The organism is Collinsella aerofaciens (assembly GCF_015561195.1).
GTDB lineage: Bacteria > Actinomycetota > Coriobacteriia > Coriobacteriales > Coriobacteriaceae > Collinsella > Collinsella aerofaciens_AC.
Window position 1 is genome coordinate 1 of sequence record NZ_JADMSU010000007.1, and the last position, 57,671, is coordinate 57,671.

The following is a 57,671-nucleotide window of genomic DNA, read 5'->3' on the forward strand; positions in this document are numbered from 1 at the left end:
CCCATCATCGCGGTCTATGGGGTCAACGATATGGCACCGTGGGGACACATGTATGTCAATCCTGGTCTAACAGAGCCTTATTTAATCCCGTCCCAGAGAAATCAATTAGCGGGCAGAAGGGCAAAAGTAGTCAAAAAACCCTTCCCAAATTAGCTACCCCTTGCACCGATTATTCGCCCGGGTTGATGTTCGCGTAGAACTCCGCCCCGTCGTCCAGGCGCAGGATGCCCACGCGGCCGAACTCGGAGCCGGTGGCGGCAGCGCAGTCGATGTCGATGCGATCGGGCACGCCAGCAGTGTCCTCGCCGCCCAGGCGCACGATCTTCCCGCGTCCCGATTCCTCATCGAGCCCCGCAAGACCACCGACCTCGCAATAACGCCCGAGCGACACCGTTGGCGTGTGACCGCTCACCACGACCGGGCCCTTGCCCTCGGCAGAAAGCAGCCCGGTCGACGCATCCCAATAGCCATGACGAATCCACAGCAGGTCATCGGACGACTGCACCGCGAGCATCTGCTGCAGCAGCTCGCGATCGGCACCCACCGCTCCAACGCCATCGGCACAATCGACGCCATGCTCAAGCAAAAACGCACGCGCCGCCTTCATCTCAATACCGGCATGTACCAGCAGATACGGGCGCTCCTCGGTCTCGACCACCGCGTAGAGCGGCAGCGCGGCCACCCATCGCACGAGCTCCTCGTATGCCTCAAATTCCATGTCGTTGAGCTGCCCACGCGTCGTCCAGCCACCGTTGATATCCCAGGTCTCGGCATCGAGCGGATCCTGGCCAATGATGGCATCGAGCATGATCTGCTCGTGATTGCCCTTGAGCACGCGGGCGTTGGGCAGCGAGCGCACGAGCTTAATAACGCCGACCGAATCGGGCCCGCGATCGATCATGTCGCCCAACACGTACAGCGTGTCGTCGGACGTCAACGAGATCTTAGACAGGGCCTCGTCAAGCGCACGCACGTGCCCGTGAGCATCAGATGTCACATAGATCGCCATGGTACGCCTCTCCTTGCATTGCGGCCGAAGCCCGGCGCCGCAACTAAAACTTCAAGTTGAACTTAAACGTTACCCATTGTACTCCGTTGCAATAAAGCTGGAAAGGGTTTCCGAGCAGAGGCAAAGACGGCAGCCGTCTATGACGATATCGCGCACGCCCGCAATCCAACCCCATAAACCCACCATCTTTGGGTACAAATAAGCGCAGACAACTGACCGTGCCACGCCAACCACCCAGGAGCGGACACCATCCATGAACCAGATCCTTCTTTTTATCGGCCTCGTCATCATTTTGTGCCTGACCATCAAACCCGTCGGCAAAAAACTCCCCTTCCCCACCCTGCTTATCTTCATCGCGCTCGGAATGCTGTTGGGCGTCAACGGCCCGGCGCACATCGACTTTAGCGACTACGCACTCACCGAAACCGCCTGCAGCACGGCGCTGCTGTTCATCATGTTCTACGGTGGCTTTAACACCAACATCGACCGCGCCAAGCCCGTCGCCGCGCCGGCGGTGCTGCTGAGCACGCTCGGCGTCGTCATCACTGCCGGCATCACCGGCGTATTCGCCCACTTTGTGCTGGGCTTCGACTGGATCGGCGGCCTGCTGCTGGGATCGGTCGTGGCGTCTACCGATGCGGCGAGCGTCTTTAGCGTTCTGCGCGAGCACAGCCTTTCGCTGAGGAGCGGCACCGATTCGCTGCTCGAGGTCGAATCGGGCTCCAACGACCCCGTCGCCTACATGCTCACCGCTGTGCTCGCTACACTCGCGGCCGGCGGCGACATCAACATTCCCGCACTGCTGGCCAAGCAGATTATCCTGGGCGTGGGCCTGGGCCTTGCCATCGGCTGGGCGGCGGGCCGCCTGATTGAACGCGCGCACGCAACGGCCGAGGGCGCGCAGACCATCTTTTTGTTCGCCGTGGCCATCGTCGCCTACGCGCTGCCGAGCTACCTGGGCGGCAACGGCTTTTTGGCTGTATACCTGGCCGGCATTGTGCTGGGTGCCAGCGACATCACCGGCAAAGTCGAGATGGCGCACTTCTTTGACACCCTCACCGAGATGGCAGAGATGACCATCTTCTTTTTGCTGGGCCTGCTCGTTACACCCGCACGCCTGCCGCAAATGCTGCTACCGGGCCTGGCACTCATGGCGTTTATGCTCTTTGCGAGCCGCCCCATCGCCGTAGGCATGCTGCTGGCGCCGTTTAGGACGAACCCTCGCCAGGTTGCGCTCGTAAGCTGGGCGGGTCTGCGCGGAGCAGCTTCGGTCGTCTTTAGTCTCTTTGCCGTGGTGGCCGGCGTTCCCGGCGGACACGACCTATTTGACCTGGTGTTTGTGATTGCCGTGTCGAGCATTGTGGTGCAGGGCTCGCTGCTGCCGGCGGTGGCGAAGAAGCTCGATATGATCGATGCGACCGGCGACGTGCGCCGCACCTTTAACGACTACCGCGACGAGGACGGCATGTCGTTTGTAAAGCTCAAGGTGGGCGCTGGACATCCGTTTGACGGACGCTCGCTCGCCGATATTGGCAGCGCGACGGACATGCTGGTGGTCTTGGTGCTGCGCGACGGTGCGCACCCGGTGCTGCCCAACGGCGATACCGTCATCGAGAAAGGTGACCTGCTGGTGATGGCCGCGCCAACGTTTGAAGAGCGTGCCGAAGTTACGCTGCGCGAGGTCACCGTGACCCCCCACGGTCGCCTGGCCGGCCAGCGTCTTCGCGATGTGCCGCAGGGCAAGCACCCCTTTATCGTGGTGATGCTCAAGCGCGACGGCCAAACGATCATCCCCGATGGCAACACCCTAATATACGCCGGCGACGAAGCCGTCATTGCCACGCTGGCATCGTAGCCATCCCCACCCATAAGTTGCGGTGAAATAGGGATTGAATAGGCCTCTGAACAGCCATTTCAGTCCCTATTTCACCGCAACTTATTGAGGGGATGGATTGAAAAACATTTGAATTGACACCGAAATGAAAAAAGCCGGGGGATGTCCCTCGGCATTTTTTATGTGAGCCAAGACTAAACAGTTCTCTGGAAACCGCCGGCGCCATTGCGTCAGCAATTTGCGAGCCGCTCTACCCCACATCTCGGCGGCTAAGGACTTTTCGCAGGTAGTTTGACGAACATATGTTTGCTTATTATAATTATACTTGAAAGCACCCCTATCTCATGGTATAAAGAATATGGTTCCCTCTAAAAGAGGGGCCTCCAAGAGCCGGGGTCTTACCCCCGGCATTTTTTTTGCAAAAATGGAGGCCCATCATGAGCGAACTCTCCGTCTTTGTTGACGAATCTGGCGACCTCGGAGGCGTCTCCAACTACTACCTCGTCACCCTCGTTTTTCACGATCAAAACGATGCAATCGTTGAACGCATTGACCGCTACGAGCGCGCCCTGTCGCAGTCCTCGCTTCCCAATACGCCTTTTCATGCAGGACCCCTACTGAATGGAAACGGCGACTACAAAGATCTTCCCAAGGAGCAGCGAAGGCACATGTTGAGCGCATTTCGCGCGTTCATTCAGCATCTCCCCATACGCTATCTCTGTCTGCAATACCGAATGAGCGAATTCGCCGGCAACCAAAACGGTCTCGCGGAGAGAATGAGGCGAGACCTCACAGTTGAACTTTTCGACCATCTGGAATTCTTCCAGCGATACGACACCGTTAAGATTTACTACGACAACGGCCAACCGATTGTAACGGAGGTCATTCATTCTGCGCTTGAGTACGTTCTAGCAAGGGATGTCATCGTATACCGAGAAGCCACACCACGAGCCTACCGGCTATTCCAAGTTGCTGACTACATCTGTACGATCGAGCTAACGGCTATCAAGTTTGACAGCAAGGAAGATACAAAGACTGATCGGCTATTTTTTGGAACCCGAAGGACGTTCAAAAAGGGATTTCTCTTATATCTCAGGAAGAAAAGGATGAACTGACCCGGGGTCACCAGTCGTCAGACGCTCCGCAGTCGTCATCGACGGCAAAGTCGCGGAGGTCGAGGCCTTCGCGTTCGGCTCGGGCTAGGAGCTCTTGGGGCGACTCGGCCTCGATATCTACTACGTCGAGCATGGCGGCCGGAAAGCCTACGCCAGCCGCACTCCCCGCACGGTCGAGCAGGCTCTCGCGCAGCTGATCTACATCAATGTCGATTTTCATGGTGATACCTCCCGCCAAACCAGGCCCTTACTCGTCAGTGCCAAGCTCATTCACGGCAGCAACAAAAGCCGCCACCTGCTTGTTGTCCATCTGCATGGCCAAGCGCCCCACGGGCTCATCGTAGGCGAACTGCACCTTATCGATAAAGCAATCCCAAGCACGCTCATCCACACGCACGGCGGCCTCGCAATACTGGCTGAGCTTTTTGAGTCCATACCAAAACGCATTCACATGGCGCGCAGGATCCTCATCCAGCACACCATCGTAGCGACGCCCGTTAAACTCGCGCATGCGCGCCACGGCAACCTTGAGCGAATCGCCGCCCTCGGCAGAAGCCTCATCCACCAGCTCGGGAATCGTAACCTCACGCCGAACAGTATGCCTGGTTGCACCATCGTACTCGCCCACCAGCACGTCCTCATCAAGCCGAGAATCGTAGTCCAAATAGCTCGTGCCGCAACAAATGCCGTGCGGCGAGCCCGTGCCAAACGCGCAGAATAACCCGCCGTCGGCAACAACACGACGGTAGGTCTCAAACGACTTCTTAACCTGAGCGAGCAACTCGGAAAGCTCCCCGGCATCGCACGCCGTCTCGATCGCAACGCGCGCAGGCTCGGGCAACGATACCGGCTCCACCATGCTCCCCGCAATACGGGCGGCACGCTCGGCCCGATACGCCTGCGCCGCCAAGCGTGCCCGCTGCGCAGCACCGCGCACGTTGGTAAGTTCACGCTCCAACGCCACGTCGCCAGCAACATCGCCCGCAAACCCGTCAGTGCCCTGCGGCCCGGTCGCGCTCAGCTCAGACTCAAACGTCGCTGTGATCATACCCGCAAGGTCCGTTGCGTCGGCGGCACAACGCAACTGCTCCAGCTGCGTGCACAGCAGATCGGCATCTAGGGGCACGGCATCCACAATGCGCACGTCACTCAGACGCGCCACGCCCTGCAGCACCATAGCCCCCGCAGCATTGTACGCCGCGCGAACCCTGTCCGCCGTATTGGCGCGCAGCTTTACCTCGATAAACGCAAGCGTCTGCTCCAAACGGGCCAGCAGCTCGGCCTTGTCCTCCATACGCAAAAAGGCAGCATAGCGCCGCTCCATCTGCAGCGGACCAACAATGCCCGCCTGCTTGCGAGCGCGTGCAAGCGCAGCGCCCTCAACACGACGGACATACCCGTCAACAGCCCGTACGGCAGACTCGCGCGCAGCGCGCTCGGCAGTCTCGACGTCCCTAAGCACGCCCAGCAGCTCGCGGGAGCGCGCCTTGCGCACCAACTCCCCGCGATCGTACTGCTCAAGCGCCGCCTGGCGCTTGGCTACCGATTCAAAGCCAAACAGCTCGTCGAGCAACTCGCCAACAGAACGCTCGCCCGCCATAGCAGGCCCCCTCACGCACTACGCACCAACATGCTCGCGGGGCGCCCGAACACCGGACGCCCCGCTCGCCGCACTCCTACAGATCCAGAGCCTTTTTCGCGGCGTCGACGGGATCGCCATCCATGTAGAACACCGGGCTCAGGCCCGAGATAATCTCGGACGAAACGCTCTGCAGGCCCGCGATGGCACTCAGCGGCAAAATCACGCGCTTGGCGCCGGCGTTTTTGGCCACGCGCATAATGTCCTCGAGCCCGCGGATCTCGTCCATAGAGCCTGACATGCGCAAGATTCCCGGAATCGCCAGTGCAGGCATCACCGGGCGGTTGCATGCCGCAGAGCAAAGTCCCACAAACTCGGCGAGCGAAACTTCCTCGGACAGGCCCTTGCTCTGCAGGTCGTTGTAGAACAGCAGGTAATCCTTGGAGCCAATGTGCATGCCCGGCGCCACGCGGTTCGCCAGGTTCACAAAGTTGTCGAACGCGGCTTCCAGCGTATCGCGCACTGGCTTGTTAAAGGCCACGCCCTCGTACTTAAACTTGCACTCGCCGGCAACGGCCTTGTTCTCCAGCTTGTATACGGCAACCTCGCCGCCCTGCGACCTGCCCACGCCAAATACGTGGCCGGACAGCAGCGGCCCGTCGGGAATCAGCGTGTCCTCGGTCTGTTCGGGCACGCGCACCACGTGCACGTCCTGCGGGTTGTCGGCATCCATATAGCCCAGGTTGACGTCGATAAACTCGACGCCCGCCATAATCTTGAGCTGCTCCTTGACGCGGCGACGGCCCTCGATGGCGTAGTCCAGCAGCCAGCGCACATCGTCCTTGTCCATGGCCTCGTCGGGGAACAGCAGCTTGGCAAGGCCGCTAAAGGTCTTGCGCACGGCAATCTCGTCACGCTTGTTAAAGTCGCTGTTAAAGCGGAAATACCGGTCGATATGGTGCGTAAAGTCTTTGCGGCGCATCTCCTTGCAAAACTCCGACAAACAGTCGGTGATCAGGCCATAATGCCCGGTCAGCAGGCTCGAGCGCATCTTGGGAATCTCCCAGCCCGGCAGGTAGTAATGGATACGGTCGAAGAAGGCCGAATCGTTGTTAAACTCCGGCGGGAACGGATCAAACAGGTGCGTGGTCTTAAGGACATTTTGCACGGTGTCGTTGATGTTGTCCTCAAAGACCATGGAGGCGTCGGCGTTAATCTAATCGCGGCCGCGTGCGTAACTGCCACTCGCCATGTAGTCCTTCATGATCTGCACGGCGTTGGTGTCCTTAAACCGCATGCCGGCGACCTCGTCGAAAGTCACGCAATCCCAGTGGCCCACCAGGCCCACGCGATCGGCGCGCATGGAGTTCATACGGCCGAACAGGTTGGCCGTGGTGGTTTGACCGCCCGAAAGCAAAATGGCGTAGGGCGAGACCTCTTTGTAGATGTGGCTCTTACCAGTACCGCGGGGACCCAGCTCGCACAGGTTGTAGTTGCGCTCGATGAGCGGCACCATACGCTCGATAAAGTGCAGGCGCTCTTTCTCGGAAAGCTCGCTGGGCTCATAGCCAGCGGAGCGCAGCAGCATGTTGAGCCACTCGTCGCGCGAGAAATACTGGCGCTCTTCGACCATGGCATCCAGGTCCAGGTTGGGCATCTGGATGGGAGTGAGCGACGCCACACTAAACGGAGAGTCCTCGGGTCCGCGCTTTTTGCGCTTGGCCTTGGAGCGGCGCGGCGCATCGTCACCAAAGACCTCCATGCCAAACTCGTCTTCCTCATCCACGGGATGGCGATACTCGATGCTCATAATGCACCAAATGCCACCCTGCAGAATCTTGGAATAGTCGCGCACGTACTCGGCCGGCATCACAAAAGGCTCGATGGTCAAATTGGCAAACGATGCCACGTAGATGTCTTTGTACTCGTCGAGCTTGGCCGTAACCTTGTCGATGATGGTAAAACGGCCCAGCTCACGGATCTTGGACTTAATGCGCTCGGACTCGTCGGGACGCACGTAGTTATCGGTGAGGATCCTGCGGATGCGATCCAGGCCCTCTGCCACGGCTTCCTCGTCATCGGTTGAGCAGTACATGCCCAGCAGATACTCCAACACAAAGGTGGGCACGTTGGCGCCGCGCTTCATAAAGGCCGTCAGGTCCTTGCGCACGATCTTGCCGCCAAAGTGCTCGAGCAGCTTACCGTCCAGCCCGTCCATGTCGTAGCCCTCATCCTCGGGAGCCTCGGCCGCAGCCTGGTCATAGCCATCGGTCGAGGACTCGTCCTCGGCGGCCACCGCAGCCTCAGCGGGCGCGGCAGCAGTCGCCGTCTCCGGGGCAGGCGCAGCGGTCTCAACCTCCGGGGCCTTCACGGGCGCGGCCTCAGGCACCGCAGCCTCCGCAGGCACATCCTCATCAATCAAGGGGACTTCCCACAGACCGTCGTCATGGCTATCAAACATAGGGCACACTCCTAAAAACCAAAGTCAGCAACAGGGGCAAACGAAACAGCGATGGTATACGTCTCGCGCCAAACGATCTTGCCCGTTTCGCGCTCGCGGCAGACCAGATAGTACGGACCCTTGGCCGAGAATCCATCCGCTGCACGCAGCGCAAACTTGGCATGCACGACGCGCTCCTGCGAGTTAGCAGAAGTCTTGTTGGCATGCGCCTTGACTGTATCGCTCACCTCGTTGCCGCTTGCGTCGGTAAACACCAGCTCATACTCGCACGGCAAGACCTTGCCTTGGGCGGGTTCTTCCTGGATCAAGTTGACCGAGAAGAGCGAGTTGGTCACTCGGCGTCCCTCGCTTAGCACGCGCAGCGTCGCCACGCGCGTATCGACAAAGTCCTTGGAACCCGAGCGCGCACGCCAAAATCCGATAACGGGCACGCAGAGCTCCTGCAGGCTCATGCCGCCGTGGACGTAGTTGTTAGTGCCGCCGGGACGCTTGAAGTGCACGTTCTCGCGCGGGGCAAATCCCTCAAAACCGGCACCTAAACGTCCCATGCCAACATTAACAAACATCTCGCATGCCTCTTCCGAAAGCTTGGCCACGGCCTCGTTGGGCACCACCAGATGACGCTTGCCGTGCATGACAGGAGCGTCAAGGAAGGGAAGGTCTGGCTTGCCGAGCATCTGGCACTCGTTGAGCTCACGACGCGTGTAGATGAAGCCGTGATCCGCCGTCATAACAACACGCGCGGCCGGGGCGTCGGTGCACACGCGGCGCGCCAACGCGGCAAGTTCCTCCACGGTGTCCGCGCAGGCATCGAAAACGTCATCCTGCGTAGCTGCCTTCTCGCCCGTGGCATCGATCTTGTTGTGGTAGAGATAAACGAGCCTGGAGTCTTTGAGCATCGCCTTGCGCTCGGTTCCCGCCATGTTGAGGTATGCGCTCGAGCGCAAAGCGCGGGCTGTAGGCTCAACGTGGGCAAGCACGGCCTCGCGCTGCGGAGTCGTCGCAGTGGGCATGTCGTCAGCCAACACAAACGCGCCATCCTCTGCAAGCTCAAGCACCTGGTGCGGCAGCAGCGCAGGCATGCCCACCTCGGTAATGGAGGGAAAGACCGCCTGCATGCTAGAGACCTTGACGTTGCCGCCGCGTTCGCACTCGAGCAGCGCCGCAACGTCGCGGGCAACCTCATAGCGCAGCGCATCGCTCACGATAACGACCGTTGTTTTGGCAGAACCCACAAAGGCGGGTAGCACATGCCAGTAAAACTCATCCTGCCGTGCGGGACCATCGATGTAGCCGCAATCGGCCCACTCCCCTTGCGCAGCAGCCGCCCAGCAGGCATTGGCATCCGCCAAGAACCAGTTGCTGTAGAGATTCTCCGCCCAGTCCGCCACGGCGCGGGCAGGTTCCTCGAGCGCATCGCACTCGACGGAGCGTGCCCGCAGATACGCGGTGCACATATGGCGATAGGCAGCGTCCATGGCATACCATTCGGACGTATAGGCATCCCACACCTGCTGGGACTGCGCCAGATGGAACCCACCCGCATGCGTCTGCCTAAACGCGCACATATCGGCCACAGCGACAAGCAGGTCAAAGTAGCTCTCGACACGACGGTACCAGCTTAGGTCGCAACGGCGCGCAGCAAAGGCACGCGCATCCTCAACACGGTCTGCACCTTGCGCAAACGAGCAGAACAGCTGCGAGAGCACAACCTCGTTGACGCACGGGAACACATCAAGCGAAGCCAGCGCATCGATCGGCAGAGTCTCGAACCGCGCAAAGAGCCCGCGGGCATCCTCAACTAAACGACAAATCTCAAATAGGTCCTCGCTCGATGCCCGGGCATCGGCGGCCTGGTCCCACGTACGCACCGCCTCAAGGCAATAGGGGCCGTAGGCGGGAGCCATATAGTTTTCGAGCCCCTTGAGCGCTCCCTCGGGAAGTGCGGTGGATGCCGCCGTAAGAAGCACATGGGATGCAAGCATAAGCAGTGAATCACGCTCGCGCAGCGGTCCATCAAACCCATAACAGCGCAGCATAAAGGCAGCGAGAACATCGCGCACACAGTACTTATCCACCAGCGCGGCCAGCGCCTCGGGACCCTCGTGCAGCAGCGTGGCCATGCAGCCGCGCAATACAAACGCGGGCCGCGCGTCGTCCGGCTCCTTGCCGCCAAAGATCACCGTAAGGATTCCGAGCTCGATATCGGATGCACTCGCGGCATGCGGAACGCATGCGACAAACTTAGCGCAGCGGGACTTGGCGACAAAGAACGCCTTGTGCGCTCGCAAGCTCTCGCGCACGGCATCGATATTCTCGATACCCATTTGATCGGCCAAAAGCGAAAGATAATCAGCTTGAAACCGGTCAGCATACAGCTCGACATCGGCAAGCCAATCGCCCTCAAGCCTGCCGCGCGGGCAACGACGATACAACAAGATATCGCTCGCAAGGTCATCGCGGTTGATGAGCTTCTTGACCGCAAACATGCGGCCCTCGCAAGCCTCAACAAACCGCACCGGGCGCTCAAAGTCCCCGTGAGCGGGCATGACGCTGTCATCGGCCCCCGCGCCGTCGAAACCCTCGGCGGCCAATCGCTCAAACTCAGGGGCAAACTCGCCGTCCGCATCGTGCCAAACCACCACACGACGGGGCATGCATGCGGACAACGGCTGCAAAAACCGCAGCTTAAGCTGTTCTTCTACATCGATCTTGGGCATGAATATCCTTACCGTATCTGCAGTTACTTGATCTTTGCCAGTACATCCTGAAACTTGGCGTAGTTGACCTTGACGCCGTCATCCAGGTCGATCTTAATCATCTGGTCTGCCAAGTGGTGCAACTTCTCCTCGTAGCCGATGGTCTCTTTAAGCTGGTCATTGAGCTTTTTGACACGCTTATCCAAGCGCACGCGCTCACCACGCTCAGCACTGGCAAGGGCATCGTTGGCATAGCCGATCTGCGAGCGATAGCGCTCCTGCTGCTCATGCACATAGTCGGTGCGGATGCGAGCCAACAGGTCGGGCTGATAGCGATGCATGTAAACAAGGCACTTGAAGCCGTTCTTTTTGCCGCTGTCGAACAGCCAGTAGATGGGGCGCTTCTTATAGGTCTGGCAGTGGTCCTTAAAGAAGTCCTTCAAAAAGTAGGTGCGGATGACCTCGCGCGAGGTACCCTTGCCGCCGAGTGCCTCGGCAATAAAGGCCAGGTTCTGCTCAAGCGTCTCCTCGCCATACACGGTGCGCACAAAGTCGATAAAGTAGCGCACGATGTCGTCGTCAAAGTACTCGTCATCGGTAATGGGCAGCACGTTATCGCTATCGGGCATAAAGGTCACATGATCAGAGTTGGGCATCTTGGCCAGATAGTCATCGACTGTGGCGCCCTGATCGGCCAGGACCAGCCCGTCCACATCCAGCGAATAGCGGCCAAACACGCAACCCACGGCATAGCTTATGAGCGAGGTGATCTCGTCTCGCTTGGTGCGCACGTATTTGTTGCCCTTATAGCTCTCGGGGATCTCGTCGGCGGTATCAAAGATGCGTGCCACCGATACGTACTTGTCCTCGACCTCGATGGGCACTTCGCCCTCCATGTTGTAGATCTTGGCAAAGATTCGGTTGAGCTCCTCCTCGTTAGTGCGAAGCTGCTCGAAGCGAGCATTGACCTCGGCCTTGCGAACCTTGTATTTATCTTTGAGTAGCGTGGCCATAAGGCCGTCCTTTCATTGTTGATAAGTTGTCAAGAGGCTTAAACTAAGGGACCGGAATCTCCAAGAATGCCTCGACCTTACCGATCGACTTCTGGAAAAGCTATTCACCGCATCGGACATTTGCAGAAACGCACTAGTGACTCACGACATCGCAAGTCAAACCCTGCAAACTGCATCAAGCGTAAAGGAAAGACAACCTGATATCATTTCTCAGCTCACTAGTTAAAGCCAGCTAAACACCCGGACACGAGGTGAAACCCATTAACGAATACCAGGCCCATCCTTTATCAGCTTCATCCATTTACATAGAGTCGAATTCTTGATTAAAATTCTTGCAGTGAGTCTTTTGATGTCACCTGCCGGGTCATTCTTTCGTTTTCCCGCAACATCCTCGATAGCGAACCATACATCGCCCTTTGACTTAAATGCACAGAATCTGCCGTGAGCAAATCCATTTCGTAGGTGATAAAACAAACTGAGTGTTTGATTACTTTTGGCATCATAAAAGACAGCAGACTCGAAGGGCTTTGACTCGATGCCAGCGCAATCAAACAAATCAGCATTACGCAAAGCCTGTTCCATATCACCAACAGCCGCGGCAGCCCAATATAAAGACTTATTTGAGCTTGCTGCCTTAAGTTTTTTATTCAAATATTGGGGTTTTCTCCAGGGAGTATCCCACCCGTATTCAGATACCGGAATGCTTCTGCTAGACAGCCCCGGAGCTGGAGTTTCGACAACAAAGAACCTAAGAAGCGGGGAAAGCACAGGGCCCAGTGACTTTTGAGATAGACCACATTTAACCCATGCAGGATTAGATTCAACAAACACAACCTTATTTGCTGATACTGTTTCAAACATGAATCTCACCTAAACCAAGGGGTTGCGTTTGAAATCCCAGGAGGTTTCAAACGAATCCCAATCGGTTTTTGATAGTTCGCGGCACGAGTCGACCATGTCGTTGACCAACGGCTCCTGTTCCTCGTTCTGAATGATCGGGTAGGTTGCGATTTGGCCTACCTCGAAATTAAGCGTCGGCGAGAGCATGCTTGCGACACGCATGATCACAGAGCTGTTACAAGCTCCCTGGAGATACTTGAGTGACTCCTCGTCGCTAAAAACGCTCGTGCCCGCCACATCAAAGATATGCCCAGCAGGCTTAAAACGAAACGCAATGGACCCGCTTGAAATCTTCGACCAGGTAATCGATGGGCTAAAGAAGCAGTTTGTATTCTGTGGCCTGGAAAGCAATCTACCATTCTGGTCTTTGAAATTACGGATCTCCTGTCCGTCATTCTCCCAGTTAACAACTGAGCTATTATTTCCGTACCATTTGCGGAAATCGCCGCCCTTGTTGTAGGGGAACCACTTGCAAGCGCTTTCAATCGACTCTTGAATAGATCCACAGGAATAGACGCTCTTGCAATCATCGACTTCCCACCACTCGCGAACGAAACGAGCGTTCTCGCCAGTAGCAAGCCCTTGGCGCGGCTTGCCATACTCACTGAGCTGTTTTGCGTTTCCAAACGCATCCAGAAGAGCGTCACTGGCCCAGTAGGCTATGGGGATGCCTGGGATCTGTTTAAAGGTGTCGGCGCCGCGACGGTAGAACCAGCCGCAGTCGGGGTTCTGGATCGCCGCAAGCAGCTTAAGGCGCTTCGCCTCGCTGCCGTTGATGTCGACGAGGCGCACGTAAGCGCCCTCGTATGCCGCGCGGCCGTTGTAGATGACATCGGCGGTTACGTTGACGACCTCGCCGCCGATGGCGTCAAATGCGCGGGGGCCGAGATGAGCCATCGAGACAATCGTTTTGCCCTCGATGATCGAAGAGCGCATCTTCTCAAAGCTGCCCAGGAACATCCAGCTCTGCATGGTAACCATTGCGGCATAGCCCTTATCTTCGACAAGGTTAAAACCGCGCTCGATAAAGCACGTGCAGAGGTCGCTCTTCACGTCGGGGTAGTTCTTCTTGACCCACTTGCTCATGAAGGGGTTAAAGCTGCTGCTGCCCATATACGGAGGATTCGCCACGACGCAGATAAAACGACGGGACAGTTTCTCGCAAATGGCGACAGCGCTTTCGAGCTTAGTTTTGGTCGCAGAAGCAAAAAGGTCCTCGGAACAACTCGCAGCGGCAGCCTTGAGCTCGTCGATCTCGTCCTCTGAGGGATTGAGCAGCGAACCGATCTCGCCCAAATGGCTCAATTCCTCGGCGAGCTTCTTGTTACCCGGCAGCTCGTCCTCCCCTAGCGGGATGCTCGAGAGCACGGTAACGTCGGCGCGAACGCCACGCCTAAAGAAGCGACGATCGTGCTCGCGGGCGCACATGGCAAGCGCCAGCTCCGCGATCTGTGCCGCGCGGGAATCGATTTCCATACCTGCAAGGTTTTTAGTAAGAATGAGCTCGGGAATCTCGCGCTCACGATAGCCGCGCTCCTCGTACATATGGAAGAGCAGCTCAAACGCATAGACCAAGATATGGCCCGAGCCGCATGCGGGGTCGCAGAGGGTTATCTCCTCGGGACTCGAAATGCGGATGAAGTCCTCGTGCTCAGCATCGGGCTCGATGTAATACTCCATGCGCTCGCGTAGCGAACTCCCCGGATTGTTGAGCATCCACAGACGGCCGAGCAAGTTCTCGACCATATAGCGCACGATCCACTCGGGGGTGAAGAGCTGCGTGGCGGGCGCGATGTCCGCCGCCGCTGCCTTGCGCTTGGACTTGAAGAACTCGTCTTTAACGTCAGCATTGTAGTACTGATACATCCAGCCCAGAACGGTCACGCCCTCGCGCCAGTCCTCGTCAGTGAGGACGGCATTGAGTTTGCCCACCACACTGTCAGCCATCATGAGGCCCTGGGGCAACAGCAGCTCCATGGCTCCGCCCACGCGTTCAAAGACGCCCGGCAGGCAATCGGCAAGCTCCTCGCACTGAGCAACAAACAGGTAGCGCCACAACGGTTCATCCAAGCCCGCCATCTTGAGCTCGGCTATGCGATCGGTATCGGCCGTCGTTATTTCCACGTCCAGTGCGTTCTCCACGGCCTCGCTGCCATGGCTGCCGTCCGCACGACTTAGCATGCGCATACGGCTGGGGAGCCATCCGCGTGCATCCATAAAGCGAATGGCCACGATGCGGTTGAACCAGGTGTAGGCCGCACGGTCGAGCAGCGCCTCGTGACCCACCTCTGCCTGCATGCGCAGCAGTTCGTCGCGTTGCTCAATCTCAGCCGGACTTAGGGGCAGGCCGTTGACGGTCTCGGACCCAACGGGCGCGGGTGCAGGTTCGGTGATGCCGTAGCGCACCATCTGCGCCTCCACGCCTTTGATGAGCTCCGTACGGGCCCAGGTGCAGAAGCTCTTAAGAGCAGAATCGTTCATGGTTGATGAGCCTTTCTAAACGCCATAAGCCACCGGTGCGCGCTTTGGCACCGGTGGCTCCGCGGGTTAGTTGATACGAATCTCGTCGTTTGCAGCGAGCGCCTGCATAAGGCGGGAGCGCAGGTCGTCCACGTAGCGCTCCACGTCCTCTGCGGACAAGAGGCGACTCGGCTTGGCCAAATCGGCGCGGCGCACGGTCTTGATCTTGCGCTGGGGCTTAGACGCGGGCACGGGCGCAGACGATGCGGCGCCCTTGTTGGAGATCTTCTTGACCACCTCACCCGTACTCGTGACCTCGGTGGTGCGGCGCTCGTTGTCCATTCGCATGTGGGCCTCATCCACGGCGTCGTATATCTTGTTGGTTGCAGCAACGATCCAGTTTTCCCAGTTTGCCGCGAGGGCGTTAAGCTCGTTGAGGCTCTGGACGCCATGGGCGCGGTTCTTGAACGACTCATACCTGGTGTTGGCGTCCGCGATGGCATCCTTGGCCTGCTTGACAAAACCTTCTTGGCTCTCGGCCTGCTTCCGCAAATCCTGCAGGTCGTTTTCGATACGACACAAGAACTCGTTGCGGCGAATGCCCAGGTGCTTTTTGATGTCTTCCTTGACGGGTGCCATCAACGGCTGAAGGTCTTTAATGCGGCCGTAGGGCTTTGGGTCTTTGAGGATCTCGCGTACCTTTGCCACGTTCTCCACCGCGTTGGGAATGTCATCGGAGGCATACTCGATGCCCTCGGTGCGGCTCAAGAAATCCTTGGCGTGGTCAAACGCTGTTCGTTGGTTGGACTCGAAGAACTCAACCACCTTGTCAAAGTCTTCCTTGGCATCGAGCAGGCGGTCCTCGTGCTTGGTGAACGTGGTCAAGAACGCCTCGGAATCGCTCTGGTCCTTAAGAACGTCGACCACCTCCGAGCGCATCTTCTCGCACTCGTCCTCACCGGGATACGGGTAGGCCGGCTTGATACCCGTGTAGTAGTCGCGTGCCATGGCGACGCACACCTCACGCAAGCCCTCAAGGCGCTCCTTGAGCTCGGCCACGAGCTTATCCTCGTTGGAGGGCACGGTCTTGAGATCAAACAGGTCACGCATAAGCTCGCCCGTGGCGCGCAGCAACCGGTCGCTCATGCGCACGCGCAAACGCACCTGGGCCTTATCGGCATCCTTACGCAGGAGCGACACCATGCGGCTGTCGTTAGCTTGAACCGTCTGACCGCCAAACAGCACCTGCGCGCGCTGCTCCACTACAAGCTGCGCCACCACATTTGCGATGTCAACCTCGCGCCAGCCATAGGGCTTTTGCTGGTACCTGCGCTGGATATCGCCCATAGCGGTATCCAGGTGGCGCTGGTGCTGAACTTTGAGGTAGTCCTCGACCTCCTTGAGCGCACGCGTGTTGCCCGCGTCCATGCCAGCGAGCCCCGCTTGAACGTTGCCCGCCAGAGTGGAGCGGATATCGGAATCGCTCGTGACCGGCGCGCCGATATAGTCGGCCTTTTCAAAGACCACATCGCACAGCTGCGCCAGCACTTGCTCAAAGACCTGAGCGGGTTTGGCCGCGCGGACCTCAATTATGCGGCTGTTGACCGCGCAACGTGCATGGAGTACGGCCTCGCTCAAAAGGACATCGGCCTCTTTCTCGTTATAGGCTGCCTCGCGCATCTTGGACTCGACGATCTGGCGCGTACTCGGCTGAAGCTCCTGGAGATTTCGCGTCTTGGCGTACTTGCGGATCTTGGCGGCGTTGACGAGCGTCTCCCAATAATCCGCCTCGTCGCTCAAAGCCACGATGGCTTTGCCCGAAGAAGCCAAGGCCAGCTCGGTATCGTCCGCACGGCCCAGATCGCTCGCCATAGTCGCCACGCAAAGCTCCATGCCGCCCATGCTGGCACCGTGGATTGAGCCGTCCACATAGCGGTCAAACGGAAAGTCGTTGGCCCCGCGGTTGAGTTTACGCGCGGTGTAGATGCTGTCGAACAGGCGCTTTTTGATAGACTCGATCACCTGCGCGTTATCGACCGGAGTGCGTGCGATCCCCTGCGCTATCTCCTGCTCCTCGTCGGTGAGGAAGCTATAGGCATCACCCTGGCGTGCCACGTAGTTCTCGCGCTCCAGGCGGGCAAGGGACTCCTTGACGCGGTCCTTGAGGGCGCGCATGTCCACGTCGAGGCCGTCGATCATGAAGATGGAGATGTTCTCGACCGTGGCCTTAACGTAGCCGATGTAACGAATCAGGTACAGGAGCTTGAGCACCTGAACGTCGTAGGGTTCAAGGCCCTTTGCGTCCTCGGCCGCACGGACCGCGCGGTCGACCACCTGGTTGATGCCGTGCTCAAGGTCTTTGGAGATAGTGTCGAAGAAGCACCAGAACGGCACGAGTGCACCGGTCTAGTCATACTGGATGGCCTGAGCGCTCTCCTGGAACGCGCTCAGCATGGAGCGCTCGCCCGTTGACATGTGCTTGGCCTTGACACCGTGCTTGCGCACCTCGGTCATCACGTCGGGCAGGAGCTTAAACTGGTAGCCCACAAACGGGTAGCTGGCCACAAAATCCTTGGAGTTGGCGTAGCCGGCGAGGTCGGAGCGCGAGCCACCCTCAAAGGTAAAGTTGTTTTTGAGCACGGCGGCGTCTTGCTCGTAGACCTGTGCAAGCATATCGGCCGCCGACGCGGTCTTCTCGAGCACACGGCGCTGGATGACCTCGTCCACGCTGGAGCTGGAGAGCGAAAGGCGGGTATTGAAGCGGCCTTGGATCTTTGAAAAGTCGTTGCCCACGGGCAGGCTCAGGTTGTCGATGGCCTCCTGGCTCGTGACCATCACCCACACGCGGCCACCGCAGGCGGCCCCCAGCTCCTCGACAATGGTCTGAAGGCTCAGCATAAGGCTTGGGTCCTGGTCGTTTGTAATAAACTGACCCACCTCGTCGACCATAAAGAGCAGGCGGAAGTTGCCGCCGCGGGCCGCCGCCTGAGCGTCCACGTAGTCCTTGACCTTTTTGGCAAAGACATCGGGGGCCAAAACCTCGTCCTCAGAACCCTCGAGCCAGTTCCATGCGGCCTTTTCGCTCATGCCGAGCACGCTCTGCAGCACCTCGACGACGTCATCCTCAAAGTAGCTGTAGGTGTCGCGGGTCTGGAGCCAGGACTCGCCGTTGACGCGCTCAAAGGCCTCGCGGAACTCCTGGGTCTTGCCCAGGGAATCGATGTGATCCTCGAGCTTTGCAAGCTTGAGGTCCTCGCCGTAGAAGCCGCGTGCCTCGTATAACATGCGCTCAAAGCCGCGAAGCAGCGCCGTGGGAGCCGTATCGCCCTGCTTCCACTGGCCCGCCTTGCTATCGATGTTAAAGAGGATGGCTTGCGTGGGCACCGAGCAGGCGCGCTCCATGGCAGCCGCGACCATGGGGTCGACGATCTTGCCATCAAAGTAGCGGATGGCGCTCTTACCGCCAATCTGGCGATTCTCGAGCAGGTAGCTCAGCATCTTGAGAAAGTGCGATTTACCGGAACCGAAGAAGCCGCTGATCCATACGCCGATCTTGTCGGTGCGCACATCGATGGCATCGCCGTAGGCCTTGAAGAACGTGGCAAAGTGCCCCTGCAACTCGCGCGTCACCACGTACTCGTCAAGCTCCTGACGGATGGACTCGTCTTTTGAATCCTGGACCTTGACCACGCCGTTGATGGAGCGGTTGATGTCTTTTGCAAAGAGGTCGCGAATGATCGTGTTGTCCATGGGTGCTCCTTTGGGTTTGGGAACGTTATGGCAAAGGGCTGTTACCGGCGGCAGGGCCTTGTATGCGGGAAACCGTGTTTACGAGATATCGATGGCGCGGTAGTAGTTATCGGCCGGCAGGCGGTTAAAGAGCTGGAAAGAAGAGCCGTTGAAGCTGCCCGGATAGGCGGCGACCACCGGCACATCATCAAAATCCGCGAGCATGCAGTGGAGAAGCGTGTGCATGCGAAAGAAGGGATAGACCTCGCCGGCACCGGTCAGAAGAATGACGTCGCCAGGTGCATGAGGCTCGGTTTGCTCGAGGATGTACGCTGCGATCTTCTCGGGCGAGGCGAACTTGGCCACGTCCTCGAGCACGCGTTGGGTACCGCGGCGCTCCTCTTGGTGCGGGATAGCCTTGAGGACACGGCGCTTTTCGAGAATTGCCAGCACGGCGTCGTAGAGGTTCACGACCTTGAGCGTGCACCGAAGCTTGCCGGCCTCGGCATCGCGCGCAAGGGTGTCAAATAATGCACGCGCCTCAAACTCCAGCGCGGGGTCATAGCAAAAAGTGTGGAAACCGATCTCATTGCCTATGCCCTTGTTGGCCAAAAAGTCCTCGCTGCACAGGCACTCGCGCAGAAGCTGCGCACGGCGCTCAAATTCCTGACAGGCGCGCTCGGAGCGAGCATGCGCCGCCACGACGCTCTTGCGGGAATGGATGCCGATATTGGTGGTGAGATCGGTCGCCGGGGTGATAACAGGGTCGACGGCGCTTTTGACGGGAGCCACGCTACATCACCGCCCTGCCGGTAAGGGCCGCGATAAGCGACTGCTCGCCCAGCTGAACCAAGGCTCGCTCGACATCGGAATCGAGGAAGAGTGGTGACAGGCGCTCGGACTCCGGGCCCTGGCCCTCGCCGATAAGGCCGGCATGGCGGAGCGTCTGGCGGAGCGAGCCCTTAAGGCGCTTGACCGTGGCCTCAGTCCAGCGGGCCGCGTCCGGATACTCCGTGGTAAAGCGTGTCATAAAGGCGTTGAGGTCAACCGCCGTAAAGGCATAATCGAAGTTTTGTAGGCGCTCCCCTACCTCGACGAGCACGAGCTCGCGCACGATATCGTAGCGGCAGATCATGCTGTAGAAGATGGCCTGGTCCGTCTGCGTGGGAGTGCCGGATGCCATGAGCCTGGTTAGGGATGACGCAGCCTCGACGGCGGTTTTGGGGTCGATGCCGCGCGCGGCGCATACGGCGTCCGTGGGCACCATGGCGTCAAGGCGGCGAAGGCACACGGTTGCGCGGTTGGCGACCATGCGCTCCGTGGGATATTGAAAGAGGTTCTCGCTCTTTACGCGTACAATGACCTGCTCGTCGCTTGCGCCCTGCATACGAAGGGCAGCGACGATGCGCATCTCATGCGGGAGGAATTGCTCGCGGGTGAGCACCCCCCCCCGAACGCTTTTTGTGGTTACATCCACAGTACACGCTCCAAGGGTGTCAAAGGCTGTCACAAGTACGCCGCAACCCGGCAGGCAGGCGCGGCGCACATGACAATAATCATACCTGTTGGTAAAAAAGTTACCACGCCCAGCGCGTCAAATGTTGAGCAACAAAATTTAATCCGGTTAACGGTCATTTTCGCAGCTTAGAAACTTTAACGAGGTCGCCCCAAATCACACTTGCCAGACAACCGCGCTTACGAATGCAGGCACGCACACGCCCAACGCCACCCTCCGCTACACTCAACATAGAGTTCTACATATGATTCTATGTAAGGAGTTTCATATGCCTGTCGTAAAGCCTATTTCTGATCAGACGCGCGCGCTAACTACCATTCAGGAACGCGAAGATCACATTCAACGTACCATCGCTCATGGTTATGACGACCTCACCAACGGTCGTGTGCGCCCCTGGAAACAAGCGAAGGCCGAGGCGGATCGGATGCGAGCCTCGAGATAAGCCCTCCCCCCATGTAACCATCCTGTAAATCATAGCGGCGCACTCGAGTTTTACCGTGATGCGGTCGCGCCCGGCGCTCCACTGTGCTAAAGTATCCCGAACGTTCAAACGACTACGAGGGGGACTAGAAGATGGCACGTGTGCACAACTTCTCAGCTGGCCCGGCCGCGCTGCCCACAAGCGTGCTCGCCGAGATCGCCGACGAGATGATGGACTACCGCGGTTGCGGCATGTCCGTGCTCGAGATGAGCCATCGATCTAGCATGTACCAGCAGATCATCGACGACGCCGAGGCAACCCTGCGTCGCCTGCTGAGCATCCCGGACAACTACCGTGTCCTGTTTTTGCAGGGCGGCGCCACGCTGCAGTTTGCGGGCATCCCCATGAACCTCATGCGCCGCGGCCGCGCCGGCTACGTCGTGACCGGCAACTTTGCCAACAAGGCGTACAAGGAGGCCGCCAAGTACGGCGAGGCCGTGCTGCTCGCGAGCTCCGAGGACACCAATTTCGACCGCATACCCACCATAGTCGACATCAACGCGCGCATTGCCGCCGAGGCCGCGGGCGGCGGGCTCGACTACGTCTACATCTGCCAGAACAACACCATCTTTGGCACCATGTACCACGAGCTGCCCGCTTGCGACGACGTGCCGCTGGTCGCCGATGTCTCGAGCTGCTTTCTGTCGCAGCCGCTCGACGTTGAGCGCTACGGGCTCATCTACGCCGGTGCGCAGAAAAACGCCGGCGCCGCGGGCGTGACCGTGGTCATCGTGCGCGACGACCTCATCGCAGATGGCCCCGCTTTTGCGCAGACGCCGCAGTACCTGGACCTTAAGACCCAGGCCGCCAAGGGCTCCATGCTCAACACGCCCAACACCTTTGGTATCTACGTGTGCGGCAAGGTATTCCGCTGGGTTGAGCAGACCGGCGGACTTGCCGCCATGGCCGAGCGCAACTGGGCCAAGGCCAACCTGCTCTATAACCTGCTCGAGCACAGCGTGCTGTTCCATGGCACCACACAGGCCGACAGCCGCTCCATCGCCAACGTCACGTTCCGTACCGGCGATGCCGACCTCGACGCCGCCTTTGTCGCAGGCGCGGCCGAGCACCAGATTCAAAACGTCAAGGGCCATCGCCTGGTGGGTGGCATGCGCGCCAGCGTCTACAACGCCGTAACCATGGAAGACGCGCAGGCACTGGCCTCGTACATGAAGGACTTCGAAGCGCAGCATAGTTTGAGTCCGCGATCTAACTAGCCCGCAACGCGCGGGCTGACCAGCCACCTCAGACCACCCTGTTTAGATCAAAACCTGCTAAGGAGTTTTTCCATGCGTAAGATTAAGACCATCGACGACATCACCAAAGACGGCAAAGTCGAGTTTGGCGAGGGCTACGAGTTTGTGGGCACCGCCGAGGAGGCCGACGCCATCCTGATGCGCTCCACCGACCTGCACGGCTACGAGCTGCCCGAGGGCATCCGCGCCATCGCCCGCTGCGGCGCCGGCGTCAACAACATCCCCGTCGAGGAGTACGCCAAGAAGGGCGTCGTCGTCTTTAACTCCCCCGGTGCCAACAGCAACGCCGTCAAGGAGCTCGTCCTGGGCATGCTGGTGCTCTCGAGCCGCGGAGTAGTGCAGTCGATGAACTGGGTGCGCGACAACGCCGACGACCCCGAGATCCAGGTCGATGCCGAAAAAGCCAAGAAGGCCTTTGTGGGCCGCGAGCTCAAGGGCAAGCGCATCGGCGTCATCGGCCTGGGCAACGTAGGCTCCAAGGTCGCCAACGCCTGTGTCGACCTGGGCATGGACGTTTACGGCTACGATCCGTTCATTTCCGTCGAGCACGCGTGGGTGCTGAGCCGCGAGGTGCAGCGCGTGGGCACGCTCGAGGATCTGTGCCGCGGCTGCGACTACCTCACCGTGCACGTGCCCAGCAAGGCCGACACCATCGGCATGATCAGCACCGAGCAGATTAACCTGTTGGCACCAGACGCCGTACTCATCAACTACGCGCGCGAAACCATCATTGACGAGGACGCCGTCGATGCCGCCCTGCGCAAGGGCAAGCTGAGCTGGTTTAGCTGCGACTTTGCCACGCCCAAGACCGTCAAGATGCCCAACACGTTTATCACCACGCACTCGGGCGCCGGCACCGGCGAGGCCGAGGCCAACTGCGCCGACATGGCCATCAGCGAGCTCAAGGATTACCTGGAAAACGGCAACATCGCGCACAGCGTCAACTACCCCGCCTGCAGCATGGGCAAGGCGCGCGCCGCGAGCCGCATCGCCTGTCTGCACGCCAACGTGCCCAACATGATCGGCCAGATCACGGCCATCCTCGCCAAGGACAACGCCAACGTGCAGCGTATGACCAACGAGTCCGCTGGCGAGAACGCCTACACCATGTTCGACACCGATGAGCACCTGGACGGCAGCACGATCGAGGCGCTCAAGCAGATTCCGTCGATGTATCGCGTGCGCGTGATTAAATAGCGCCGGTGCCAAGCCTGCCAGACAGGCCATGAAGCCCATTCGGCCCCCGTTTTCACGAAACGGGGGCCGATTTCGTTGCTCCTGACGACTTTAGAAATGATACCCAGAACAAGTTTTTTCGGATAATCGACAGTAAGACCCAAATCACCAAGCGCACCCCTTTTGATAAACAACTTTATCAGGGACTTTAGTGGGTAATAATCGATTTCTATATGCCGAATGTAAGTTGACTGTCGATTTTCCGAAACAACTTATTCTAGATAGCATTTTTAATGCCCTTCCAAGGCGAAACTGAAGCCTTTTTCGCGACCAAAACTCTAGTTCACGCGACCGTTTTCCACCCGCGCGACTACATTTCCGCCCAATTGATAAAAATCTCCTCACGAAGCCGCCGTTCGAGCTCCTGCTGTCGCGGCGTCTTGTCTTTCAGCGGCACATCGAGATAGGACATGATGAGCTCCATCACCACGCGGAAGGCATCAGAGTCGGCCAGCTGGCCATAGGTCATCAGAACGACGGGATATCCCATCGCTTGCAGCGCCGTCGTTCGATCGGAGTCCGAGATCTTGGATTCAATGGATCCATGAATGGCTTTACCTTGACATTCGACCAGGCACTCTCGGCTGCCGTCCTTATTTGCCAGCAGGATATCGGCATAGCGCCTATCGAGCCCCGAAATCAGGCGGGCACTGCGTGTCATGCGAATCTCGACGTTATTGGTAAGGCGCAGCCCTTCGCCGCCGCGCAACCTCGTAAGGCCAAACAGCATCGAAGCCTGGACCTCGAGCGGCGATGCTGCCACCCCCGTAATGCATTTCGCGGCTCGTATGAACGATTTAGCGCCGCGGAGCCCCCGGATCTTATCGACGTACTCTGCAAGCTCAGAGAGCTCGATCAAGGGCGGTCGTTTCCACAAGTCCGTTGGACTCCCCGAGACATCCTTTACGTTTTCCCAGCCCAAACGTGCGTCACCCCACTGGCCCCCATATGCCTGCACAAGTGCCGACTTTACCTGAGGCGCAATCTTGCACACGGCAAAGGTGCCGCACATCTCATACATGCACATGATTAAACGCTCGTTTGAGACCGAGGAAGCCAGGGACAGCAGGGTAAAGAGTGGGGACGCGACATCGAGGCCAAACTCTGTCTGCCGCACGGAATCAAACGGCCTCTCCCCGTTCCAAACATGCCTGACAATGCGATCGCCCTTACGCCCGCAGCCGCCCTGCGCCAAAACGTGTAACGGGGTGCCCAGGAAATGCGCGACGAGCGGATGCTCGCAAAGGCGCTCCCTGCGCGGATCGTCCACAGAATCGGGCAGGTCCGGCATTATCGCCAAAACCTGTGGAGGTATCCGGTGATACCGAAAGGCAGATATGTCGCACAGTATGTCGTCCATGAAGGGTACATACCCGCTGTATCGTTTGTGAACCCGCTCAGACGGCGAGCGCGATGGCTCCGCCTGCGAACGGTAAATACCGCCACGCGCACGTCGCGGATCTCTCAGGAGACTTACAATCGGTTTGGAAAGCAGACTGATTGTGAGGTTACATATGGTTGATGAGGACTTTGCCTGGCGGCTTGCTCAGGAGCTTGTGCGGATCGACAGCTCAGACCCGGGCGCGTATGAGGATGAAATTGAGCGGTATATCAAAGCGCTGGTTGAGGCTCAGCCGGAGCGGTTGAGTCATCCGGTGCTCCATGCCGTGCAGATTGAGGAGCTCGAAGTGCTGCCCGGGCGCCGCAACCTTAAAGTCACCGTGCCGGGCCAAAGCGACGAGCCGCGGCTGGTCTATATCTGCCACATGGATACCGTCACCTTGGGCGATGGCTGGGAGGCAGACACGCCGCCGCTCGGGGCGGTCGTGCGCGACGGCAAACTCTACGGCCGGGGCGCCTGCGACATGAAGGGTGGCCTGGCCTGCGCCATTGCCGCACTGGTCCATACGCTCGAGCGCGTGGCGGCGGATGGCGCGCTGCCACGCCGCGGCTTTTCGCTCATCTGCTCGGTCGACGAGGAAGACTTCATGCGCGGCTCAGAGGCCGCGATCGATGCTGGCTGGGTCGGTTCGCGCGAATGGGTGCTGGACACCGAGCCCACCGACGGACAGATCCAGGTGGCGCACAAGGGTCGCACGTGGTTCGAGATCGAGATGACCGGCGTCACGGCGCATGCGAGCCAGCCTTGGAAGGGCGCAGACGCCGTCGCCGCCATGGCCGAGGCCGTCTGCGCGCTGCGCCGTGCGTTCGCGGCGCTGCCCGTGCATGATGAGCTGGGACCATCGACCATCACGTTTGGACAGATCGAAGGTGGCTACCGTCCCTATGTCGTGCCCGACCATGCCAAGGTCTGGGTCGACATGCGCCTGACGCCGCCGACCGACACGACCGCCGCGATCAACATGGTCGAGCAGGCCATTGCCGCCGCCGAGGACGCGGTTCCCGGTTGCCATGGCAGCTACACCGTGACGGGCGACCGCCCCGCCATCGAGCGCGACCCGAGCTCTCCCCTTCTAGCAGCGCTCAAGCGTGCCGCCGATGGCGTGACGGACGCGGACACGACCGTCGGCTTCTTTACCGGCTACACCGATACCGCCGTCATTGCCGGCAAGACAGGCAACCGCAATTGTATGAGCTACGGCCCCGGCTCGTTGGCGCTCGCGCACAAGCCCAACGAGTATGTGCCCCATGCCGATATCGTTCGCTGCCAAAACGTGCTCATCGCGCTTGCCGATAACACGCTCTGGGACGCAAGCGGCCAAGTTGGGGCATAATAAGCCGCGAACAAACCGACTCGCGCGTTAGGACCGCCCATGAAAGCACTTCCGTTTCCCTGCATTCGCCCGGCTCAGGACCGTGTGCTCGAGGCGCTGCCTGCGATGGGCGGTATCCTGAGCGGCAACGACGCCCTGCGCGGCGCCATTGCTGACGGCCTAATGCTCAAGGATCCAGGCGCGGCGTATTACGTGTACGAATGCTCGGGCGAGCCGGGTCGCGCGACGGGTGTCGTGGCGATTTGCCCGGTTAACGTACTGACGGGTAGCGACGAGGCTGCCGCCGAGAGCATCGACGCACTCGCCGCCGCGCACGCGATCGCCGAACTCAAAGTTCAGCCTCGTCCCGTGTCGCTCGCCTACGAGGCCTCGCCCGTCATGGATATCATCCTGGGCGCCGCCAAAGAGGGAGCGTCGCTCTATGCCGTCACCGACCCCGCCGGCATTACGCACCGTGTGTGGGAGGTCAAGCGCGAGGACGCCGTCGGGGCCATCCGCGCTATGCTCGACCAAGCACCAGAGCCGACACTGGCCGACGACCCCGCCTACGCCGCCGCGCTGGCAGGGGCGGCGCAGCTCCTGGCAAACGAGGCCCACACAGCCGGCACCTACACGGGCAGAGAGCCGTTCAACTTTGCTGTAGCCGTGCTGTTCCCCACCGCGCAGGCCAGCGGCGGCGCGCCGCAGGTTCCAACGGGCCTGCTCACTCACCAAATCGCGCGGTTCTAACAGGGCCTAAACGCCCAGCACAAAGACTCGGCAGCCCAACAAACAAGGGGCGGAGATGCAATACATGCGCATGCATCCCCGCCCCTTTCGCATCGAGCAATGATGTCGGCGATCCGCGTCGCCACGCCCAAGCTACCCGCGCTGCGGACCCGCGGCAGCCACCAGCGGCTCAAGACCCAGCTCGCGCGCATAATCCTCCTGCGTAAAGACTTCGACCAGGTCAAACGTATCGGTCGCATCGTCAAACGCAAAATGCAGCACCGAGCAGTTGCCCGGCACGCGCTCGCGCTCGTCTGCCGCCGCTCCCCTAGAGTGGTCCAAAAACTCCTTGATGGCCGAGGCGTGGCTCACCGCGAGCACGCACGAATGGTCCGAGCGCCGCATGAGCTCGGTCAGCGTCGCCACCATGCGCTCGCGTACCTGCATCTGGCCCTCGCCGCCAAACTGACGATAGAAATCGCGCCACGGGCGCTCGGGCATAAGCATCACGCGCTCGGCCTCAAAGTCGCCAAAGAACCACTCGCGCAGACCGTCCAGGCGCTCATACGTCATGCCCGGCCACAGGTTGGCGATGGTCTGTTCGGTGCGGTGCAACGTAGAGGTGTAGGCGTGGTCGGGCTCAATACCGCGCGCACGCAAGAACATGCCGGCACGCGCCGCCTGATCGCAGCCCAGCTGTGTGAGCGGCGAGTCACTCCAACCCTGAATGATGCGCTTAAGGTTGAATATTGTCTGCCCATGACGAACCAGATACAGGTCTTTATTCATAGGGGTCCTTTCGTTCGTTACCAATCAAGGAGCGAAAACGCCCCGTCGCAATGGCCAAAATGAAGCACGGCGCCGTTGTCGGGCAGTTCTCCCCCGCCGGTCACATACTCAAGAAACTCCTGGCAAGCGGAACCGTGGGAGACGACCAGCACGCAGTCGTGCCGGGGCCGGGCCATGATGCGGGACAGCGCCGCGACCATACGCGACTGAAGCTGTACTTCCGACTCGCCGCCAAAGGCCACCGGATAATCGCCCCAGGGCTGCGGTGGCATCTCGCGATTTGATGTACCCTCCAGCGAGCCCAAATGCCACTCGCGCAGGTCATCGACCAGCTCAATGGAACGGCCCTCGCCAACGATAAGCTCGACCGTACGCCGCGCCCGACCCAACGGCGAGGAATACACATGATCAAAGGCCACGCCGCGGTCCTCGAACGCCGAGCGCGTCGCCAGCGCCTGCTCGCGCCCGCGTGCCGTCAGCGGCGAATCGTGCCAGCCCTGCAAAATGTTCTGCACATTGAGCTCAGTCTGCCCATGCCGCACCAAATATAAATCTGCCACACGCCCTCCCCTCGTACCACCACAAAGGGGACAGGCACCTTTGTGGTGGTTTTGCCGCCGGATCACGCCGCGGCGACGCTCAACTACACCAGTACGTCGGCGAGCGGGCGCTTGGGTACGTGGTGCACCTGCGCATCGTCACGCCAGTAATTAATTGAGCCGTCGGGGTTGGAATCGATCGCATCGATCATCTGCGTCTCGGCCGGCACGCCAAAGGCCATGATCAGCTTGAGCTCATACTTGTCGTTATCGAGCCCCATGGCATCGATCGCGTGGGGCGTAAAGGCCTTGAACATGCAGGCAGCCACCTCGGGCGTTGCGCTGCGGGCGGCGAGCATCATCGTCTGCGCGGCAATGCCCGTGTCGACCTCGGTAATGGGAGCGGCAGGCTTGCCCGGAACGGCGCGCTCAGCCAGAATCGCGATGTAGCCGGTCGGGCGCTCGCCCTCGGCAGGACCCGGCCAATCCTTAAGCGCACCGGCCCACGCAAGCTCATCAAATACACGCGCGCAGTCCTCGGCACCGCTCACCACATGAAAACGAAGACGCTGAGCATTGGCACCACACGGGGTCAGGTGCGCCAGTTCCGCCAGCTCGAGCAAAAACTCGCGCGGCACGCGCATGGACTCGTCAAAGCGGCGGCACGTACGGGCACGACGGACCAGCGCGTCAAACGATTCCAGACCGAGCTTTTCGCAACCTTGCTTTGCCATCGATTCTGCACTTACCGGCGCCGCGGGAACTGTTTCGTTCATAGGGACCCCCAATTAAAGGCAATTGTTCTTAGGAAAATCTAACCTAAAACGTAGGCAATAACGAACAGAGCCGCAATGTTCTACACCTGTTGAATAGAAAATCACGGCGTGGGGAACAACGGAAGCAAATCGGGGCCTTTGGGTTACGTTTCGCCCTCCCCGACCCACACGCCGGCGCCTTTAGGCGATACTGGTTGCAACGATCACGGTTTATGCCGCGCGGAAAGGAGACCTCATGGGCATCTTTAAGAACAATGAGCAGGATTCGAATCTGTTTGGATTTGACGAGAAAAGCATGGCGGGCAAGGCGATTAAAGCCGTGCGCTGGATCTATGCCGTCACGGGCGTTATCGCACTGCTCGCCGGCATCGCGCTGCTGTTTGCCCCCGCCAAGACCCTCGTCTTTTTGACGACCGTACTGGGCTTCTACTTTGTGATCACGGCCGGCGTCAGGCTGTTCACCGCCATTTTTGAGCCGCTGCTGCCCGCCGGCTGGCGCGTGGCGAGCATCCTCACCAACCTGCTCATCATTTTGGGCGGCGTGGTGATCCTGCGCAACCAGGCCCTATCGACCGCGACGCTCAGCACGCTTGTTGTGGTCGTGGCCGGCTTTGGCTGGATTGTCGAGGGCGTTATGTCGATCCTGGAGTCCGAGCTTTCGTCCAACCGCGGCATCGCCATCCTGAGCGGTGCGCTCTCCATCATCGCCGGCGTGTTCGTGTTTATCTACCCGCTGTGGTCGGCCAAGATGCTCGTCATCTTTACCGGCGCTGCACTCCTGGTGTTTGGCGTGACACTGATTATTCGTGCCGTCCGTTTTGGCAAGCTGGTGCACTAGATGCCGCGAACGCTGTTTATTGATGCCGACGCCTGCCCGGTCACGCGCGAGTCGATCGACTGCGCGCGGCGGGCGGGCGTCGCCGTGGTAATCGCCGGCAACAGCACGCAAAACCTGGAGCGGCACATTCGCCGCGACGACCCGCGCGACGCCGAGCACGCGCGGCGCGGCTTTTGGGTGACGACGCTTGACGTGAGCGTAGGCGCCGATAGCGCCGACTTTGCCATTATCGAGCGCCTGCAGGCTGGCGACGTGGTCGTGACGCAGGACATAGGCCTGGCGAGCATGGTGCTCGGACGCGATGCCGCCGCCATCGGCGTGCGCGGGCGCGTCTACGACAAAGCGACCATCGACATGCAACTGTTTATTCGCCACGAGGAAAAGAAGGTGCGCCGCGCCGGGGGACGCACCCGCGGTCCGGCAGCCTTCACCAGCGAGGATCGAGCCCGCTTTAAACGCAACCTCACCGAGCTGCTACGCTAGACAAGGTAGATTTTTGGGACATGCCTAAAAATCTACCTTTTTGTTTGGCGAATGGCGCGCATCCAGCGCCCAGGTCATGACGGTGGATTGTAAGGCATGTCCCAAAAACTACTTAGAGACCAAAGGCGGAGAGGATGAGGCCCCAGCCCGCACCGATGACGTACATCATGATCAGGAACAGGACGTTTTCGCGGGCACTGCGGTTGGTGCGGAACAGCACCAGGTAGCCCACGCCAGCGGAAATGAGCGTGCCGGCGAGCATCGGCGCCAGCTGCAGCGCACCTTCGAGGTACAACTGCGTAATAACGACGCTGGCCGAGCAGTTGGGAATCAGGCCAACGAGTGCCGAGCCCAGGACCGCAAGCGTCTCGTTGCCGCGCAGGAACTGCTCAATCGCCGATTCGCCGAAGGTCTCGAGCACGGCGACCAGAATCAGCGTCACCAGAAAAATGAATACCGATACCTGCACAGTGTGCGAGATCGCACTGCGGATAATCGACAGAACGGGCGCGCCCTCGTGGGAGTGGTCGTGGCTGTGGCCGTGGTGGTGCTCATGCTCGCTCGTGTGACCGTGATCATGGCTGTGCCCGTGGACGCGCTCATGTTCATCTTCATCATCATCGCAACCGCAATGGTCGCGCTCGCATAACTCGTGGATGTGGTCGGCGCTCACGCCCGCCTCGGCCACCTCGTCGATGATGTCACCGCCAGTGTGGTCGTCGTGCGCGCAGTTCACGTGGGCCGGGTTGGCCGCGGTTCCCAGCACGGTACGGCGAATCGCCGCATGCGCGCGAGCGTTACGACGCAGGCCGCGAATGGCGGCGTCCACGATAAAGCCCGTGACCAGCGCGATCAGCGCCTTCGAAGCCAGAAGCATCGCCATGGTCTGCACGGGAACCTGCTCGGCAAGCAACAGCGGCAGCATCTCGTCTGAAGTCGAGAGGAAAACCGCAACCAGCGTGCCCAGCGTCACGACGCGGCCGGCGTACAGCGTCGCCGCCATGGCCGAAAACCCGCACTGTGGCACCATGCCCAGCAACGAGCCAACCACGGGGCCGGCGGCGCCGGCGCGCTTGATAGCACCGTTGACGCGGTCGCCCGCCACATGCTCCAGCGTCTCGAGGGCAAGATACGTCACCAACAAAAACGGCACCAGGGACAGCGTGTCCTTGCCGGCGTCGAGCAGAATATCAATCAGTAAATCCATGACGGATGGAACCTTTCGTGTCTTTCGGCAACATTGTAAAAGTCCTAGCGGTCAACTAGGGTATTGTAGTTGTCCCGGGCGCGGTGCCAATAGTTGCCCATGGTAAACTATCATCTCGCCACAACTCAGTAACCCCGAGCCGCGCGACGCGGCCCGTCCAAGGAGCAGTATATGAACGTATCGCAAGCACTCGAATACGAGCGTCAGCCGTTTATCCCCATGTTTATCTACGGCGACCACGGCGCCATGGAATCCGAGCGCCAGAAGGGCGAGGAGGCCCTCAAGGTGCTCGAGACCGAGTACTTTACCGCCGAGGGCGACCCCGGCTTCGACTTTGCCACCGTGCGCGACCTGGCCGATCGCAACCGCGACCTGTGCGACCAGATCGGCGAGGCGCGTCTGCGCAATGTGACGCCCGCGACGCTTTCACGTGGTCTGTCCGATGCCGACACCTGCGCGGCCATCGGTAAGATGCAAAAGCGTACCGCCGCATCGGTCATGCGCGAGATCCGCGGCGACCGCGACGCACTCGGCGTGGCCTACGCCCGCAAGCCCATCCAGGGCACCGTGCTGGGCATCGACATCGAGACCACCGGCCGTGCGCCCGAGCGCGGCTATATCATCAACGTGGGCTGGGAGATTATGGACCTCACGAGCGACGCCGTCCCGCACGACGCCGAGGCGCACTACTGCGGTCTGCCCGACATCTATCGCGGCGAGAATGTGCCGCTGTCGAATATCCACCACATTACCTGGACCGACATCGACGGCAAAAAGCCATTCCGCGAGGATAAGGAGCTGCAGAAGCAGCTGCTCAAGCTCATGAAGAAGTATCCGTACATGGCGCACAACGCCGCCTTTGAGGACAGCTGGTTCAAGATCCACCTGGACGGCTACGCCGAGGCGCGCCGTGCCGGCAAGATCATCGTCATCGACTCGCGCCAGATCTGCCGCAGCCTGGACGCCGACGTGCGCTCGCTCCCCCGCGAGTCCGCGCCCGCCGCGCTCGAGAACTGGGCGCGCCGCCGTGGCACCCTCGCCGCCGACGCCAACGAGCAGCACCTGGGCCTCGACGACACCGACCTTATGCTCCGCACGGTGCAGGCCGAGTTCAACCTCAAGGGGCTTTTCGCGAAGTAGCCCCAGCGCCCCAAACCCAGAACGCAAGGCGCCCCCGCAACCATCCCTCGGTTGCGGGGGCGCCTTCGTGCGCAGAGGCTTCAAACCCGCCAGTCGCTAGTCCACGCTCTTGAGCGCCTCGAGCATGTCGACGTTCTTGAGCCTATGGTTCACCACCGCATACATCACGGCAACGACCACAACCACGACCACCGTCGAGACCACGTACGGCAACCAGCCGCACGCCGGGTCGAACATCACGTTCTCGGGCGGCACCGCGGTGATGATGTACTGCTGGAGCAGCCAGCCCAAGATCCATCCCACCGGCAACGCAATCGCGGCATTGATGATCGTCTCGCGGTAGATGTACATCGACACCTCGTTATCAAAGAAGCCGAGTACCTTGACGGTCGAGAGCTCGCGGATGCGCTCGGCCACGTTAATGGTCACGAGGTTGTACACGATGACCACGGCAAGCAGGATGGCGACCACAATGAGGACCAGCATGATCTTGTTGAGCGAGGTCACGATCACGTTAATCTGGTTGATGAGCGTAGCGCTCTGAACGCAGCCCAGCACGCCGTCGAGCTTCATAAAGCGTGCGGCCTCGGCGCGGGTCCCCTCTATAGAGCTGTCCTTAAGCTTGGCCACGTAAGCATTGCCCGTGGCGGCCTTGCCAAAGCACGTTTGATATGCCTTGGGGCTCATGAACATAAAGTGCTCCATATACATCTCGCAGATGCCCGTGATGCGCACCTTGCGCTTGACGCCGCTTGCGTCGGTGAAGGTCATGGTGTCGCCCACCTTGGTGCCCGTAAGGGTGGCCAAACGTTCCGAGATCACAGCGCCGTCGTCCTCGAGCGGCAGCGCCTCGCCCGTCTTGCGGTCGCGAATGTCGAGATACTTAGAGAACGTCTCCCCATCCATAGGCACGAGCAGGTTGATGCTCTGATCGTCGCCCTTGTCGCCGGCCGTCTTGGTCACGCTCTCGTACGCGATACTCGAATAGTCCGTGACGCGCTTCGACGCGAGCTCGTCGGCAACTTCCTTACGCTGTGCCTTGGAGGCGTCATCGTTCTGAGCAACGATGAGGTCGTAACCAATGATGTCGCCAAACTGCGTCTCGGAGAGACCGTCGATGGAGTTGCGCACGGCATAGCCGCAGAACATGAGACAGACAGCACCCGAAACACCGATCACGGTCATGAGCATGCGCTTCTTGTAGCGCAGGAGGTTGCGGAAGGTGACCTTCTGCGTGAAGGTCAGGCGGCTCCAGAGCGACTTGATGTGCTCGAGGAAGATCTTGGAACCGGCCGTGGGCGCCTTGGGCAGTAGGAGCTGCGCGGGCTGCTCGGCGAGCATGCGGCGGGCGACAAGCACGGCGGGCACCACAGCCACGGCAAGACCGAGCGCGAGCGCCGAGACGGCCACGCCCCCGTGCCACTGAAGTACGATCGGAGGCAGCGAGAACTTAGCACTGTACGCGCTGTAGACGATGTAGGGCAGCAGTGTATGGCCCAGCACGATGCCGATGACAGAGCCGATGGCGCCGGCCGAAGCGCCGTAGACCACAAACTTCTTCATGATGTCGGCATCGTCGTAGCCGAGCGCCTTGAGCGTGCCGGCGTTGATGCGCTCCTCGTCGACCATGCGGGTCATCGTGGTGGACGCCACGAGGGCCGCCACCAGGTAAAGGAAGTACGGGAAGATATTGGCGAGCGAGTCGACGATCTCGGAAACGCTGTCATAAGTGCGATAGCCATCGGAGCCGGGGGTCTCGCGGCGCGTGTCCACCGCATACGTGGGCTTCTCAAGCTTGTCGCGCTGCGTGCGGGCGTCGTCGAGCTTACGCTCCGCCTTGGCGATCTTCTCCTCCGCGTCGGGGAGCCGCTCGTTATACTCGGCCAGGCCGTCCTCGTACTCGGACTGTTTGCTCGCGAGTGTGCCCGCGGCCTCGTTGTAGGTGGCAAGACCGCTGCTGTAGCTCGCCACGCCATCGTTATACTCGGCAACACCCGCCTCGTACTCGGCCTTCTTGGCGTTATACGTGGCAACACCCTGCCGGTACGCGGTCTCCCCCGTATCGAGCTGGGATTTGGCGCTCGCCAGCTGCGACTCCCTGGAAGCAATCTCCTTGTTCGCGGCCGCCTGCTTCTGGTCGAGCTGCTTTTGCGCGGCATCGAGCTGTGCCACGAGCGCGGTGTAACCACCGTCCTCGCCCTCGGTGCTGGCATCGGCATCGGTGTTCATAAAGCGCTCGTAGGCGGCCTCGGTCTGAGACAACTGCTGACTCAGCGCATCGCGCTGCTGCACGGCGGAGGCCCTTTGCTGCTGGAGCTGGGACTTTCGGTCCTCGAGCTGCTGCTTTTGAGCCTCGAGCTGCGAGCGCTGCTCGCCCGTCAGACTGGGGGCCGCAAGCTGTTGCTCCACAGCGGCAATGCCCTTGCCGCACTGATCCAGCCCAACATCGAGCTTAGCGATGCCTGTCTCATATTGCTCGACGCCGTCCTCGAGCCGGGCGATGCCCTCCTCATAGGCGGCCTTGCCATCATCAAGCTTCTTGCGGCTTGCATCGATCGTGGACTGGGCCTGCGCAATCTGCGACTCGGCATCGCTCTTGGCGGTCGCCAAAGCGGCCGCCCCGTCGTTGTACTCGTCCCAGCCGCTATCGAGCTGCGAGCGCGAGGACGCCAGCGTAGACCGTGCGGCCGAGAGCTGCGACGCGCCGTCGGCAAGCTGCGTGCGGGCGCTCGCCAGCTGCAAAGCCGCCTGCTCAAGCTTGTTCCACGACAAGGCAAGCTGGCCCTTTCCGTCGGCAAGCTGCGAGGCCGCATCGTCCAGCGTCGCCTTGGCATCGCTGAGCTTCTGGCGAGCGTCCGCAATCTGCTGCTCGCCATCGGCAATCTTTTCGTCATAGGTATCGCGCACCACGGCAAGCCTGCGCTCGGGCGCATTCTTGAGCAGTTTCTTGAGCTCCTTTTTATGGGCCGCGATCTTATCCAGATACTCGGCGCTATAAGGATCGAGGCCCTGGGTGTCATCGAACGTCAAACGCGCGATCATGCGGTAGTCGGTCGAAAACACCTTGGGCGACACGACGGCATAGCCCATGAGGTCGCCCGTGCCCACGGTAGTCTTTCCCATGTTGATGCCCGCGATGATCTCCATGGATTTGACGTGGCCCACCACGGTAAAGGTCGAGCGTTTGAGCGTCTTGCTGCCATCTGCGTTCTTCTTTTGCGATAACGTGATCTTTGAGCCCACGGGGTAATCGTCAGCCATAAACGAATCGATCGCGATTTCGTTCTCGGTCTTGGGCATGCGGCCGTCGGCGAGCTCATAGCGGCTCACCTTGTCGGGCGTCGACTCCACGCGCACGGCGCTGTTGGCACCCTTGATGGTAACGTCCACAAGGTATCCGTACTCAACGGCGCGCACGCCGTCCAGCTGCTCGATAACGGCCTCGTCATCCTTATCGATGCCAAGGTCACCGATCACGGCCAGGTCCATCATGTCGTAGTCGGTAAAATAATCGCCCGAGGTCGCGCGCATGTCGGGGCCCGCCACCTTGAGGCCCACCAGGGCAAAGGCGCCCAAGGCCAGCAAGGCTACGATCGAGAAATAACGCCCGCGCGACTTTTTGAAGGTAGACCGTATGTCCTTCCAGAGCATTCGTTTAGCCATGCACGCCACCTACCACTCAATGTTCGCGATCGCCTGCGGGTGTTTGTTGATGTCGACGGCGGTCACATGGCCATCGTGCATGCGGATCACACGGTCGGCGATGGGTGCGATGGCGGAGTTGTGCGTAACGATCACCACGGTCGCGCCGCGCTTGCGGCTCATGTCCTGCAGGATCTGTAGAATCTGCTTGCCCGTGTTGTAGTCGAGCGCGCCCGTAGGCTCGTCGCAAAGCAGGATCTTGGGGTTCTTTGCCACGGCGCGCGCGATAGCCACGCGCTGCTGCTCACCGCCCGAGAGCTGCGCGGGAAAGTTATCGATACGTCGGGAAAGGCCCACCATGTTGAGTACCTCGACCGGGTCCATGGCGTCAGCCACGATCTCGCTCGCGAGCTCGACGTTTTCCTTGGACGTGAGGTTGGGCACCAGGTTGTAGAACTGGAACACAAAGCCCACGTCGGTGCGGCGATAGGCCGTGCGGCCGCGCGCGTCGAGCTTTGCAATGTCGCGCCCGTCGATGACGACCGCGCCCTCGTCGCAGGTGTCCATGCCGCCCAAGATGTTCAGCACCGTGGACTTGCCAGCACCGGAAGTGCCCAACACAATGGCAAGCTCACCTTTCTCCACCTCAAAGCTCACGTGGTCGTTGGCCGTGATCACTGTCTCGCCCATGTGATAGCGCTTGCATTCGCCGCGCATCTCTATGTATGCCATTCTTGCTCCCTTAGTTTCGATGTTCCTTGCAGTAAGGTTCTTAAATCAACACGTTGTTGTTTTAAATGAAGTGAAGTGTAAGAATGGAGCGGGACAAAGACAATAATCAAAATTGTACACGTTGTTGATTTAAGGTTGTTCGCGCAGGTAAAAGAGGTAGGAAACACCAATGGCAGGCAAGAGAAATACCGCCACCGAAACAAAACTTCAACAGGCAATCACCAAACTGCTCTCGGTCAAGACGCTGGACCAGGTCAGCGTGAGCGACATTTGCCGCGAGGCCGGCATCAATCGCGGAACCTTTTATGCGCACTATATAGACAAGTACGATTTCTTTGATAAGCAAATCGACAGCCTCGTCGCGGTGCTCTCGCAGACCATCCTCGAACCCGTCATGGAGCTCAAAGGCACAACGCCACATGAACTTATCCCGCAAGAAGGCGTGCTCAAGGCACTCGTGTACGTTAAGGAGCATTACGACCTGGTGGCTGCGCTCACGCAGCGTGGAACAAACATGCAGCTCCACGAGCACGTGCAGGACATCATCGGCGAGCTCCTAGAGCAGAGCGCCGCGGCCCAGGGCATAAAGCTAAGCTTTGGCGGTCTCCCCGAGGACTACGGCCGCGAGATGGTGCTTTCGGGCATCACGGCGGTGATGTGGCTTTGGATCAAAAAGGGATGCGTCGAGTCACCGGAAGAGATTGTGCGAATCGTCTGGACCAACAAGAGCTACTCCCCCGAGGAACTGCTCACCGGAACGGTTGCCCAAGAGATCCCCGTTTGTCAAAGCTAGCGCTCAAAATAGTTCCTGAATTGTATTGACATATGAACATGCGCTCATATACTCGAAAGTAAGTTATATGAGCGCATGTTCATATGAAAGGATATTGCGGTGAGCGAACGCACTGATGAAATAAAGACCGGCGTCGAAGCCGCCGAGTCCGTGGTCCCCACCACCTGCTCGCCCGAGGATCTTCCCGACGAGGAGCTGCTATACGACCTGGCCGACCTGTTTAAGGTTTTCAGCGACACCACGCGCATCAAAATCCTCTACGCCCTCATGGGTCGCGAGCTCTGCGTGGCTGACATCGCCGAAGCGACCGCGACCTCGCAGTCTGCGGTGTCGCACCAGCTGCGCACGCTTAAGCAGTCGCACCTGGTCAAGTTCCGCCGCGACGGCCGCAACATTCTCTACTCGCTTGCCGACGATCACGTCTACACCATGCTCAACCAGGGCATGAGCCATATCTGCGAATAGCAATCAACCACGGTATCAGCGCGGCCGGCACCCAGACCGCTAACACAGGGAAAGGAACCCACCATGAAAAAGCAGTTTAAGCTCGACGAGATCGATTGCGCCAACTGCGCGCGTGAACTTCAGGACGAGCTGGCTAAGCTCGAGGGCGTCAAGTCCGTTTCGGTCAACTTTATGACCCAGAAGCTGACGCTCGAGGCCGACGACGCCAAGTTCGACGAGGTCCTGGACCGCGTCGTTGAATTCACCGCCGACGCCGAGCCAGACTGCGAAATCATTCTCTAACCCGCGCATACGTTGACCTGCAGGGCCGCGCTTGCCGCGGCCTTTGCTCGCGAAATTATATGAGCAAGTGTTCATACACTCAAATGGGAGGTTTGAATCATGGCAGCCGCCGATCCCAAAAAGAAAAAGAAGAAGCGCAAGAAGAAAGAGTCCCTTGAGCACAAGCGCAACCGCATCCTGGTAGCACTGGGCATTTTTGCCGTTGTTTATGCCCTCGACGAGCTCGGCGCCCTCACTATCGCATTTGGGGAGCCCGGCAACATCTACGCCAGCTTCGCGCTGTTCCTCGTGCCGTTTTTGATTGCCGGCTACGACGTACTGCAAAAGGCATTCAATAACATCCGCCGCGGCAAGGCCTTCGACGAGAGTTTCCTTATGGCAGTCGCGACCATCGGCGCGTTTGCCATGGTGCTCTTCCCCGATACCGACCCGCACATGGCCGAAGGCGCCGCCGTCATGCTGTTCTACCAGGTCGGCGAGCTGTTCCAGGCATACGCCGTGGGCAAGAGCCGCAAGTCGATCAGTGCCATGATGGACATCGCGCCCGACTACGCTAACGTCGAGCAGCCCGACGGCACGCTCGAGCAAGTCTTCCCCGATGACATCGCCGTCGGCACTGTCATCGTCGTCAAGCCCGGCGAGCGCGTGCCTATCGATGGCGTCATCGTCGAGGGCGAGACGCAGCTCGACACCGCTGCCCTCACTGGCGAATCGGTCCCCCGCCCCGCCAAGTCCGGCGACGATATCATCAGCGGCTGCATCAACATGACAGGTCTCATCCACGTGCGCACCACCAAGCCCTTTGGCGAGTCCACCGTCGCGCGCGTCCTGGAACTCGTGGAGAATGCCAGCGAAAAGAAGGCGCGCACCGAGAACTTCATCACGCGCTTCGCCCGCGTCTACACGCCCGCCGTCACCGGCGCTGCCGCGGTGCTCGCGCTCGGCGGCGGCCTGGTCACCGGTGCCTGGTCCGACTGGATCCTGCGCGGTCTGACCTTCCTGGTCGTCAGCTGCCCGTGCGCCCTCGTGATCAGCGTTCCGCTGAGCTTCTTTGGCGGCATCGGCGGCGCGTCCAAGCTGGGCGTTCTCATCAAGGGTTCTAACTACCTCGAGGCGCTTGCCGATGTGGACACCGTCGTCTTTGACAAAACCGGCACGCTCACCAACGGAACGTTCTCGGTCGTCGCGGTGCACCCCGAGGCTGGCTATACCGAGCAATCGTTGCTTGAAGTCGCAGCCCTTGCTGAATCGTTCTCCGATCACCCCATCGCGCAGTCCGTGCGCGACGCCTACCAGGGCGAGGTCGACCCCAAGCGCGTGAGCGACTCCGCCAACGACGCGGGCCACGGCGTGACGGCAACCATCGACGGCAAGCACGTCGTCGTTGGCAACGCCAAGATGCTCGCCGCGGCCGGCGTTGAAGCACCGGACTGCGAGGTTGTCGGCACGATCCTCCACGTGCTCGTTGACGGCGTGTACGCCGGCCACATCGTGATTGCAGACACCGTTAAGGCCGATGCGGAGCAAACGATTCGCGACCTGCATGCCGCCGGTATCAACCGCACCGTCATGCTCACGGGCGACCGCGAGGAGGTTGCAGCGTCTGTGGCCAAGCAACTCGGTCTCGACGAGTTCCACGCGCAGCTCCTGCCGGGCGACAAGGTCGAGCGTGTTGAGGCGCTGCTCGCGGCCGAAAGTGGCAAGGGCAAGCTCGCCTTTGTCGGCGACGGTATCAACGACGCGCCTGTGCTTACGCGCGCCGATGTGGGCATTGCCATGGGCGCCATGGGCTCCGACGCCGCGATCGAGGCCGCCGACGTGGTGCTGATGGACGACAAGCCGTCCAACATTTCCCGCGTGATCCGCGTGGCGCGCAAGACCATGACGATTGTTTGGCAGAACATCATCTTTGCGCTGGGCATTAAGCTGCTGATTCTGGTGCTTGCGGCACTGGGCATCGCCAATATGTGGCTTGCCGTCTTTGGCGACGTGGGCGTGGCGATCATCGCCATCCTGAACGCCATGCGCGCGATGGGTGTCAAGAACCTGTAGCGCCTGTGGTCCCTCCGGCCGGGACCGGGCTTGGTTTTGAAAACGTCCTCGATCAATGAAGCGCCTCCGTTCTGCTCCTTCGGAGCTACGAACGGGGGCGCTTCTGGTCTGCGGAATGTTTTCAAAACATAGCCCGGTCCCGGCCTGCGGTGACGTTGCTGGTGGTTCTTGGGCATCGCTTGCTGGCGGGGTTCCTTGTCTGAGTTGGACTTGGTTGGTGGGGTTACTGATCCCGGTCGCCGTCCCGCCCCAGCATCGATTTCAGCTTCTCAAAGCTCTCCTCGCTCAGGCAATGCTCCATGTGGCAGCCCTCTTGCGACGCGACCTCAGCCGAAACACCCGCATCCTTCAGCAGCCCCACGAAAAAGCAGTGACGCTCCCACATTTGACGGGCAACCTCAAGACCGCGTTCCGTCAGATGCACGTCGCGTTTGCCCATCTCCACGTAGCCGGTGCTCTCCAAGGCCGCCATGGCTTTAGAGACGCTTGCTTTGGTTACGCCCAAGTATTCGGCAACGTCGATCGAGCGCACGATGCCCTGACGTTCCGATAGGACGTAGATCGATTCGAGATAGTCTTCTCCGGATTCACGTAGGGCCATGGGCCGCCTTTCGCGATGGCTTCTAGTTAGCCTTTGGATACTTTTACCTGATTCACTTTACCGCAAAAGTTGCCCGTGTCTTACTAGATGTTTAAAAAGTTAGCCGTGTTTCACAAAACGCGCGGGGCGAAAACAAAATGGGGACGCCCCGCAAGGAGTGTCTCCAACTGCCGGCAGATAAGGAACATCCCCAAGTGCCGAATCCGCAGCTACAGCAGGCCAAAGTGTTTGGCGGCGTTGTAGATGCCGTCGTCGTCCACGGCGGTCGTCACGTAGGTCGCCGCAGCCTTCACGGTATCCTGCGCGTTGCCCATGGCCACGCTCGTGCCCACGGCCGAGAACATCGACAGGTCGTTCTCGCCATCGCCAAAGGCGATCGCCTCGCTCGCGTCGATATCCAGCCGCTCGAGCGTCGCCGCCACGCCCAGGTCCTTGCCGCCGTTGGCCGGAATAATGTCGCAGAACAGATCACACCAGCGCGTGGTGAGCGAATGCGACACGGTGTCGGTCACGATATGCTCGTCGGCCGGGTCCACAAAGGCGCAGAACTGGTAGACTGGCGCGTCAAAGGCGTGCTCAAACGGCTCCTCGTGGTAGACAATCCCCGCGTTGCTCCCGGCCGTCACCACGCGCTCGGACAGGCGGTTCACAAACGAGTTCTCGCCCTGCATACACAGCGAGTCATAGCGCCCCTGCGCCACCTGGTCCACAATCGCCGCGACGTCGTCCGAATCGATCGGGCAGCTGCGGTAAACGCCCTTGGCATCAAAACAGTGCTGACCCGAAAGCGTGATGTACGCATCCCAACCAAGATCGAACAGCCAATCGGGCATCTGATAGGTCGGGCGACCCGTGGCGACCACGCACGCAATCCCCTGCTCATGAAAGCTGTCGAGCACCTGCTGCGCCGACGCCGGAATCCGATGGGTCTTAAAGCTCAGCAACGTGCCGTCGATATCGAAAAACGCGGCCTTGATCATCCTCGCCTACTCCTCGCCCTCGAGCTTCTCGCTCGCCTCGAGCCACGCCATCTCCAACTCGTCCATGGCGGCGTGGGCCTCGTCGATCTTTGCCTGCTGCTCGCCCAGCGCCGTGTAGTTGGTGGGGTCGACCTGAGCCATCGCGGCCTCGGCCTCCTCCACGCGGGCGCGCTGCGTCTCCATTTTGCGCTCGAGCGAGCTCACCTCGCGGCGAAGCTTCTGGCGCTCGGCGTTGGAAAGACCGTTGGGTTGCCCGCTCGACTTGGGCTTTTCGGCCGCAGCCGCCGCGGCACCGGTGTCAAACGTGCCGGTCTTGGCGCTCGGCGCACCCACGGGCTCGCCCTCGGCGGTGGCGTTGCACAGGCGCAGGTACTGGTCCACGCCGCCGGGCATATGCGTCAGGTGGCCGTCGAGCAGCGCCCACTGCTGGTCGGTCACGCGCTCCATCAAGAAGCGGTCGTGCGTCACCAGGATTAGCGTGCCGGGCCAGCCGTCGAGCAGGTCCTCGACAATCGCGAGCATGTCGGTATCCAGGTCGTTGCCGGGCTCGTCCAGGATAAGCACGTTGGGCTCGTCCAGGATCGTCAGCAGCAGCGACAGGCGACGGCGCTGGCCGCCCGAAAGATCGCCGATGCGACTCCAGAGCTGCTGTGTCGTAAAGCCCAGGCGCTCGCAAAGTTTCTCGGGCGAAGTCTCCTTGCCGTCGATGACGTAGTACTTCTTATAGTTGCCGAGCACCTCGCGGATCGTGTCACCCATGTAGGGCTCGAGTTCCTCGAGCTGCTGTGACAGAACGCCAAAGCGCACCGTCTGGCCAATCTTCACACGGCCGCGCGTGGGCTCAATCTTGCCCTGGATCACGTCGAGCAAGGTCGACTTGCCGGCGCCGTTCTCGCCCAAAAGACCATAGCGGTCGCCCGCACCAATGAGCCAGGTCACATCGGTGAGCACCTGTTTGGGCGCGCCATCGGTATCCGCATAGCCGGCGTCCACATCGACCACGTCGATAACCTGCTTGCCCAGGCGGCTCACGGCCAGGCGCTTGAGCTCCAGCTCGTCGCGCACGGGCGGTACGTCGGCGATCAGCTCGCGGGCGGCATCCACGCGAAACTTGGGCTTGGTGGAGCGCGCCTGGGCACCGCGGCTCAGCCACGCGAGCTCCTTGCGCGCCATGTTGCGGCGGCGCTCCTCGGTGACGGCGGCCATGCGGTCGCGCTCCACGCGCTGCAGGATATATGCCGAGTAGCCGCCCTCGAAGGGATCAACCTGGCCGTCGTGGACCTCCCACATGCTGGTGCAGACCTCGTCCAAGAACCAGCGATCGTGCGTGACCACGAGCATGGCGCCCTGACCGCGCTGCCAGCGAGCCTTAAGATGGCGTGCGAGCCAGTTGATGGTGCGCATGTCCAGGTGGTTGGTGGGCTCGTCGAGCATGAGCACGTCATAGTCGCCGATCAGCAGGCGCGCGAGGTCCACGCGACGGCGCTGACCGCCCGAGAGCTCGCCCACCGTGCCCTCCCAGGGCACATCGCTAATGAGGCCGGCCAGGATCTGGCGCGTGCGGGGGCTCGAGGCCCACTCATACTCGGGCGTGTCGCCCACAACGGCATGATGCACGGTATCAGTGTCGACAAGCTGGTCCTTTTGGCCGAGCAGTCCGATCGTGGTGCCGCGGCGGTGCGTCACGCGTCCGTCGTCGGGTTCCAGCGTGCCGGCGAGCACGCTCAGCAGCGTCGACTTGCCGTCGCCGTTTTTACCGACAATACCAATACGGTCGCCCTCGCCCACGCCGAGCGTCACGCTATCGAAAATATGCTTGGTGGGAAACTCTAGGCTGACGGAATCGCATCCCAAAAGAATCGCCATATGCCCTGCTCCTTCGTAGAAATTCAACGTTGTCCATGATAGCGAAAACCACCACAAAGGGGGCAGGCACCTTTGTGGTGGTTTTGGGCAAGCGCACCAGCACACGACGCAAAAAGGCGGGCCATCTCGCAAAAGAGATGACCCGCCTCTCCAATCAGTCCCGCGGCAACCGTGGCCGCCGCGGGCCTCAAGCATGTCCCGGACTAGGAGAACATGCCGGTGAGGTAATCATTCAGCCGCTTATCCTTGGGCCGTTGGAAAATCTCGTCAGTTTCGTCGTACTCGACCATATCGCCCATGTAGAAGAACGCCGTGCGGTTGGACACGCGCGACGCCTGCTCCATGTTGTGCGTCACGATAACGATGGCGCGCTCGGCCACGATCGACGACATCAGGTCCTCGATCGCCAGCGTCGAGATGGGGTCGAGCGCCGAGCAGGGCTCGTCGAACAGAATCACGTCGGGGTTGAGCGCGAGCGTGCGCGCGATGCACAGACGCTGCTGCTGGCCGCCCGAAAGCGCATAGGCGCTCTTGTCGAGCTTATCCTTGACCTCGTCCCACAGCGCCGCGCCGCGCAGGCTTTCCTCGACCATGCGATCGAGCTCGTCGCGGTCGGTGATGCCGTGGCGCTTGGGCGCAAACGTGATATTGTCGCGAATGGACTTGCGAAATGGATTGGGCTGTTGAAACACCATGCCGATGGAGCGGCGCAGCTCATACGTGTTCTCGGTCTTGGTGTTCACGTTGCGCCCGCGGTAGTTGATCTCGCCCTCCACGCGGCAACCGCGAATCTCGCGATTCATAAGGTTGAGGCTACGCAAGAAGGTCGACTTACCGCAGCCTGAAGGCCCAATGAGCGCCGTGATCTCACCCTTGTGAAAGTCGAGCGACGTATTGTGCAGCGCATGGTGGTCGCCATAGTACACGTTGACGTCCTTGGTGGAGAGCACGACCTCGTCGCTCACGGCCTTGCCGCTCACACGCACACGCTTTTCGCTCTCCCCCACGCTCGACAGAAAGTCCCGGGTGTCGGACGATGCCGCCTCGGTTGCGGGCGTTGCATTCATATCGCTCATTCGGCCGTCATCTTCCTTGCCAGTTGCTTGCCCACGATACGGGCGACCACGTTAAACAGCAGCACGCAAATCATCAGCAGTGCCGCGGTGCCCCAGACGATCTGCTGGGCCTCGGGGCTGCCCTCGCCATAGATCTTGTAGATGTGCACGGCGAGCGACTCACCGGGGCGGAACACGTTCCAGGCGCAGGTGGGGCTCGACAGGTTAAAGCTCAAGAAGTTCAGGCGAACCGGCGAGCTCATACCCGAGGTAAAGAGCAGCGCCGCGGCCTCGCCAAACACGCGGCCGGCCGAAAGCACGATGCCGGTCACGATGGCGGGCATGGCCTCGGGGATCAGGATATGCAGCGTGGCCTCCCAGCGGGTGAGGCCCATAGCCAGGCACGCATCGCGCTGGGCCTGCGGCACGTCCTCGAGCGCCTGCTGAATCACGCGCACCAGGATGGGGATGTTGAACATGGTGAGCGCGACGGCGCCGGAGATGATGGAGTACTTCCAGCCCAGCTGCACCGAGAACACCAGAAAGCCGAACATGCCCACGACAATGGAGGGCAGCGAGGACAGCGTCTCGATGGCGGTGGAGGCGATGTCGCGGATGGGCCCATCGGGCGCGTACTCAACCAAAAAGACCGCGCCGCCCAGGCTGATGGGCACCGAGATGACCAGGGTAATCAGCAGCAGATAGAACGAATCGAACAGCTGATAGAGTACGCCGCCCTGCGTTCCGTTGGCGCGTGACGGCTGCGTGAGAAAGCCCGGCTGGAACAGCGTCGAGATGCCCTCGAACAGGATGTAGGCCACCATGGAGACGACGATGAGCATGACGATGGCGACGATCGCCGTCAGCACGCCCGTGGCGATGCGGTCCTGCTTTTGGACACGCCCGAGTCTCGCCTCGTCGATATGGATGCGCGTGCTAGCCACGAGCCTTCGCCCCCTTGCGGCCGATAAGGTGGATGATCAGGATGAAGATGAGGCTCATGCCCATCAGCAGCAGACCGAGCGCCCACAGGACATCGTCCTGGGCCGAGCCCTCGGCATAAACCGCCATGGATGTGGTGAGCGTGGTGGTAATGGTGGACGCCGGCGACAGCAGCGACGTCGGCATGGCCTCGATACCGCCGATAACCATACGCACGGCGAGCGTTTCGCCAAAGGCGCGGGTCATGCCAAGGATGACCGCGGTCATGAGCGACGGCATGGCGGACTTGAGCACCACGTGCCAGATGGTCTGCCAGCGGGTGTAGCCCAGTGCGAGCGAGCCCTGACGGTAGCTGTCGGGCACGGCGCGCAGGCCATCGACCGAAAGCGTGGTCATCGTCGGCAGGATCATGACGGCCAGCACGATGGCGCCGGGCAGGATGCCCAGGCCCGTGCTCACGTGGAAAACGCTCTTCATAAGGCCGACGGCCACGTGAAAACCGATCAGGCCAAAGACGACCGAGGGAATGCCGGTCAAAAGCTCAATAAGTGGTTGAAAGATCTTGGAGCCAAATTTGGGTTGGATCTCGACCGCAAAGATGGCAGAGCCGATGGCGATGGGCAGCGCGATGAGCGTGGAGAGCACCATGACCGCAAACGAGGTGACGATCAGGGGCAGGGCGCCGGTATAAGGCAGGCCGTTTTCGGCTGTGTTGGCCAGGTCCCACTTGGTACCGGTAAAAAACTCGACGACCGAGACGCCGTCCTTAACAAAAGCCGAGAGGCCCTTTTGGGCGACCATAAAGATGAGCGCGGCAACGACAAGCGTCACGAGCGCTACGCACGCGCCCGTGACGCCCAGGCCCACGTTCTCAAGGTCGCGCTTTGGCAGCTGTTTTGCCATTGCAAACCTTTCCGGGGCGATTACTTATTTAGCGGAGACCTTGCCGCTGGCGTCCTTGACGACCTTCATCGCAGAGACGGGGATAAAGCCCTGCTCCTCGACGAGCTTGCCCTGGACGTCGTCGGAAAGCATAAACTCCAGGAAGGCCTTGGTCGCCTCATCGGCGTCCTTAGAGCAGTACATATGCTCGGTAGCCCAGATCTTGAAGGAGTTGTCGGTGACGTTCTTGCTCTTGGGCTCGACGCCTTCGACCTTGATGGCGTTGAACTTGGAGTCATCGAAGTGCGAGAAGTCGAGGTAGGAGATGGCGTTGTCGGTGCTGGCGATCTGGGTCTGGACGTCGCCGGACTTATCGAGCTCGGCGTCGCCCTTGAAGTCGACGGCCTCGTCGCCAAAGACGGCGGCCTCGAAGGTGGCGCGGGTGCCGGAGCCGGCCTTGCGGTTGAGAACAACGATCTTGGCGTCGTCGCCGCCGACCTCCTTCCAGTTGGTGATCTGGCCGGAGAAGATGCCCTTGAGCTGCTCGAGGGTCAGGTCGTCGACCGTCACGTTCTTGGAGACGACGGGGCCCATGCCCACGACGGCGACCTCGTGGTCGACGAGGTTCTTGACCTGATCGGCCTCGAGCTTGGTCTCGGCAAAGACGTCGGAGTTGCCGATGGTGACGGTGCCGGCGGCAACAGCGGTCAGGCCCTTGCCCGAACCGTTACCCGAGCCGGAGATGGAAACGTCCGGGTTGGCGTCCATGAACTTCTCGGCAGCAGCCTCGACGAGAGCCTGGAACGAGGAGGCGCCGTCGTAGGTTACCTCGCCGGAGACAGACTCGGCAGCGGCAGCGGCGCTACCCTTATCGGCGGCGTCGGATGCGCCCGAGCCACCGCAGCCAACGAGACCGAGACCGACGATGCTGGCAAGACCACCAGCGAGGCCGAGGAACTGACGACGAGAATAAGCCTGATCGAGCATGATCTTCCTTTCATACATGCGACTCGCGGGCACCCTGCCCGCTTTGCTGTTTGGAAAGATACGGCCTCGATCGGGCAGCGCCCGCGCCAACTGCGCTTTCTTACGGGCTATTGATAGACCCTTACCGCAAGCTCTACCCAGCCTTTACAAACGGATAACAATCCAGCGTCGAACATGGCACACCTTTTACACCGGAGGAGCGTCCCCAACGACTATCCCACCGCAACAGAAAAAGCCCGGGCAAAAGCACCGGGCTCGTAATTCAAGTTTGTATCCAAGCAGGATATAGGGGTTTCCCAGGTGCCCGAGATTGCCCCGAAAGAGGAGCGCCGCGTACTTCGGTACGCAAGCGACGGTTTGAGGGGCAAGGTCGGGTGCCTGGGGAAGCCCTACAACTCCAGCTCATTCAAGCGCAGGATTGCCACGATGTAGATCTTGAGCGCCTGCTTGAGCTGTTCCTCGCTGGCGCACTCGTTGGGGCCGTGCATCTGGCCGCCCCACGCGGGCAGCTCAAGACCGGTCTCCTCGGGGCCAAACGACACGGCGCGGGCAAAGTTGCGCGCGTACGTACCGCCGCCCATGGCAAAGGGCTCAGCATGCTTGCCCGTAAACTCGTTATAGGTATCAATAAGCGCCTTCACGGCCGGATCGTCGGCCGAAACTGAGAACGGCACCTTGGCACGACCCACGCGATACGTCACACCAAAGCGGCCCACGAGCGGCTCGAGCTGCTCGCGGATGGTATCGGCACTGGTGCTGCCGGGGAAGCGCACGTCGATGACCTGCTCAATATGGCCATCCGCCACGCGGATGACGCCAGCGTTGCAGGTAAGCGGGCCAAACGCCGGACTCGTCGCATCGATACCCAGGCCGCGGCCATAGGCATCCGCATGCACAAAGGCCAGGAACTTGACGAACTCGTGCTCGGCAGGCGTCAGCAGGCGCTCGTCGCGTGCACCAAACGCGTCCTCGGCCTCACGCAGATACGCCACGATGAGGCCGACGGCATTGATCGTTCCCTCGGGCATCGAGGCGTGACCGCCAATACCGTGGGCGAAAATCTGCGCATGCCCGTTATCGAGCGTCGTGATCTCCAGGCGGTCGGCGTTCTCGACCGGCGCCGGCAGCTCATCGGCGGCAATCGCGAGCTCGCAGATGGACTGCGACGGAATGGCATTGCTTGCCTCGGCGCCGCTCCAGGACACGATGCGCCCGCCATCGATCTTGGGACTCACAAACGTCGCCCCAAACTGGCCCTTCTCGGCATTGCAGACCGGAAACTCGGCATCGGGCGTAAACAGAAAGTCGGGGTCTGCGTAGTTCTCCAGATAATGGTGAACGTCGGACATGCCCACTTCCTCATCGCAGCCCAGCAGCGCGCGGAAGGTGTAGCGCGGAACAATGCCGTGCTTGAGCAGGTAGGCGCCGGCGTAGAGCGACAACACCGCCGGGCCCTTGTCGTCAATCACGCCGCGACCGAGCAGCCAGCCCTCGCGGCGCTCCATCGCAAACGGGTCGGTGCTCCAACCGGGGCCAGCGGGTACCACGTCCACATGGCAGATAGTCGCAAGCTGCTTATCGCCGCGGCCCGGGATATCGGCGATTCCCACAAAGCCCTCGTCATCGCTCGTCTGGTAGCCGAGCTTTTGCGCAATGCCGAGCGCGCAATCGAGCGCATCACGGACCGGGCGGCCAAACGGCGCGCCGGGCTCCGCATCGGCAGAAACTGCCACGGACGGATAGCTCACCAGCTGCTCGATATCGGCGACGACATCTTCCCAGACCTCGTCGACATACTCGGTAACGCTCTGCTCCACCTGATTCATGGACGACCTCCTTACCAATGAGCGGCAAGCGTACCCGCCCCTCACATTACGTCATTAGATAGCGAAAAGTTTAGCAAGCTCGGCCGCCGAGTGCACCACCGCATCGGCACCCGCCGCCTCATGCTCGCCCGGCACCGCCGCGCCCGAATAGATGCCGATGCACGGCACGCCCATTGCGTGCGCGCCCTCGACGTCGTTAAAGCGATCGCCGATCATCACGGCCTCGTCCGCGGCCGCGCCCAAGGCCGCCAGGGCATCGCGGACCGAATCGGCCTTGGTCTCACGCCCCAGTGGCGGATTCATGCCAACCACGGCTTCGAACTGAGAAAGTCCCAGCTCATGCACCATGTCGATACACTTTGCCTCCATGCGAGACGTCGCCACGGCCATGCGATGACCCTGCGCCGCCAAGCCATCGAGCAGCTCGGGGATTCCGTCGAACACGGGATACTCCTCCGGACCCAGCTCGTCAAAAAAGGCACGGTACTCGTCGGCCACCACGAGCGACTCCTCGCGCGTAAAGCCGTAAAAGTCGTGGAAGCTCTTCCACAGCGGAGGCCCGATCATGCGACGCAGGTCACCCATCTGCGCCTCCGAAAACCCGCGCGCGGCCAACGTTTTGCGTGTCGAGGTCATCACCGCCCGACCCGTATCTGCCACCGTGCCATCGAAATCAAACAGCACGACCGGCCGCTTGCCTATCTCCAGTGCCTCCATCGGTATCCCTCTTCCCCAGTTGATGATTTCCACACCGACACTTCAAACTGTTGACTATTCAACAATTGAACCTAGCAATGTAGAGCAACTCCACTATACTTGTCGCACTTTGCTCTCAATCGGCGGCGCCGTGGCGCCCCATCGAAAGGTGCAATTATGTCTTTTGCCATCATAACCGACTCCACGTCGGACATCTCCCCCGCCCGTGCTCAAGAGCTCGGCATTTACGTGATTCCGCTGCATGTGATTATCGAGGGCGAGGACCTGCTCGACCAGGTGCAGATTACCGCCGAGGAATACGTCGCGCGCATGGCCGGCTCCGAGCGGCTGCCGCACACCTCGCAGCCGAGCGCCGGCGAGTTCAAGGCGCTGTTTGACCGCGTGCGCGCCGATGGCCACGACAGCGCGATCTTTATCTCGCTGTGCAGCGAGTGGTCCGCCTGCTATGCCAACGCATGCCTGGTCGCCGAGACCCACGAGCTCGACGTGCGCTGCATCGATTCGCGCACCGGCTCGGGCGCCGAGGGTCTGCTGGTGGAGTACGCGCTTGCCATGCGCGAGGACGGCCGCAGCTTGGACGAGACCGAGGCGCAGATCCGCGCGACGCTGCCCGACGCCCACCTGCTGCTGATTCCCCGCACGCTCGAGAACCTGGTTAAGAACGGCCGCGCACCCAAGCTCGCCGGCCATCTCACGCAGATGCTCAACATTCGCCTGGCCGTTTCGCCGGAGTGGAAATCGGGCGAGATCAAGGCCATCAAAAAGGGCCGCGGCGCCAAGCGCATCGTCGCCAACACCATGGCTGACTGCCTCGCATTTTTGGCCGAGCATCCGGGTTCCAGCGTACGCGTGCTCACGACCGGCGCCGCCGAGGAGCAGGAGCTCGTCAACCAGGCGCTCGCAGGCCAGGACTTTGTCGATGCTGGCACCGGCCCCATCGGCTGCACCATCGCGACCCACGTAGGCGTCGACGCCATCGCCATCAGCTACTGCCCCCGCTACCAACCTACCAATTAGGGACAGGTTTATTTTGGCAGGTTTTATCTAGGCAAACGTCAGGCACTAACAAAGGCTTGCCTGACAAGATCGAACATGCCAAAGCTGCCGAACAACCGAGGTACAACCAGCCACAACGAAGCAACCACGCCGACGCGCCGCAACTCAAAGCGCGCCGGTGTCTTTTTAGGAGTTGCGGCGGAAAAGGGACCGTTTTAGCCGAAGGGCCGCCATCACCGATTCCCATTACGCCGCAACTTCATTGCCGTTCAACTACCCAATCGAGATATTGATGGCAATCGACGTCCTATCCAGCCCCCGTGATACCCCTTGGTCAAAAAATGGCAAATATGAGTACTGTTACCAATTTAGTGACAGCGAAATCTGGCTGAATTTGCCATCTTTCACCAATTCCGAGCGCCATAAAGTCCCGAATCGCCATGTTTAGAGGGTTGGCTATATCCAATCCAAGTCGATTGGTCTTAAATACTTTCAAGATGATATGATACTGCCCAAACAACAGTACTCATATTTGCCATTTTTTGCCCACAGGGTCTATTCGAGGATAGTTACTTGCGTCTCCAGCCCGCCTCATGGCCGCTAATACCCATTCAGCAACAGCTGCCGCACATTTTGACATCAGCCAAACACCACTCACGGAGCTGTACTCCACTATCGCCGAACCAAAATCAGAGTCGAGTCCCCTAAAATCAAAATACGTACCCTCATTTCAATGAGCCCCGACAAGAACGGCATACACATGAGCACCGTCACGCATCAATACGCCCTCATCGGGGACACGCTATTCCAATTCAAGAAAACCGTTGCCCATGCATCGGAACCGCACAGCCAAATCGTCATCTGCAGCAACGGTCCAGACATCCGTTACGCAACACTGGAAGAATGGGAGAAAGCTGGCGAATCTTTCGATGGACGGGCGCAGGTCGAGGGCATCGTCACCAGTGCGAGCCCAGCGCGCGACAAGCTCGAGCTCTTTCGCAATCTCTTTACCGGCCGCAAAGACGTTTACGCTCATGGATACCGCAGAAAAGACGGGGGAATCGGCTATACACCCGCCTGCGCAAATGAGTGGAAGGCAGGCATTTGCCCCAAAGCAAGCCATCAGAAAGTAAAATGCGCGGAATGCGGCAACCGCATCTTCCCCGAGCTGAGCGACGCCGCGATCGTCGCCCATTTCAAAGGCAACGACGACAGGCTTCGAGATGTCATAGGTCAATACGTTCTCGATAGTGACAGCAACACAAAAGTCCTGGTCATCGATTTCGATGAAGCTGATTGGAAAGAAGCAGCAAACGCCATTCGGCTTACCGCAAAAAGCCATGGAATCGATGCCGCTGTTGAGCGATCGAGATCAGGCAATGGCGCACATGTCTGGTTTTTCTTCCTAGAGCTCATCAGCGCAAAGACCGCACGAGATTTTGGAAGCAGCCTAATCACCGAAGCGGCGACACTCAACAAGACAATCACCTTCAAGGCTTTTGACCGAATGCTGCCCGCGCAGTCCACCATTCCTGAGGGCGGCTTCGGAAATCTCATAGCGCTGCCTTTTCAAGGAAAAGCGCAGCAAAAAGGAAACAGTGTATTTGTTGACGAACAATTTGAGCCCTTTCCCGATCAATGGCTTTACCTTTCGCAAATCCAGTTAATCCCGCGCGCGACGGTGCAAAGTCTGATCGAGAGCATCGAAAATAGGCCGCATGGAATAGCAGCCGCAGCGGCGGCAAACACCGCTGCGCCACATTCCCAGAGACTGCGAAGGCGACTTCCGCTCACGCCGCGGGACTTCCCGTCATCGCTGTCCGTCACGCAGGCAGATATGCTCTATATCCCCGAAAAATCTCTGAGCCCCGCAGCTCAAATGGAAGTCCGCAGGCTTGCAACATTTGCCAACCCGGAATTCTTCCGCGCGCAATCAATGCATCAATCTGTATTCGGCAAACCGCGCTACATTGACCTCAGCGAACTTAGAGATGGCTGCGTCGCGATTCCCAGAGGCTGCAAGACTCAGCTTGAGCGGCTGCTTCAAGAAACCGGCGTTTCTGCCCATTATTCAGACAAGCGCAAGTCGGGCAATCCAATTGTGATGGCATTTAAAGGGATTCTTCGCCCTGAACAGCAAATTGCCGCCGAACAAATGCTCGGCTATGAAGACGGGATCATGTCTGCACCGACGGGTTTCGGCAAAACCGTCATCGGAGCCTATCTTATTGCTACCATCGGTCTTCCAACGCTTGTCATCGTTCCCAAGACCGCGCTCATTGCCCAATGGAAATCCCAGCTCGAACGATTTCTCGACATCACGGACAACAGAGAGCCCGTCCGAACCCCAAAAGGACGAATCAGCAAAAGGCAGCCCCCGCTCATTGGGCAAATCGGAGGAGGCAAGACCGCCATAAGCCACCTCATCGACATTGCCTCATTCCAGTCGCTATCCGGCAAGGACCCCCAGACCGACGAGTCATTCGCCAAGGAGTTCGTTCGCGATTACGGCCTCATTATCTGCGACGAATGTCACCATGCCGCCGCGCCGCAGCTTGAGCTTGCCCTCAAGTCCGCTCCGGCCAAATATGTATATGGCCTTTCCGCGACGCCCGAGCGTTCGGACGGACTCACACGGGCACTCTCGATGCTCTGCGGCCCGGTTCGCTATGTCGTCGATCCAAAAACGCAAGCCATCCAACAGGGGATTCAGCGCGTTGTTAGACCGCGTTTCACCGGAATTCGATTACCCGCCTACGAACCGGGGGCATCCTTTAACCAAATTCTCGATCTCCTGTGTGCACACGCCGCGAGAAACGAAGCAATTGTCGACGACGCCCTCGATGCCGCATCAAACGGCCGGCATCCGCTTGTGCTATCTAAAAGGAAAAGGCATGCCGAAGAGCTATGCAAGCTACTTCAAAGCCGCGGACACGAACCCATACTCTTAACAGGAGAAATCGACGCCAAAGAAAGAAAAGCAATACTGAACAGTCTTCCCGGCTTCGAACACGAGCATCGAATCATCGTTGCAACCGAAAGCCTTCTGGGCGAGGGCTTCGACCTGTCCTACCTTGACACTCTGCTCATTGCCACACCAATATCTTGGGACGGCAGCATAACGCAGCAGGCAGGCAGACTGCACAGAAACCACGAGGGCAAACAGCGAGTTGAGATATTCGACTATGTTGACCTGTCGATACCCATGCTCGCACGCATGTACCAAAAGAGACTCAAGACCTACGCCAAGCTGGGGTATGAAGTCTTTGCAGCAAACGACAACAGACAGGACGATCGAAACATCCTCGTTAGGTCGGCAAGGGCCGTGGAGGCTTTTGCGAATGACATCGCGAACGCATCGAAAAGCATTTTTATTGCCGCGCCCTACGCATCCGCCGCATGCCTCGAAAAGCTCGCCGCCGCACTCGCGGATGCCACTGCCCGTGGGATTTCCCTTGAGATTTCCATTGCTTCGACTCCACGCGATGACGTGAAAGCGATTTTTGCCGAGATGAACGTCGACTATCTCATCAAAGCCGAAGGACGCCTGTGCGCATCAGTGATTGACGAGCAAACCGTCTGGTACGGAGCTATTCCGTTGCTGGCTTTCCCTAAAAAAGAAGACTGCAGCATCCGTTTCAAAAGCAGCGAAGTCGCAGCCGAGCTTTTGAGCGAAATCCAGCGAAAAGGGGAACCGGAGGCCGCGGCAATGAACGGGGCGTCCCCAGCAGTTGCGGTGAAATAGGGGCTGTTTTTAGCCAATCGGCCGTTCATCAATCCCTATTTCACCGCAAGTCATAAGTGGGCAATCAGCCCTGCGGACCCTGGAACAGCTCCTCATGCGAGCCCATTCTGACCAGCCGGATCACAGGATTAGTCTTATGCGGCAGGTAGAGAACGACCACATCGACCAAACCATCGGATAGATGGAAATCGATGTGGCCGTTGTAGTTTCCGCCCGGGTTTGAAAGCTCATGGGCGCCATATTCCGCGGGAAGCGAGCCGTAAGCCGCAAGCTCTGCGACAGCCGCCTTAAACTCCGTTTTTAGCTGCGGATGGACGCGCATCGTCCGTTTGTAATCCGCCTTAAACTGGGCCTCGACTTTAATCTCAAACATCGCTAGTCCTCATCGAGGAATGATATAAGCTCATCAGCGTTATTGAATGACGGGCTGTCGTCTGGCAGAATCCCCAACTCATGAGCTTCGGCGATCACCATGGCGCGCCTCGTCGCCTCGTTGGGCACCTCCGCCCTTCCTACGATCTCAAAAGGAATCTTTCGTTGATTTACCAGCTGCCGAACAGCAAGGTTGAGATACGAATTGAGACTCAGGCCAACCGAATCCAAGAACGCAGTCGCCTGTTCCTTGAGTCCTTCTTCGATGCGAACCGTCGTGGGCTTAGCCGTTGCAGTAGACATACGCGACCTCCTCGCCTCGTCTTTTGCATCAGTATACCCCATTTAGATGGCAGATTGATGTTAGATAGCATCAGATTGTCGTTCACATTACTGTAACCCACATTGCCGCAACGGCAGACACGCTCGCTCTACATCAACCCGCTGAGCGCAATGTCGACGGCCTCGTTGAGGTCGTCGGTAATGTGTACCAGATCCGGATCGAGCGGACTGATCATGCCGGCGTCCATCACCGGACCGTTGAGCCAGTCGAACAGGCCCTGCCAGTACTCGCTGCCCACCAGCACGAGCGGCATGCGCTTGACCTTGTGCGTCTGCACCAGCGTGAGAACCTCGAACATCTCGTCGAGCGTGCCAAAGCCGCCGGGAAATACGATGGCGCCCGAGCTGTACTTAACGAACATGGTTTTGCGCACAAAGAAGTAGCGGAAGTCCATGCCGAGGTTCACGTATTTGTTGAGCCCCTGCTCGTGCGGCAATTCAATGCCTAGGCCAACTGACTTGCCGTTGACACTCGCCGCTCCCCTGTTGGCCGCTTCCATGATGCCGGGGCCGCCACCGGTGATGACCGCCACGCCACGTTGCGCGATCTTGCGCCCGACGGCACGCGCCGCCTTGTAGAGCGGATCGGTCTTGGGCGTGCGGGCGCTACCGAAGATGGTCACCGCGGGTCCGAGCTCGGCAAGCGCGCCAAAGCCATCGACGAATTCTGCCTGAATACGAAGGACGCGCCACGGATCGGCGTGCAGCCAGTCAGTCGACTCCTCGGGCGCCAGCAGGTTGGCGTAGGTGTTGTCCTTAGGAATCATGGGGCCGCGCATGACCACGGGGCCGCGGCGGTACGTCTCGTCGTAGGCAGGCTCGCCCTCGACGTTCTCATTCTTAATCATGGGTACTCCTATCGAGAAAAAGAAAACGGGCGGGGTCGACGCCATGCGTCAAACACCCGCCCGAACATCAACTATTCGGTATGGTACCCACGATGCATCAAGCATTTGCAAGCTATCGGTCAGAAGTCGCGCAGCCGGTGTCAGCGAATGTGACGACCGGCTGGCGCTCGACCATTGCCGTTGCTCACGCTCTGCAAGCGTGTCTGTCGCCCTTAGTAATCCACCGCCGCAGGACTGTTCATCCAGTCGCTCACAAACGCGCCGTAACGGCCCTCGATAATGGCCTGGCGGGCACGCTGCATAAGGTTGAGCAGGTAGTAGATGTTGTGCATCGACAGCAGAATGCCGCCGAGCATCTCCTTCTGCGTGACCATGTGGCGAATGAGCGCGCGGCTGTAGCCGCCCGTGCACACCGGGCAGGTGCAGGTGGGATCGATGGGGCCGTCGTCGTGCGCAAAACGCGCGTTGCGGAAGTTGAGGCGACCCTCGCTCGAGAACGCTGTGCCCATGCGGCCGGTGCGCGTCGGCAGCACGCAGTCGAACATGTCGATGCCCACGCCCACACCGCGCACGAGGGTGGTGGGGTTGCCGACGCCCATCAGGTAGCGCGGCTTGTGCTTGGGCATGTACTCGCTTACGAGCGGTGCCAGGGTCTCGAACATGGTCTCGTGGTCCTCGCCCACCGAGTAGCCGCCGATGCCGTAACCGGGGAAGTCGCCGCACTCCTCCAAATGGCGCAGCGAGCGCAGGCGCAGATCTAGGTGCATGCCGCCCTGAACAATGCCAAAGAGCGCCTGGTCGTCGCGGGTATGCGCCTTATAGCAGCGCTCGGCCCACATACTCGACAGCTCAACGGCGCGCTCAACGTAGGCGCGCGTGGCGGGATAGCCCGGGCACTGGTCCAGCTGCATGCAGATGTCGGAGCCGAGTTTCATGGCGATTTCCATGTTGTCCTCGGGCGTCCAGAACACGTGGCGGCCGTCGTAATCGTTGACGATAAAGCGCACGCCCTCATCGGTGAGCTTGACCGCGTCGTTGTGGCT

45 protein-coding genes and 2 pseudogenes (1 of these 47 running past the window's edge) are annotated in these 57,671 nt (G+C 60.0%); 16 read left to right on the forward strand and 31 right to left on the reverse strand.

Translation table 11 applies throughout. The features are described from left to right. Nucleotides 1-169: 169 nt before the first annotated feature. A complete protein-coding gene (locus I2H81_RS07435; RefSeq protein ID WP_195645100.1) occupies nt 170-1,009 on the reverse strand; it encodes a metallophosphoesterase family protein in 840 nt (279 codons plus the stop codon). Between the two features lie 253 nt (nt 1,010-1,262). On the opposite strand from I2H81_RS07435, the gene I2H81_RS07440 reads away from it, so the two are divergent. After that, a complete protein-coding gene (locus I2H81_RS07440) occupies nt 1,263-2,864 on the forward strand; it encodes a potassium/proton antiporter (RefSeq protein WP_195645101.1) in 1,602 nt (533 codons plus the stop codon). Nucleotides 2,865-3,280: 416 nt separating this feature from the next. Continuing rightward, the gene (locus tag I2H81_RS07445) at nt 3,281-3,958 is read left to right on the forward strand and encodes a DUF3800 domain-containing protein (protein ID WP_117746702.1); all 678 of its coding nucleotides are present in this window, start codon (nt 3,281-3,283) and stop codon (nt 3,956-3,958) included. A 7-nt stretch (nt 3,959-3,965) separates the two neighbouring features. On the opposite strand, the gene I2H81_RS07450 is transcribed toward I2H81_RS07445, so the two are convergent. The 10 genes and pseudogenes from I2H81_RS07450 to I2H81_RS07500 form a co-directional block, all read right to left on the reverse strand. Further along, nucleotides 3,966-4,178, reverse strand: a complete 213-nt coding sequence (locus tag I2H81_RS07450; RefSeq protein WP_195645102.1) for a hypothetical protein — start codon at nt 4,176-4,178, stop codon at nt 3,966-3,968. Nucleotides 4,179-4,205: 27 nt separating this feature from the next. Continuing rightward, the gene (locus tag I2H81_RS07455; protein WP_195645103.1) at nt 4,206-5,558 is read right to left on the reverse strand and encodes a hypothetical protein; all 1,353 of its coding nucleotides are present in this window, start codon (nt 5,556-5,558) and stop codon (nt 4,206-4,208) included. Nucleotides 5,559-5,634: 76 nt separating this feature from the next. Next, nucleotides 5,635-7,998, reverse strand: a pseudogene (gene brxL, locus I2H81_RS07460) (protease Lon-related BREX system protein BrxL). Nucleotides 7,999-8,009: 11 nt separating this feature from the next. Further along, on the reverse strand, nt 8,010-10,718 hold the full coding sequence (pglZ, locus tag I2H81_RS07465; RefSeq protein WP_195645104.1) for a BREX-1 system phosphatase PglZ type A: 2,709 nt from the start codon (nt 10,716-10,718) through the stop codon (nt 8,010-8,012). A gap of 23 nt (nt 10,719-10,741) precedes the next feature. Then, complete coding sequence (locus I2H81_RS07470) at nt 10,742-11,710, reverse strand: BREX-1 system adenine-specific DNA-methyltransferase PglX (RefSeq protein WP_195645105.1); 969 nt, start codon at nt 11,708-11,710, stop codon at nt 10,742-10,744. Nucleotides 11,711-11,971: 261 nt separating this feature from the next. Then, complete coding sequence (locus I2H81_RS07475; RefSeq protein ID WP_195645106.1) at nt 11,972-12,571, reverse strand: hypothetical protein; 600 nt, start codon at nt 12,569-12,571, stop codon at nt 11,972-11,974. A 9-nt stretch (nt 12,572-12,580) separates the two neighbouring features. Then, complete coding sequence (gene pglX, locus I2H81_RS07480; protein ID WP_195645107.1) at nt 12,581-15,091, reverse strand: BREX-1 system adenine-specific DNA-methyltransferase PglX; 2,511 nt, start codon at nt 15,089-15,091, stop codon at nt 12,581-12,583. 66 nt (nt 15,092-15,157) lie between these two features. After that, nucleotides 15,158-18,820 (reverse strand): annotated as a pseudogene (gene brxC, locus I2H81_RS10410) (BREX system P-loop protein BrxC). 78 nt (nt 18,821-18,898) lie between these two features. Then, the gene (locus tag I2H81_RS07495; protein WP_195645110.1) at nt 18,899-19,591 is read right to left on the reverse strand and encodes a DUF1788 domain-containing protein; all 693 of its coding nucleotides are present in this window, start codon (nt 19,589-19,591) and stop codon (nt 18,899-18,901) included. Nucleotide 19,592: 1 nt separating this feature from the next. After that, nucleotides 19,593-20,243 (reverse strand): DUF1819 family protein, encoded by a 651-nt coding sequence (locus I2H81_RS07500; RefSeq protein WP_195645111.1) that lies wholly within the window; start codon nt 20,241-20,243, stop codon nt 19,593-19,595. Between the two features lie 340 nt (nt 20,244-20,583). Between I2H81_RS07500 and I2H81_RS07505 the strand changes: the two genes are divergently transcribed. The 3 genes from I2H81_RS07505 (at nt 20,584) to I2H81_RS07515 (ending at nt 23,249) form a co-directional block, all read left to right on the forward strand. Further along, a complete protein-coding gene (locus tag I2H81_RS07505) occupies nt 20,584-20,757 on the forward strand; it encodes a hypothetical protein (RefSeq protein WP_158554612.1) in 174 nt (57 codons plus the stop codon). Between the two features lie 131 nt (nt 20,758-20,888). After that, complete coding sequence (gene serC, locus I2H81_RS07510) at nt 20,889-22,013, forward strand: 3-phosphoserine/phosphohydroxythreonine transaminase (protein WP_055252042.1); 1,125 nt, start codon at nt 20,889-20,891, stop codon at nt 22,011-22,013. A gap of 72 nt (nt 22,014-22,085) precedes the next feature. Then, a complete protein-coding gene (locus tag I2H81_RS07515; RefSeq protein ID WP_195645112.1) occupies nt 22,086-23,249 on the forward strand; it encodes a phosphoglycerate dehydrogenase in 1,164 nt (387 codons plus the stop codon). Nucleotides 23,250-23,598: 349 nt separating this feature from the next. Here I2H81_RS07515 and I2H81_RS07520 read toward each other — a convergent pair whose 3' ends face one another. After that, nucleotides 23,599-24,648, reverse strand: coding sequence for a hypothetical protein (locus I2H81_RS07520; protein WP_195645113.1), 1,050 nt, complete (start codon nt 24,646-24,648; stop codon nt 23,599-23,601). 154 nt (nt 24,649-24,802) lie between these two features. On the opposite strand from I2H81_RS07520, the gene I2H81_RS07525 reads away from it, so the two are divergent. Then, on the forward strand, nt 24,803-26,023 hold the full coding sequence (locus tag I2H81_RS07525) for a M20 family metallopeptidase (RefSeq protein ID WP_195645114.1): 1,221 nt from the start codon (nt 24,803-24,805) through the stop codon (nt 26,021-26,023). 39 nt (nt 26,024-26,062) lie between these two features. Continuing rightward, the gene (locus tag I2H81_RS07530; protein WP_195645115.1) at nt 26,063-26,752 is read left to right on the forward strand and encodes a DUF1015 family protein; all 690 of its coding nucleotides are present in this window, start codon (nt 26,063-26,065) and stop codon (nt 26,750-26,752) included. A 132-nt stretch (nt 26,753-26,884) separates the two neighbouring features. Here I2H81_RS07530 and I2H81_RS07535 read toward each other — a convergent pair whose 3' ends face one another. The 3 genes from I2H81_RS07535 to I2H81_RS07545 form a co-directional block, all read right to left on the reverse strand. After that, complete coding sequence (locus tag I2H81_RS07535; protein ID WP_195645116.1) at nt 26,885-27,520, reverse strand: histidine phosphatase family protein; 636 nt, start codon at nt 27,518-27,520, stop codon at nt 26,885-26,887. A gap of 17 nt (nt 27,521-27,537) precedes the next feature. Continuing rightward, nucleotides 27,538-28,080: a histidine phosphatase family protein gene (locus tag I2H81_RS07540; RefSeq protein WP_195645117.1), complete on the reverse strand. Its 543-nt coding sequence runs from the start codon at nt 28,078-28,080 to the stop codon at nt 27,538-27,540. Between the two features lie 83 nt (nt 28,081-28,163). Then, nucleotides 28,164-28,835: a nitroreductase family protein gene (locus tag I2H81_RS07545; RefSeq protein WP_195645118.1), complete on the reverse strand. Its 672-nt coding sequence runs from the start codon at nt 28,833-28,835 to the stop codon at nt 28,164-28,166. 235 nt (nt 28,836-29,070) lie between these two features. Here I2H81_RS07545 and I2H81_RS07550 point away from each other — a divergent pair, with 235 nt between their 5' ends. After that, the gene (locus I2H81_RS07550; protein ID WP_195645119.1) at nt 29,071-29,673 is read left to right on the forward strand and encodes an HdeD family acid-resistance protein; all 603 of its coding nucleotides are present in this window, start codon (nt 29,071-29,073) and stop codon (nt 29,671-29,673) included. Continuing rightward, nucleotides 29,674-30,156 (forward strand): YaiI/YqxD family protein, encoded by a 483-nt coding sequence (locus I2H81_RS07555; protein ID WP_195645120.1) that lies wholly within the window; start codon nt 29,674-29,676, stop codon nt 30,154-30,156. A 112-nt stretch (nt 30,157-30,268) separates the two neighbouring features. Here the strand turns inward: I2H81_RS07555 and I2H81_RS07560 are convergent, their stop codons facing one another. After that, the gene (locus tag I2H81_RS07560; protein ID WP_195645121.1) at nt 30,269-31,363 is read right to left on the reverse strand and encodes a putative manganese transporter; all 1,095 of its coding nucleotides are present in this window, start codon (nt 31,361-31,363) and stop codon (nt 30,269-30,271) included. A 171-nt stretch (nt 31,364-31,534) separates the two neighbouring features. On the opposite strand from I2H81_RS07560, the gene I2H81_RS07565 reads away from it, so the two are divergent. Beyond that, nucleotides 31,535-32,503 (forward strand): 3'-5' exonuclease, encoded by a 969-nt coding sequence (locus tag I2H81_RS07565; protein ID WP_195645122.1) that lies wholly within the window; start codon nt 31,535-31,537, stop codon nt 32,501-32,503. A 96-nt stretch (nt 32,504-32,599) separates the two neighbouring features. Here I2H81_RS07565 and I2H81_RS07570 read toward each other — a convergent pair whose 3' ends face one another. Continuing rightward, a complete protein-coding gene (locus I2H81_RS07570) occupies nt 32,600-36,166 on the reverse strand; it encodes an FtsX-like permease family protein (protein WP_195645123.1) in 3,567 nt (1,188 codons plus the stop codon). A gap of 9 nt (nt 36,167-36,175) precedes the next feature. Further along, nucleotides 36,176-36,877 carry an ABC transporter ATP-binding protein gene (locus I2H81_RS07575; RefSeq protein ID WP_195645124.1) on the reverse strand — a complete coding sequence of 234 codons (702 nt, stop codon included), beginning with the start codon at nt 36,875-36,877 and terminating at the stop codon, nt 36,176-36,178. 169 nt (nt 36,878-37,046) lie between these two features. Between I2H81_RS07575 and I2H81_RS07580 the strand changes: the two genes are divergently transcribed. The 4 genes from I2H81_RS07580 (at nt 37,047) to I2H81_RS07595 (ending at nt 40,469) form a co-directional block, all read left to right on the forward strand. Next, nucleotides 37,047-37,670: a TetR/AcrR family transcriptional regulator gene (locus tag I2H81_RS07580; RefSeq protein ID WP_195645125.1), complete on the forward strand. Its 624-nt coding sequence runs from the start codon at nt 37,047-37,049 to the stop codon at nt 37,668-37,670. A gap of 150 nt (nt 37,671-37,820) precedes the next feature. After that, nucleotides 37,821-38,135 (forward strand): ArsR/SmtB family transcription factor, encoded by a 315-nt coding sequence (locus tag I2H81_RS07585; protein ID WP_089572251.1) that lies wholly within the window; start codon nt 37,821-37,823, stop codon nt 38,133-38,135. Nucleotides 38,136-38,198: 63 nt separating this feature from the next. Beyond that, nucleotides 38,199-38,417: a cation transporter gene (locus tag I2H81_RS07590; RefSeq protein ID WP_089572082.1), complete on the forward strand. Its 219-nt coding sequence runs from the start codon at nt 38,199-38,201 to the stop codon at nt 38,415-38,417. Nucleotides 38,418-38,516: 99 nt separating this feature from the next. Beyond that, complete coding sequence (locus tag I2H81_RS07595; RefSeq protein WP_195645126.1) at nt 38,517-40,469, forward strand: heavy metal translocating P-type ATPase; 1,953 nt, start codon at nt 38,517-38,519, stop codon at nt 40,467-40,469. Nucleotides 40,470-40,692: 223 nt separating this feature from the next. Here the strand turns inward: I2H81_RS07595 and I2H81_RS07600 are convergent, their stop codons facing one another. From I2H81_RS07600 to I2H81_RS07640, 9 genes are all read right to left on the reverse strand, one after another. Further along, complete coding sequence (locus I2H81_RS07600; protein ID WP_195645127.1) at nt 40,693-41,070, reverse strand: metal-dependent transcriptional regulator; 378 nt, start codon at nt 41,068-41,070, stop codon at nt 40,693-40,695. Nucleotides 41,071-41,279: 209 nt separating this feature from the next. Further along, a complete protein-coding gene (locus tag I2H81_RS07605; RefSeq protein ID WP_195645128.1) occupies nt 41,280-42,050 on the reverse strand; it encodes a Cof-type HAD-IIB family hydrolase in 771 nt (256 codons plus the stop codon). Nucleotides 42,051-42,056: 6 nt separating this feature from the next. Next, nucleotides 42,057-43,916, reverse strand: a complete 1,860-nt coding sequence (locus tag I2H81_RS07610; protein ID WP_195645129.1) for an ABC-F family ATP-binding cassette domain-containing protein — start codon at nt 43,914-43,916, stop codon at nt 42,057-42,059. Between the two features lie 203 nt (nt 43,917-44,119). After that, nucleotides 44,120-44,992: a phosphate ABC transporter ATP-binding protein PstB gene (gene pstB / locus I2H81_RS07615; RefSeq protein WP_195645130.1), complete on the reverse strand. Its 873-nt coding sequence runs from the start codon at nt 44,990-44,992 to the stop codon at nt 44,120-44,122. After that, a complete protein-coding gene (gene pstA, locus I2H81_RS07620; protein WP_195645131.1) occupies nt 44,989-45,915 on the reverse strand; it encodes a phosphate ABC transporter permease PstA in 927 nt (308 codons plus the stop codon). The genes pstB and pstA overlap by 4 nt, the downstream gene beginning before the upstream one ends. Continuing rightward, complete coding sequence (gene pstC, locus I2H81_RS07625) at nt 45,908-46,816, reverse strand: phosphate ABC transporter permease subunit PstC (RefSeq protein WP_195645132.1); 909 nt, start codon at nt 46,814-46,816, stop codon at nt 45,908-45,910. Before pstC ends, pstA begins: the two co-directional genes overlap by 8 nt. Nucleotides 46,817-46,840: 24 nt before the next feature. Beyond that, nucleotides 46,841-47,782 (reverse strand): phosphate ABC transporter substrate-binding protein, encoded by a 942-nt coding sequence (locus I2H81_RS07630; protein ID WP_195645133.1) that lies wholly within the window; start codon nt 47,780-47,782, stop codon nt 46,841-46,843. A gap of 389 nt (nt 47,783-48,171) precedes the next feature. Continuing rightward, on the reverse strand, nt 48,172-49,608 hold the full coding sequence (locus I2H81_RS07635) for a M20 family metallopeptidase (RefSeq protein WP_195645134.1): 1,437 nt from the start codon (nt 49,606-49,608) through the stop codon (nt 48,172-48,174). Nucleotides 49,609-49,662: 54 nt separating this feature from the next. Further along, nucleotides 49,663-50,325 carry an HAD hydrolase-like protein gene (locus I2H81_RS07640; protein WP_195645135.1) on the reverse strand — a complete coding sequence of 221 codons (663 nt, stop codon included), beginning with the start codon at nt 50,323-50,325 and terminating at the stop codon, nt 49,663-49,665. Between the two features lie 156 nt (nt 50,326-50,481). Here I2H81_RS07640 and I2H81_RS07645 point away from each other — a divergent pair, with 156 nt between their 5' ends. Together I2H81_RS07645 and I2H81_RS07650 are read left to right on the forward strand one after the other, a co-directional pair. Next, complete coding sequence (locus I2H81_RS07645) at nt 50,482-51,342, forward strand: DegV family protein (RefSeq protein ID WP_195645136.1); 861 nt, start codon at nt 50,482-50,484, stop codon at nt 51,340-51,342. Between the two features lie 739 nt (nt 51,343-52,081). After that, a complete protein-coding gene (locus tag I2H81_RS07650) occupies nt 52,082-55,066 on the forward strand; it encodes a TOTE conflict system archaeo-eukaryotic primase domain-containing protein (RefSeq protein ID WP_195645137.1) in 2,985 nt (994 codons plus the stop codon). Nucleotides 55,067-55,130: 64 nt separating this feature from the next. On the opposite strand, the gene I2H81_RS07655 is transcribed toward I2H81_RS07650, so the two are convergent. The 4 genes from I2H81_RS07655 to tgt all read right to left on the reverse strand — a co-directional run. Continuing rightward, entirely contained in the window at nt 55,131-55,439 is a 309-nt protein-coding gene (locus I2H81_RS07655; RefSeq protein ID WP_195645138.1) for a type II toxin-antitoxin system RelE/ParE family toxin, read from the reverse strand. 2 nt (nt 55,440-55,441) lie between these two features. After that, the gene (locus I2H81_RS07660) at nt 55,442-55,741 is read right to left on the reverse strand and encodes a type II toxin-antitoxin system RelB/DinJ family antitoxin (protein WP_195645139.1); all 300 of its coding nucleotides are present in this window, start codon (nt 55,739-55,741) and stop codon (nt 55,442-55,444) included. Nucleotides 55,742-55,869: 128 nt separating this feature from the next. Next, nucleotides 55,870-56,628, reverse strand: coding sequence for an LOG family protein (locus I2H81_RS07665; protein WP_195645140.1), 759 nt, complete (start codon nt 56,626-56,628; stop codon nt 55,870-55,872). A 212-nt stretch (nt 56,629-56,840) separates the two neighbouring features. After that, nucleotides 56,841-57,671, reverse strand: the 3' portion of a protein-coding gene (gene tgt, locus I2H81_RS07670) for a tRNA guanosine(34) transglycosylase Tgt (RefSeq protein ID WP_055285790.1). The gene runs 309 nt beyond the window's last position; 831 of the gene's 1,140 nt are visible here — the last part of the coding sequence; the start codon falls outside the window, past its right edge; its stop codon occupies nt 56,841-56,843.

Coding starts and splice junctions, on each gene's coding strand:
- I2H81_RS07435 (WP_195645100.1), bottom strand. CDS start 1,009: ATGGCGATCTATGTGACATCTGATGCTCACGGGCACGTGCGTGCGCTT.
- I2H81_RS07440 (WP_195645101.1), top strand. CDS start 1,263: ATGAACCAGATCCTTCTTTTTATCGGCCTCGTCATCATTTTGTGCCTG.
- I2H81_RS07445 (WP_117746702.1), top strand. CDS start 3,281: ATGAGCGAACTCTCCGTCTTTGTTGACGAATCTGGCGACCTCGGAGGC.
- I2H81_RS07450 (WP_195645102.1), bottom strand. CDS start 4,178: ATGAAAATCGACATTGATGTAGATCAGCTGCGCGAGAGCCTGCTCGAC.
- I2H81_RS07455 (WP_195645103.1), bottom strand. CDS start 5,558: ATGGCGGGCGAGCGTTCTGTTGGCGAGTTGCTCGACGAGCTGTTTGGC.
- pglZ (WP_195645104.1), bottom strand. CDS start 10,718: ATGCCCAAGATCGATGTAGAAGAACAGCTTAAGCTGCGGTTTTTGCAG.
- I2H81_RS07470 (WP_195645105.1), bottom strand. CDS start 11,710: ATGGCCACGCTACTCAAAGATAAATACAAGGTTCGCAAGGCCGAGGTC.
- I2H81_RS07475 (WP_195645106.1), bottom strand. CDS start 12,571: ATGTTTGAAACAGTATCAGCAAATAAGGTTGTGTTTGTTGAATCTAAT.
- pglX (WP_195645107.1), bottom strand. CDS start 15,091: ATGAACGATTCTGCTCTTAAGAGCTTCTGCACCTGGGCCCGTACGGAG.
- I2H81_RS07505 (WP_158554612.1), top strand. CDS start 20,584: ATGCCTGTCGTAAAGCCTATTTCTGATCAGACGCGCGCGCTAACTACC.
- serC (WP_055252042.1), top strand. CDS start 20,889: ATGGCACGTGTGCACAACTTCTCAGCTGGCCCGGCCGCGCTGCCCACA.
- I2H81_RS07515 (WP_195645112.1), top strand. CDS start 22,086: ATGCGTAAGATTAAGACCATCGACGACATCACCAAAGACGGCAAAGTC.
- I2H81_RS07520 (WP_195645113.1), bottom strand. CDS start 24,648: ATGGACGACATACTGTGCGACATATCTGCCTTTCGGTATCACCGGATA.
- I2H81_RS07525 (WP_195645114.1), top strand. CDS start 24,803: ATGGTTGATGAGGACTTTGCCTGGCGGCTTGCTCAGGAGCTTGTGCGG.
- I2H81_RS07530 (WP_195645115.1), top strand. CDS start 26,063: ATGAAAGCACTTCCGTTTCCCTGCATTCGCCCGGCTCAGGACCGTGTG.
- I2H81_RS07535 (WP_195645116.1), bottom strand. CDS start 27,520: ATGAATAAAGACCTGTATCTGGTTCGTCATGGGCAGACAATATTCAAC.
- I2H81_RS07545 (WP_195645118.1), bottom strand. CDS start 28,835: ATGAACGAAACAGTTCCCGCGGCGCCGGTAAGTGCAGAATCGATGGCA.
- I2H81_RS07550 (WP_195645119.1), top strand. CDS start 29,071: ATGGGCATCTTTAAGAACAATGAGCAGGATTCGAATCTGTTTGGATTT.
- I2H81_RS07555 (WP_195645120.1), top strand. CDS start 29,674: ATGCCGCGAACGCTGTTTATTGATGCCGACGCCTGCCCGGTCACGCGC.
- I2H81_RS07560 (WP_195645121.1), bottom strand. CDS start 31,363: ATGGATTTACTGATTGATATTCTGCTCGACGCCGGCAAGGACACGCTG.
- I2H81_RS07565 (WP_195645122.1), top strand. CDS start 31,535: ATGAACGTATCGCAAGCACTCGAATACGAGCGTCAGCCGTTTATCCCC.
- I2H81_RS07570 (WP_195645123.1), bottom strand. CDS start 36,166: ATGGCTAAACGAATGCTCTGGAAGGACATACGGTCTACCTTCAAAAAG.
- I2H81_RS07575 (WP_195645124.1), bottom strand. CDS start 36,877: ATGGCATACATAGAGATGCGCGGCGAATGCAAGCGCTATCACATGGGC.
- I2H81_RS07580 (WP_195645125.1), top strand. CDS start 37,047: ATGGCAGGCAAGAGAAATACCGCCACCGAAACAAAACTTCAACAGGCA.
- I2H81_RS07590 (WP_089572082.1), top strand. CDS start 38,199: ATGAAAAAGCAGTTTAAGCTCGACGAGATCGATTGCGCCAACTGCGCG.
- I2H81_RS07595 (WP_195645126.1), top strand. CDS start 38,517: ATGGCAGCCGCCGATCCCAAAAAGAAAAAGAAGAAGCGCAAGAAGAAA.
- I2H81_RS07600 (WP_195645127.1), bottom strand. CDS start 41,070: ATGGCCCTACGTGAATCCGGAGAAGACTATCTCGAATCGATCTACGTC.
- I2H81_RS07605 (WP_195645128.1), bottom strand. CDS start 42,050: ATGATCAAGGCCGCGTTTTTCGATATCGACGGCACGTTGCTGAGCTTT.
- I2H81_RS07610 (WP_195645129.1), bottom strand. CDS start 43,916: ATGGCGATTCTTTTGGGATGCGATTCCGTCAGCCTAGAGTTTCCCACC.
- pstB (WP_195645130.1), bottom strand. CDS start 44,992: ATGAGCGATATGAATGCAACGCCCGCAACCGAGGCGGCATCGTCCGAC.
- pstC (WP_195645132.1), bottom strand. CDS start 46,816: ATGGCAAAACAGCTGCCAAAGCGCGACCTTGAGAACGTGGGCCTGGGC.
- I2H81_RS07630 (WP_195645133.1), bottom strand. CDS start 47,782: ATGCTCGATCAGGCTTATTCTCGTCGTCAGTTCCTCGGCCTCGCTGGT.
- I2H81_RS07635 (WP_195645134.1), bottom strand. CDS start 49,608: ATGAATCAGGTGGAGCAGAGCGTTACCGAGTATGTCGACGAGGTCTGG.
- I2H81_RS07640 (WP_195645135.1), bottom strand. CDS start 50,325: ATGGAGGCACTGGAGATAGGCAAGCGGCCGGTCGTGCTGTTTGATTTC.
- I2H81_RS07645 (WP_195645136.1), top strand. CDS start 50,482: ATGTCTTTTGCCATCATAACCGACTCCACGTCGGACATCTCCCCCGCC.
- I2H81_RS07650 (WP_195645137.1), top strand. CDS start 52,082: ATGAGCACCGTCACGCATCAATACGCCCTCATCGGGGACACGCTATTC.
- I2H81_RS07655 (WP_195645138.1), bottom strand. CDS start 55,439: ATGTTTGAGATTAAAGTCGAGGCCCAGTTTAAGGCGGATTACAAACGG.
- I2H81_RS07660 (WP_195645139.1), bottom strand. CDS start 55,741: ATGTCTACTGCAACGGCTAAGCCCACGACGGTTCGCATCGAAGAAGGA.
- I2H81_RS07665 (WP_195645140.1), bottom strand. CDS start 56,628: ATGATTAAGAATGAGAACGTCGAGGGCGAGCCTGCCTACGACGAGACG.